This is a genomic window from Streptomyces sp. NPDC059398 (genome assembly GCF_042751845.1).
In the GTDB taxonomy this organism is placed as follows: Bacteria; Actinomycetota; Actinomycetes; order Streptomycetales; family Streptomycetaceae; genus Streptomyces.
In genome coordinates, this window is record NZ_JBHYWP010000053.1 from 5537 (window position 1) to 52390 (window position 46854).

The following is a 46854-nucleotide window of genomic DNA, read 5'->3' on the forward strand; positions in this document are numbered from 1 at the left end:
ACCCCCCCCACTAGGCCCTCGCGGGGGCGGCACCTGTACCCCGACCCGGTGGCGGCGGCTGGGGCCCGCGGGGGGGCGGCCCCCCTCCGTAGCCGGGTATCCGGACTCCGTCGTCAGGTGTCCGGCTCCGTGGCCGGTGGCCGGTACGGCTACTCGCGCGCCGCCGACGTCGACGACATGTCCGGGTAGCGGTCGCCCTTGACCTCGGCCGCGATCGGTTCGAGCTGCGCCAGCTCATCGGCCGTCAGCCGCAGCCGGGTGGCGCCGGTGTTCTCCAGGAGCCGGGTGCGCTTGCGGGTGCCGGGGATCGGCACGACCGCCGACAGCCCGTGCACCTCGGCCCGCTGCTGCACCCAGGCGAGGGCCACCTGCGCCGCCGTCGCACCGTGCGCTGCCGCGATCTTGTGCACCGGCTCCAGGAGCGCCGCGTTCGCCTTGGCGTTGTCCCCGGTGAAGCGGGGCTGGAACTGCCGGAAGTCGCCGCTCGCGAGCTCCTTGGAGGCGTCCGCGAAGGAGCCGGTGAGGAAGCCCCGGCCGAGCGGCGAGTACGGCACGATGCCCACGCCGAGTTCGGCTGCCGCGCCGATCAGGCTCCGCTCCACGTCCCGGCTGAACAGCGACCACTCGGACTGCACGGCGGTGATCGGGTGCACCGCGTGCGCCTCGCGCAGCTCGGCGCCGGTCACCTCGCTCAGCCCCAGGTACTTGACCTTGCCCGCGGCGACCAGCTCGCCCATCGCGCCGATGGACTCGGCCAGCGGCACGTCCGGGTTGCGGCGGTGCATGTAGTAGAGGTCGATGACGTCGACATCCAGCCGGCGCAGGCTCGCCTCGACGGCCTGCCTGATGTACGGGGCGTCGTTGCGCACGCCCCGGTAGTGCGGGTCGTCGGCGCGCCGCTCGATGGAGAACTTGGTGGCCAGCGTGATCTCGTCGCGGTGTGCGGCGACGAACGGCGCGAGGAACGTCTCGTTGGCGCCCTGCCCGTAGATGTCCGCGGTGTCGATCAGCGTGACACCGGCCTCGACGGTGGCCTCCAGGGTGTCCCTGGCCGCCGCCTCGTCGGTGTCCCCGTAGAACTCGCTGATGCCCATGGCGCCGAAGCCCTGTACACCGACCTCGGGCCCGTCCTGGCCCAGCCGCACCCTGTCGATCTTCTCGATGCTCATCAGGTTCAGTACCTCTCCGACGCCCGCCGGGCGTCCGCGTAATAGTCGATCTTGAAGTCGAGTACGGAGAGCGTGTCCTGGAGCTCCGCGATGCGCAGCCGCACATCCCTGCGGGTCTCCTGCAGCAGCTCCTGACGCTCTTCGAAGGTGTCCACGCCCTGGCGTACGAGTTCGGCGTAACGGACCATCTTGGCGACCGGCATCCCGGTCAGCCGCAGTTTGCCGACGAAGGCCAGCCAGTCCAGGTCGCGGTTGGAGAAGCGGCGCTGGCCGGTGTGCGACCGGTCGACATGCGGCATCAGCCCGATCCTCTCGTACCAGCGCAGGGTGTGCGCGGTGAGACCGGTGAACGCGACGACCTGGCTGATCGTGTACTGGTCCCGCCCGTCCGGGAGCCTGTCCGCCGTGGACGCGGGCGCGGTCGCACAGGGGTGCACGGTCTCCGGCGCCGGCCCCGTGTCGGTCTCGGTCTCGGTCACAGTCATGCGCTCCCCCAGCTCCTTCGTCCTCGCTCCTTCGTCCTCGCGACAACCCCAACGCTAGATCCTTCGAGTGCACTCCAGGCAAGCGAATAGGGGCAGAACTTCGGCGGCGGCTCCCGTAGCCTCGCGCACCATGAGCACCGCACGCCGCGCGCACCCCGATGACGCCGTCGAACTCGTACGCCTGCGCAAGCTGATGCAGGACTCCCTGTCCGGCGCACCGCACCCGGACATCAGCTGGCAGCCCGCCGCCGTCGAAACGCTCCGCGGGAAGCTCGGTGACCCCGCGGCGGATCTCACCGCGTTCGTCGTCGACCGGCCGGACGGCGGCCTCGCCGCCTGCGTGGTCGGCACGGTCGAGTACCGGCTCGGCGGGCCCGGGAACCCGCACGGCGCGAGCGGTTACGTCTTCAGCGTCGCGACCGATCCTGACATGCGCCGCCGGGGGTACTCGCGCGCCTGTATGGAGGCGCTGCTCGGCTGGTTCCGGGAGCGCGGTGTGCCCAGGGTCGACCTGCGCGCGTCGGCGGACGGCGAGCCGCTCTACACCTCGCTCGGGTTCGTCAGGACCCCCGATCCCGCGATGCGTCTGACGCTGTAGTTAGGCTCGTCCCTCATGAAGAGCCTGGCGATGACCGAGAACTGGCCGGTACCCGCGGTGGCCGCGGCCGTCGTACGAGCGGACGGCACCGTCGCCGGTACGGTCGGCCCGACCGGGCGGCGTTTCCCGCTCGCCTCGGTCACCAAGCCGCTCGCCGCGTACGCCGCGCTCATGGCGTACGAGGAGGGGGCGGTCGAGCTGGACGAGCCCGCGGGTCCGCCCGGGGCCACGGTCCGCCATCTGCTCGCCCACACCAGCGGGCTCGCCTTCGACGAGGACCGGGTGATGGCGGCCCCCGGTGAGCGCCGGATCTACTCCAACGCGGGGTTCGAGGCGCTCGGCGACCACATCGCCGCGGCCACCGGCATCCCCTTCGCCGAGTACCTCCGCGAAGGGGTGCTCGAACCGCTCGGGATGACGGCCACATCCCTTGAGGGCTCGCCCGCAAAGGACGGTGTGTCCACCGCCGACGATCTGGCCAGGTTCGCCGCCGAGCTCCAGGCGCCCCGGCTGCTCGACCCGCGTACGGTCGCCGACGCCACGTCGGTGGTCCACCCGGGCCTCAAGGGTGTGCTGCCCGGCTACGGTCTCCAGAACCCGAACGACTGGGGCCTCGGCTTCGAGATCCGTAACACCAAGTCCCCGCACTGGACGGGCAGTTCGTCGTCCCCGTGCACCTTCGGCCACTTCGGCCAGTCGGGTACGTTCCTCTGGGTCGACCCGGAGGCGGGGGCCGCCTGTGCGGTGCTGACCGACCGGGACTTCGGGCCGTGGGCGGTCGACGCCTGGCCGCCGTTCACGGATGCGGTGCTGGCGGAACTCCGGTCCTGACAGCGATCCGCACAGCATCCGACCACTCCTGGGGCTGGCGCACGGGCCGTCCCTACCGGTAGGCAGGAGAGGCGACGTGCGAGTACTGGGGGGTACGGGGTGGATCCGGAGCTGACGGCACTTACTTCCACGGCGGCCACGACCGTGGTGCAGTTACTGGCGACAGAGGGGTGGGAGCGGGCACAGGCCGCCGTGACCGGGCTGTGGCGGCGGTTGCATCCGGAGCGGGCGGACACCGTGAGCGCCGAACTGGAGGAGTCCCGCTCGCAGGTGCTCGCCGCCCGGCGCACGGGGGACGGCGAGGCCGAGCGGGATGTGGTCGGCGCATGGCAGGGGCGGCTGCGCAGCCTGCTGCTCTCCCATCCCGAAGTAGCCGTCGAACTGCGCCGGTTGCTGGCCGACGAGCTGGAGCCCGCGCTGGCCGCGACCACGCAGACCACCTCGACCACGATGTCGGCACGGGCGTCGGGCCATGCCCGGGTGTACCAGGCGGGGCGGGACCAGCACATCACGGAGGCGTGAGCTGTGAGTCCCGGCCGGGACCCGGAGGCGCCTGATCCCGGCCCTTCGGGTGCCTCAGGGGTCTCGGGTGCCTCGCGCACCTCAGGTACCTCGCGTGCCCCGGGCGCCTCGCGTGCCCCAGGTGAAGAGGTCCACCTCCGGGCCGATGCCTCCGGGCACGCCACCATCAACCAGGCCGCCCGGGACCAGCACTTCCATTACGCCGACGGTGTACACGGGCAGCGCGATGTCGCGGCGGGCGGGCCGGCGCCCGAGTGTCCCTATCCGGGGCTTGCCGAGTTCGGGTCGGAACAGGCCCGGTGGTTCTTCGGACGGGCCGGGCTGATCGCAGAGCTGACGGCCCGTCTGGATCAGCGCCGGCGTACCGGTGGGGCGCAGACGGTCGTGGCGCCGTCCGGGGCGGGCAAGTCCTCACTGCTGCGCGCCGGTCTGCTGCCGAGGCTCGATCAGGGCGCCCTACCGGGCTCCGACCGATGGCCGAAGCTGGTGTTCACCCCGACCGCCGACCCGGTGGGGGCCCTCGCCGCTCAACTCGCCTCGCTGGCGGGCACTCGCCCTGACGCGCTGGCCAGGACGCTGACCGCCGACCCGCGCCAGTGCGTCTCCGTACTGTCCGAAGGTCTGCGCCGCCGTGTCGGCGACGGGGACCGGGAGGCGCGGGTGCTCCTGGTGGTGGACCAGTTCGAGGAACTCTTCACGTTGTGCGGTGACGACCGGCAGCGGCACCTCTTCGTCGACCTGCTCGGGCGCATCGCGGGCGGTGACGGGCAGGCAGGTCCGGAGGCGGGCACCGCGGCGGACCCGGCGGCAGGCTCGGTGCCGAGCCAGGCTGGGCTGGTCCTGCTGGGCATCAGGGCGGACTTCTACGCGGCCTGTGTCGACTTCCCGGTCTTGCGTACCGCGCTACAGGATGCCCCGTTGGTGGTCGGGGCCATGTCGGACGTGGAGTTGCGCGAAGCGATCCTGTATCCGGCCCGCAGTGTGGGCCTCGATATCGAGACCGGGCTTGTCGAGTTGCTGCTGCGGGACCTGGGTGCTTCGGCCGGGGCGGACGGGGAGAGAGCCGTCGGCTACGAGGCCGGGCGGCTGCCCCTGCTGGCTCACGCGTTACGGGGCAGCTGGCAGCAGCGCCACGGCTCCACCCTCACCGTGCGCGGCTACCAGGCCACCGGTGGTATCCAGCACGCTGTCGCGACGACCGCCGAAGACGTGTACTCCCGTCTGGACGCGGCCGGGCAGCTGGTGGCGCAGTCGCTCTTCCTCCGAATGGTCAAGGTCGGAGACGGGACCGAGGACGTCCGGAGGCGGCTGTCACAGGGCGAGTTGGCGAGTTACGGCGCTCAAGCGGGGCCGGTCGTGGACGCGTTCACCCGGACACGGCTGCTGACCCAGCAGCAGGACATCGTGGAGATCACCCACGAGGCCCTGCTGCACAGCTGGCCACGGCTGCGGGACTGGATCGAGACCGACCGTGCGGACCGGCTGACCCGCCAGAGCCTGGAGGAGAGCGCGCTCACCTGGGACCACGATCACCGGGACGCGTCCCTGCTCTACCGCGGCAGCCGACTGGAGGTCGCACGCGTCTGGGCAGCGTCCTCCCCCGGAGTTCTGAGTGGCACGGCACAGGCCTTCCTCGCGGCCTGCACCAGGGCAAGGCGCCGGACGACCCGCCTCCGTACCGCACTTGTCGCCGTGCTGGCGGTGCTCGTGCTGGCTACCTCCGGCGCCGCGGTATTCGCCTTCCAGCAACAGGGCGAGGCGTTGCACCAGCGCGACCTCGCCGTCTACAACAGAGTGGTCTCCGAGGCGGACCAGTTGCACACGAAGGACGCGTCCCTGTCGGCCCAACTGCTGCTCGTCGCCCACCGTATGAGGCCCGGCGACGAGACCTACACACGGCTCGTCGACACGGGGGACGATCCGCTGTCCACTCCCCTCCTCGGTCACAAGGGCAGTGTCAGCACGGTGGCGTACAGTCCGGACGGGAAGACGCTCGCCAGCGCGAGCTGGGATTCGACCGTCCGGCTGTGGAACGTGGCGGACCCGACCCGGCCCCGACTCCTGGGGCGCCCTCTGAAGGGCGCCACCACCGGCGCCGTCAACGACGTGGTGTTCAGCCCGGACGGGCACACCCTGGCAGCCGGATCCACCGACTCCTTCGTACGGCTGTGGAATGTGTCGGACCCCGCGCGTCCCACCCTGCTCGGTGAGCCTCTCCGGGGAAACACCAGGGGCGTTTCGTCGGTGGCGTTCAGCCCGGACGGCCATCTGCTGAGCATCGGCGGAGGTGACGGCACGGTGCAACTGTGGGACATCTCCGCCCCCTCACGGCCCGAACCCCTGGGTTCCCCGTTGGGGGGCCTCTCCGGCAATGTCTCCTCTCTGGCTTTCAGCCCCGACAGCAGGACACTCGCCTCGGGGAGCGCCGACAGGACGGTCCGGCTGTGGGACGTCTCCCGTCCCGCCCGTCCCGTGCCCCTGGGCAGCCCGTTGAAGGGCTACACCAGCACCGTGACCTCCGTCGCCTTCAGCCCCGACGGGCACACCCTCGCCACCGGGGGCGGCGGTCAGAGCACGGTGCGCCTGTGGGACGTGTCGGCTCCCGCAAAGCCCCGGCTCCGCGGGAGCCCCCTGTACAGCGACAAGAACGTCATCACCCAGGTGGCGTTCAGCCCGGACGGCCGCACCCTGGCGGTGGGAAACGGGGCTTCGACCGTGCGGCTGTGGAACGTGTCCAATCCCGACAGGCACATCCTCATCGGCCGGGCCCTGGCCGGCCACACCGGCATCGTGGCCTCGGTGGCGTTCAGTCCGGACGGGCACACCCTGGCAACCGGCAGCTACGACAGGACGGTCCGGCTGTGGAATCTCCCCTCCACCCGCCTCACCGGCGCCACCGCTACTGTCAGCTCGGTGGCGTTCAGCTCGCAGGGACGCCTCCTTGCCACGGGCGGGGGCGGAGACGGATCGGTGCGGCTGTGGAGGGTATCGGCCGGATCCAGGCCCAAGTCCCTGGGGAAGCCGCTGAAGGGCCACATCCGTTCCGTCATGTCGCTGGCGCTCAGCCCCGACGGGCGCACACTGGCCGCCGGAGACATCAAGGGAGGGGTGCAGTTGTGGGATGTCTCGACAGCTGCCGAGCCCCAACTCCTCGGCGAACCGCTGAAAGGCCACACCGGCAATGTCGGAACTCTCGCCTTCAGCCCGGACAACCGGACCCTCGCCTCGGGAAGTGACGACAGCACGGTGCGTCTGTGGGACGTGACCAGCCCCTCCCGGCCCGCGCCCCTCGGCGAGCCTCTGAAAGGCCACACCGGTCAGATCTGGTCCGTCGCGTTCAGTCCGGACGGCAGAGCACTCGCATCGGGAAGCAACGACAGGACAGTCCGGCTGTGGGATGTCTCCCACCCCGCCCTTCCCGCACCTCTGGGCCGCCCTCTGACCCTCGGATCCCAGGCGGCCTCGCTGGCGTTCAGCCCGGACGGACACACCCTGGCCATCGGCACCTACGACTTCACCGTCCGCCTGTGGAACGTATCGGATCCGGCCCGCCCCAAGCCCCGGGGCCGCCCCCTGGAAGGGCACACGAGCGCCGTGCGGACGGTCGCGTACAGCCCTGACGGCAAGATGCTGGCATCCGGAGGCTTCGACGGGACGGTGCGCCTGTGGAACGTGTCCGATCCGGACCGTTCCACATCCCTGGGCGAGCCGCTGACCGGGCACAACAGCGGTGTCTGGTCAGCGGCGTTCAGCCCGGACGGCCGGACCCTGGCCACCGGCAGCCTGGACGAGTCGGTCCGGCTGTGGGGACTGGATACGGACACCATCACCCACCGGATCTGCGCCGACACCAGGAACATCCTCACCGCCAGGCAATGGCGGCGCTACGTCGGCGGCTCACTGCCCTACCACCCGCCCTGCGCCGCCTGAGGCTCCTCCCACCCGGAGAACTCAACGGACCGCTGTCACCCCGGCCTCCCCCGGCTCCGGTACATCCGCCGCCTTCGCGGTCAGGCACTCGAACCACACCGTCTTGCCGCACCCGTCATGGCGCGGCTCCACGCCCCAGCTGTCGGTGAGGGCATCGACCAGGACCAGCCCCCGCCCGCCCTCGTCGAGTTCATCCCCCACAGCCGCGCTGGGCAGGTGCGGGCACCCGTCCGCGACCTCGATCCGCACGCCACGGCCCGGGAGCCAGAGGATGCACGTCTGGCAGAGGCGCCCCGGGACATGCCGTACGACATTCGCGATCAGCTCGGTGAGCGCCAGCTCGGCCACGTCGGCCACGTCGAGAAGACCCCAGCCGGTGAGGTACATGCGCAGGATGCGCCGCAGATGGAGCGCCGAGTGCTCACTCACCGCGAAGGCGGCGCGGTAGGTCGGCTCCGCGTGGTCCGCCGGGGAAGCAGTTACGTCATTCATGTCACCAGGGTGCAATGCGACGGTTACGCTCGGCTACGTACTGAACCGAACGCCGGGCGGCGTTGCAGGCCGGAGGTGCCCACGTGGCCAACATCCACTCGCTCGACCCCAGTGCCTCGCCGCTGGACTACTTCGGCTGGGAACTGCGCCGGCAGAGAGAGGCCGCCGGCCTGAAACAGGGGCAGCTCGGCGACATCATCTTCTGCACGGGCTCCCTGATCGGCCAGATCGAGACCACGAAGAAGATCCCGACCCGCGACTTCGCCGAACGCGTGGACGCGGCACTCGGCACGGACGGCGTGTTCTCCCGCCTGGTCGGCCTGGTCCTGCGCAGCCAGCTGCCGACCTGGTTCCAGCCGTATGCCGACATGGAGGCGCGTGCGGCCTACATCTCCACGTACCAGACGCAGTTGGTGTACGGGCTTCTCCAGACGGAGGAGTACGCGCGGGCGCTGCTCCGTGTCGACCATCCGAGCAAGGCCGACGAGATGGTGGCCGCCCGGCTGGAGCGTCAGAGAATCCTGGAGGGCGAGCATGCGCCCGCTCTCTGGGTCATCCTGAGCGAGGCCGTGTTGCTTCAGGAAGTCGGCGGGCGGGACGTCATGCGCAGGCAACTGGCCCGGTTGTTGGACTTCCGTCACGATCCGTGGGTGCAGATCCAGGTCCTCCCGTTCTCAGTCGGCCAACACACCGGTTTGATGGGGTCGTTCAACCTCCTCCGGTTCGACAACGACCCTGACCTGTTCTACGTGGAAAGCTACGATCAGGGCCATATGACGGCCAATCCGCAAGTGATCAAAGAGCGTTCGGTCGGTTACGCTCGCTTGCAAGCGACCGCCCTCTCCCCCGAGGACTCGGCGGTACTGATCGCTCGGGTGATGGAGGAACGATATGGAGACCAGGGATGACCTGACCGGAGCGTGCTGGCGGAAGTCTTCGCACAGCGGCACCAACGGCGGCGACTGCGTCGAGTGCACAGTGACCGGCGGTGCGACCTGGCGTAAGTCGACGTACAGCGGCAACACCGGCGGCGAGTGCGTCGAGGTGGCCGCCGGCCTCCGCGGCACCGTGCCGGTCCGAGACAGCAAGAACCCCGCAGGTCCGACCCTGTTCGTGCACGCCGCAGCCTGGCAGACCTTCGTTGACGGGGTCCGCTAGAACTCCCAGACCAGCACCTCGGCGGCCGTCGCCGCCACCAGTTCCAGGCCCTCGGGCCCCGTGATCCGCACCGAGTCCCCCGGCCCCAACCCCGTCTCCCCCAGCCGCACTTCGCCCCGTACGACGTGCAGGTACACCCCGGGCGCGTCCGGCACCGCAACGCGCTCGCCGGGGGACGGCCTGCGGACCGAGAGCAGCGCACCCGAAGCCGGGACCGCGTACGGGGTGGCGTCCGCGATGCCGCGGACGATGGCGTACGACGGGTCGCCGCCCGGCTCCAGGGGTGACAGCCACATCTGGACGAAGACCAGCGGGTCCGGGCCCTCGTTGCGTTCCGCGTGGCGTACCCCGCCGGCCGACGAGAGGTGCTGGACGTCTCCGGCGCGTACGACCGTGGCGGCGCCCGTCGAGTCGCGGTGGGTGAGTTCGCCCTCGACCACCCAGGTGATGATCTCGGTATGGCTGTGGGGGTGTTCGTCGAAGCCCGCGCCGGGCGCGAGCCGCTCCTCGTTGCAGGCCAGGACCGGTCCGAAGCGCAGGTTGTCCGGGTCGTAGAAGGTGCCGAACGAGAAGGCGTGGCGGGAGTCGATACCGGCCGCGGCGTCGCCTCCGCGGTAGCGCTCGCCGGAGCGCCGTACATCCATCACGCCGACCACCGTAGCCCCGCCACGCCATGCCCGGGTCCGGATAAGGCAGTCTTGTCCACGTGCCCCGACCCGATTCCGCGCAGCCCGGACCCCCTCCCGAACATCCGCACGCCGCGACTCTGAAGCGTCTTGAGCAGTCCTCCGGCCGGCTCTCGGCGAACGCCATCGCCCGGATGGACGAGACGCTGCCGTGGTACCGGGCCATGCCACCGGAGAACCGATCCTGGATCGGTCTGGTCGCGCAGGCCGGGATCGCGGCGTTCACCGAGTGGTTCCGGCACCCCGAGGCCCCGCAGGCGATCTCCACCGATGTCTTCGGCACCGCTCCGCGCGAGCTGACCCGGGCCATCACGCTGCGGCAGACGGTCGAGATGGTGCGTACCACCATCGAGGTCATGGAGACCGCGATCGAGGAAGTCGCGGCCCCCGGCGACGAGTCGATCCTCCGCGAGGCGCTGCTCGTCTACGCCCGGGAGATCGCCTTCGCGACCGCCCAGGTGTACGCGCAGGCCGCCGAGGCGCGCGGGGCGTGGGACGCCCGGCTCGAATCGCTGGTGGTCAACGCGGTGCTGTCGGGCGAGGCCGACGAGGGCGCGGTGTCCCGGGCCGCCGCGCTCGGCTGGAACTCGCCCGACCATGTCTGTGTGATCCTCGGCACCGCGCCCGAGGGCGACAGCGAACTGACCGTCGAGGCGATCCGGCGCGCCGCGCGCCACGCGAAGGTCCAGGTGCTGACCGGGGTGCTCGGCAACCGGCTCGTCGTCATCGCGGGCGGCAACGACAACCCGCTCCAGGTCGCCAAGGCCCTCATCGGCCCGTACGCGGCGGGTCCGGTGGTCGCCGGGCCGATCGTGCCCGACCTGCTGGCGGCCACCCGTTCCGCGCAGGCGGCGGCGGCCGGGCTCAAGGCCGGTTACGCCTGGCAGGACGCGCCGCGCCCGGTGCTCGCCGATGATCTGCTGCCGGAGCGCGCCATCGCGTCCGACCCCTCGGCGCGCGAGCAGCTGGTGGAGGAGATCTACAGACCTCTGGAGGAGGCGGGTTCGGCCCTCCTGGAAACGCTGAGTGTCTATCTGGAGCAGGCGAGCAGCCTGGAGGGCGCGGCCCGGATGCTCTTCGTGCACCCCAACACCGTCCGCTACCGGCTGCGACGTGTGACCGACGTCACCGGCTGGTCACCCTCCGACGTGCGCTCCGCGTTCACTCTGCGCATCGCCCTGATCCTGGGGCGCCTGGCCGACGGGGATACGCACCTCTAGACTTTTGTCGGACACCAACAATTCCCCCGGCGGTTCTTCGTCCCTGTCCCCACGGGCGTCAGGGGCCGTCCACAAGAGAGAGTGTGAGGGTGCTCGTACTCGTCGCTCCCGGCCAAGGCGCTCAGACGCCCGGCTTCCTGACCCCCTGGCTCGAACTCCCCGGTGCCGCCGACCGTATCGCCGCGTGGTCGGACGCCATCGGGCTCGACCTCGCCCACTACGGCACGGAGGCCGACGCGGACGCGATCCGCGACACCGCGGTGGCCCAGCCGCTGCTGGTCGCGGCCAGTCTGCTGTCCGCTTCCGCGCTGGGTGACTTCGTGCCCGGTGCCGTCGCGGGACACAGCGTCGGCGAGATCCCGGCCGCGGTGTTCGCGGGCGTCCTCGACGAAGCGGCGGCCCTCGGTTTCGTACGGACCCGTGGACTGGCCATGGCCGAGGCCGCAGCTGTCACCGAGACCGGGATGGCCGCGCTGCTCGGCGGCGACCCGGAGACCGTGCTGCCGCACCTGGAGAAGCTCGGGCTGACCCCGGCGAACGTGAACGGCGCCGGCCAGATCGTCGCCGCGGGCACCGCCGAGCAGATCGCCGCGCTCGTCGACGACAAGCCGGAGGGGGTGCGCAGGGTCATGCCGCTCAAGGTGGCGGGTGCCTTCCACACCCACCACATGGCGCCGGCGGTCGCCGGACTCGGCAGGGCCGCGCAGGACCTGGTCGTCGCCGACCCGACGGTCCCGTACCTCTCGAACGCCGACGGCGAGGCGGTCGCGACCGGCCCCGACGTCGTCGCCCGGCTGGTCAGCCAGGTCTCGAACCCGGTCCGCTGGGATCTGTGCATGGAGACCGCTCAGAAGCTGGGCGCCACCGCGCTCATCGAGGTCTGCCCCGGTGGCACGCTGGTGGGCATCGCCAAGCGCGCCATGCCCGGCGTGCGGACGCTGGCACTGAAGACGCCCGACGACCTCGACGCGGCTCGCGCCCTCATCGCCGAGACCCAATCACCTGCCGCTGACGCGGCGGGGGCCTAAGGAGCCCGAGAGAGCATGGCGAAGATCAAGCCCAGCCAGGGCGCCCCGTACGCGCGGATCATGGGGGTCGGCGGCTACCGCCCGACCCGGGTCGTGCCCAACGAGGTGATCCTGGAGACGATCGACTCGTCCGACGAGTGGATCCGCTCCCGCTCCGGCATCGCGACCCGCCACTGGGCGTCCGACGAGGAGACCGTGGCCGCGATGTCCATCGAGGCATCCGGCAAGGCCATCGCGGACGCCGGGATCTCCGCCGACCGGATCGGCGGCGTGATCGTGTCGACGGTCTCGCACTTCGCGCAGACCCCGGCCATCGCCACCGAGATCGCCCACAAGCTCGGCACCGAGAAGGCGCCGGCCTTCGACATCTCGGCGGGCTGCGCCGGCTTCGGCTACGGGCTGACGCTCGCCAAGGGCATGGTCGTCGAGGGTTCCGCCGAGTACGTGCTCGTCATCGGCGTCGAGCGGCTCAGCGACCTCACCGACCTGGAGGACCGTGCGACGGCCTTCCTCTTCGGCGACGGCGCGGGCGCGGTCGTGGTCGGCCCCTCCCAGGAGCCGCACATAGGCCCTACGGTGTGGGGCTCGGAGGGCGACAAGGCCGGGACCATCAAGCAGACCGTGCCGTGGTCGGACTACCGCGACGGCAAGGGCCGCGAGAAGTTCCCGGCGATCACGCAGGAGGGCCAGGCGGTCTTCCGCTGGGCCGTGTTCGAGATGGCGAAGGTCGCCCAGCAGGCGCTGGACGCCGCCGGTATCGCCGCGGCCGACCTGGACGTCTTCATCCCGCACCAGGCCAATATGCGGATCATCGACTCGATGGTGAAGACCCTCAAGCTGCCGGACCATGTCACGGTCGCCCGTGACGTCGAGAACACCGGCAACACCTCCGCCGCCTCGATTCCGCTCGCGATGGAGCGGCTCCTGGCGACCGGTCAGGCGAAGAGCGGCGACACCGCGCTGGTCATCGGCTTCGGGGCGGGTCTCGTCTACGCCGCGACTGTCGTTACCCTCCCCTAGGGCATTCCGGAGTAATCCGGTTCGTTCGAACACCCCGAGCAGTCCCCGACACACACCGCTACACATCGAAGGAGCGCCAACATGGCCGCCACGCAGGAAGAGATCGTCGAGGGTCTCGCCGAGATCGTCAACGAGATCGCAGGCATCCCGGTCGAGGACGTCCAGCTGGACAAGTCCTTCACCGACGACCTGGACGTCGACTCGCTGTCCATGGTCGAGGTCGTCGTCGCCGCCGAAGAGCGCTTCGACGTCAAGATCCCCGACGACGACGTCAAGAACCTCAAGACCGTCGGCGACGCTGCCGATTACATCTCGAAGCACCAGGCCTGACCCAGGCCCGCGGCTGACGCCACCCGGCGGTGGCGCCGTGATTCAGATCCCTCTACACGTGGAGAAGAAATTCCAGTGAGCCCGACCAATCGCACCGTGGTCGTCACCGGTATCGGCGCAACCACACCGCTGGGTGGCGACAGCGCATCGACCTGGGACGGTCTGCTCGCAGGCCGTTCCGGTGTCAAGCCGCTCACCGAGGAGCGCTTCGCCGAGCTTCCGGTCCGCATCGCCGCCCCGGCGGCTGTCGACCCGAGCGAGGTCCTGGCCCGTCCTCTCGCCCGCAAGCTTGACCGCTCGGCCCAGTTCGCGGTGATCGCGGCCCGTGAGGCCTGGTCCGACGCGGGCTTCACCGCGAAGGCCGGTGAGGACGACGCCGTACACCCCGAGCGGCTCGGCGCGGTCGTCGCCTCCGGCATCGGCGGTATCACCACCCTGCTCGACCAGTACGACGTACTCAAGGAGAAGGGCGTACGCCGTGTCTCCCCGCACACCGTCCCCATGCTCATGCCGAACGGCCCGTCCGCCAACGTCGGTCTCGAACTCGGCGCGCAGGCGGGCGTCCACGCGCTGGTCAGCGCCTGTGCGTCCGGCGCCGAGGCGGTCGGCTACGCGGCCGAGATGATCCGCATGGGCCGTGCCGACGTCGTCGTCGCCGGTGGCACCGAGGCGACGATCCACCCGCTGCCCATCGCGGCCTTCGCCAACATGATGGCGATGTCCAAGAACAACGAGGACCCCGAGGGCGCCTCCCGCCCGTACGACAAGGGCCGTGACGGCTTCGTACTCGGCGAGGGCGCCGGCATCGTCGTCCTGGAGTCGGCCGAGCACGCCGCCGCGCGCGGAGCCCGGGTCTACTGCGAACTCGTGGGCCAGGGCCTGTCGTCGGATGCCCACCACATCGCGCAGCCGGAGCCGACCGGCCGCGGTATCGCGGCGGCGCTGCGGCACATGCTGGAGACCACCGATCTCAACCCCGCCGAGGTCGTGCACGTCAACGCGCACGCCACCTCGACTCCGCAGGGCGACGTCGCCGAGATGAAGGCGCTCCGCCAGGTGCTGGGCGACGACCTCGACCATGTCGCCATCTCCGCGACGAAGTCGATGACCGGGCATCTGCTGGGCGGCGCCGGTGGTATCGAGACCGTCGCCACGGTGCTGGCGCTGCACCACCGCACGGCTCCGCCGACCATCAACATCGTGGACCTCGACGAGGAGGTCGACGCGGACATCGTGCGGGACAAGCCGCGGACGCTGCCGCAGGGGCCGATCTCCGCGGTCAACAACTCGTTCGGTTTCGGCGGTCACAACGTGATGCTGGCGTTCCGCTCGGTCTGACCACGACCGGCGACGGCCGCACCGCCCGCGGGCCCGTCCCTCCCTGTCCGGGAGGGGCGGGCCCGCGGGCGTGACCGGCCTCAGGCGTCGAAGCTCGCGAAGTACGAGGCGGCCATGTCGTCGTCGCCGTGGCCCTGCGCCTGCGCCCGGCGGAACCGCTCGCCGCCGGCGGCCGCCACATCCATCCGCACCCCCGCGGCGCGCCCCGCCTCGACGATCAGCCGGGCGTCCTTCGCCGCGGTGGTGACCGAGAAGCTCGGGGTGTAGTCCCCGGTGAGGATCGCCTGCCCCTTGATGTGCAGATAGCCGCAGTCCAGCGTGCCGCCGCCGACCGCGTCCAGGAAGTCCGCCGGGTCCACGCCGAGTCCGGCCGCCAGCGCGAGCGCTTCGGCCGTGCCGTGGGTGAGGGACAGGACCCAGCTGTTGCAGACGAGTTTCAGCCGGGTTGCCGCGCCCGTGGAGCCGTCGTCGCCGACCCAGACCGTACGGGAGCCGACCGCGTCCAGGACGGGTGCGAGAGCGTCACGTACGGAGCCGGGGCCGGCCGCGAGGACGGTGAGCTGACCGTTCTCCGCCGGGACCTTGGTGCCGAGTACGGGGGCGTCCACGAAGACCAGCCCGTGCTGCCTGGCGAACGCGGCGAGCGGGAGCAGCCCTTCGGTGCCCGCGGTCGTGGACTGGAGCCAGACAGCTCCGGACTTCAGCACGGGCCCGGCCGCGGTCATCGCTTCGAGGGCGGCGGCTCCGTCGTACAGCATCGTGAGGATCACGTCCGCGCCCTCGACGGCCTCGCCGGGCGTGCCGGTGACACGCGCACCGTCAGCGGCGAGCGGCTCGGCCTTGGAGCGGGTCCGGTTCCAGACCCGGACATCGAGCCCGGCGCGGCAGAGGTTACGGGCCATCGCGGCGCCCATGATGCCCGTACCGAGAACAGCTACTGAGGTGTTGTCAGCCATGGGCCGATCGTAAAGCGGATCAGACGACCTGGTGCAGCCAGCGCACCGGGGCTCCCTCGCCCGCGTACCTGAAAGGCTCCAGCTCGTCGTCCCACGGCTTGCCGAGCAGCCGGGCGATCTCGGCCTCCAGGTCGCTCTCGCCGCCCAGTGAGCGGGCCAGTGCGGCCCGCAGCCGGTCCTCGGGGATCAGGATGTCGCCGTGGATTCCGGTGACGGCGTGGAAGATGCCCAGCTCCGGTGTGGCGCTGTAGCGCTCGCCCTCGGCCGAGGGGCACGGCTCCGACGTCACTTCGAAACGCAGCAGATTCCAGCCACGCAGCGCCGAGGCGAGCTGGGACGCGGTGCCGGTCCCGCCCTTCCAGGAGAACTCGGATCTCCAGGTGCCCGGAGAGGCGGGCTGCCTGATCCAGTCGAGATTCACCCGCGCACCGAGAACGCCCGCCACCGCCCATTCGACGTGTGGGCACAGCGCGCGTGGTGCGGAGTGCACGTACAGAACTCCACGTGTCGTCACCGGGACCTCCAGTGCGGGTCGAGGTTCGCCTTCCCCAGCGGCCTCTCGCCCGTTCTGCCCCGGGGTGCAACAGTAAACAGCATCGGGAGTTAATCTCCTGAAATGGGACAGTATGTGACGTGATGTAATTTACCGGAGCCGCTGATGGGCGATGTTGCCACTGGTCCGACGGGGAAAAACTACCGCGCGGGGGCCTCACTCGTGTGACGTACTGTCGGTCCTGGCCCCGTTGAACACAGAGCTTTCACTCGGCAGGACGCCCGGGTCGGCCACTTGGAGGGTGCAGAGGGTGCAGAGGAAGCCGGAATACGCGCCGGGGTCCGCCCGGAGCCGCCGCGGCCGCACCGCTGTCGCGGCGCTGCTGGCGGCTGTCGTGCTCCCGCTCGGCGCGACGGCCGGCTGTGACTCTTCCGACAGTGGCGGGAAACATGCGCAGGGCCCTCACGGCGCGCCGTCCTCACCCGCCCCGACCTGGGACACCTCCCCCGGATCAGTGGCCGCCGTGGGCGATTCCATCACCCGTGGCTTCGATGCCTGTTCGGTGCTCGCGGACTGTACGAAGGTGTCCTGGGCGACCGGTTCGGACCCGAAGGTGCGCAGTCTGGCCTCCCGGCTCGGGGTGAAGAAGCAGTGGAACGACGCCAGGACCGGGGCCCGGATGGCCGATGTGCCCGCCCAGATCGACGCTGCGGCGGCGCACCGCCCCGAGTTGGTGACGATCATGGCAGGTGCCAATGACGCATGCCGGGACTCGGTTTCGCACATGACACCGGTGGATGAATTCCGCACCTCGTTCATGACAGCGCTGAAACGTTTTCGCACGGCGCTGCCCAAGAGTGAGGTCTATGTGTCGAGCGTGCCGGACCTGAAGCGGCTCTGGTCGCAGGGGCGCGGCAATCCGCTGGGCAAGCAGATCTGGAAGCTGGGGATCTGCGCCTCGATGCTGCGGGACGCCGATGCGATGGACCCGGCGGCCGTGGCGCGGCGCGACGCCGTGCGGGAGCGGGTGGTCGCGTACAACGCGGTGCTCAGGGACGTGTGCGCGTCGGACACGCACTGCCGTTACGACGGCGGGGCGGTCTTCGGTTTCCGGTTCACCGGGGCCCAGTTGAGCCCCTGGGACTGGTTCCACCCCGGCCGGGACGGCCAGGAGCGGCTGGCCGAGATCGCCTACCGCAACGTCACGGCCGCCCGGCCTCCGGCGTAGGGTCCGGTCATGAGCAGCGCGCAGCCGGAGATCTTCGGCCGTCTCGGTGACGGCACCCCTGTCCACCGCTGGACCCTGGAGCGCGGCGGCACGCGGGTGCGCGTGCTCACGTACGGCGGGATCCTGCAGTCCGTCGAGGTACCCGACCGGACGGGGGCGGCGACCGGTGTGGCCCTCGGGTTCCCGGACCTCGCCGGGTATCTGGCCCACCCCGGGCCGTACTTCGGGGCGCTGATCGGGCGGTACGCGAACCGCATCGCGGGCGGTGCGTTCGCGCTCGACGGGCGGACGTACCGGCTGCCCCGCAACAACGGGCCGCACAGTCTGCACGGCGGCGACCGGGGCTTCGACAAGCGGGTGTGGGAGGCGGAGGCCACCGGGCACGGGGTGCGGCTCTCGCGGGTCAGCCCGGACGGCGAGGAGGGCTACCCGGGGCGGCTGGCCGTCTCCGTGACGTACGGCCTGACGGAGAGCGGTGCGCTGCGGATCGGGTACGAGGCGACGACGGACGCGCCGACCGTGGTGAGCCTGACCAACCACTCGTACTGGAACCTGGGCGGCGCCGAATCCGGCAGCGCGGCCGGGCACGAGCTGCGGATCGCGGCCTCGCTGGTGACGCCGGTGGACGCGGAGCTGATCCCGACCGGGGGTTCGGAGCCGGTGGCGGGGACGCGCTTCGACTTCCGGGAGGCCCGTAAGTCGGGTCCCGGCTATGACCACAACTATGTGCTCGACAACGAGGTGCCCGGTGGCGGCAGTACGGAGGCCGCCGAACTGTTCGACCCGGCATCGGGGCGGGTGCTGACGATCACGACCAGCGAGCCGGGCCTGCAGCTCTACACCGGTGACCACATCGACGACGGGCCGTACGGTGCCTGCGCCGGGATCGCGCTGGAGACCCAGCGCTTCCCCGATGCGCCGAACCGGCCGGAGTTCCCCAGTGCGGTGCTCAGGCCGGACGGCGCCTACGTCTCCGAGACGGTGTACGGGTTCTCCACGCGGTAGCGGGCGCGGGCTCTGCCCGGTCCGGCGCGCCCCCGCCCTGTCCTGCCCGGTGGGCAGGGGCGGGGGCGCGCCGGTGTGTCAGACCGTGATCGCGGCCGTCAGCCTGGTGTCCGTGAGGGAGCGGCCGGCCCGGATCTCGTAGCCGCCCGGGCGGCGCGTCCAGCCGCCGGACTCCTCGTCCCAGGTCTCGAAGACCCGCGGGGAGAGCGCGACGGCCACCTCCACCGTCTCCCCCGGCGCCGCTTCCACGGTGGCGAATCCGGCCAGCTGGCGGGCGGCCCGGTCCGGTCCCGGGCTGTCCGGGGCCGCGTAGACCTGGACCGTTTCGCGGCCGGTGCGGCTGCCGGTGTTGCGGATACGGACGGTCGCGGTCCCGGTGGCCGCTTCCAGGGACTCGTAGCTCCACTCGGTGTAGCCCAGGCCGTGGCCGAAGGGGTAGGCGGGGGTGGCGCCGGACCGGTCCCAGGCCCGGTAGCCGATGAACACGCCCTCCTCGTAAGGGAGTTCGCCGTTCTCCGGCTCGACCCTGCTGACCGGGGCGTCCGCCAGGGCCACCGGCCAGGTGGTGGGCAGCCGGCCACCGGGCTCCGCCGCTCCCAGGAGTACGTCGGCGAGCGCGGCACCGCCCTCCTGGCCCGGGAACCAGCTGAGCAGCACCGCCGCCACGCTCTCGCGCCAGGGCAGCTCCACCGGGGAGCCCGCGTTGACGACCACGACCGTGTTCGGATTGACGGCCGCCACCGCGCGTACCAGGTCGTCCTGGCGGCCGGGGAGCCCGAGGTCCTTGCGGTCGAAGCCCTCGGACTCGACCTCCTCGGTGGTGGCGACGACCACGACGGCGGTATCCGCCTCGCGTGCGGCGGCCACGGCCTCGGCGATCAGCTCGTCGGGGTCGTGCTGCGGGTCGCGGTGCATCAGCGAGAAGCCGATGGCCTGGAGCCGGGATCCGGCGCTCTTGTAGACGGTGTACTCGAAGGCGATCGCGACGGACTCACCGGCCGTGAGGGGGGCGGTGCCGCGCTCGACGGGGGCGCCGAAGACCGCGGCGAACGGGTCGGCCTCGTCGCCCGGGAGTTCGTCCGCTTCGAAGAGGACCCGGTCGCCCACGGTGAGCCGGAAGCCGCCGAGTCCCCGGGTGCCGAAGGTGTGCTCGCCGCTCTCCCTGGGGGTGAACGTGCCCTTGACCTCGATGGTGTGCAGCGCCTCGTGGGTCACCCCGTCGGGCAGGTCGCTGCCCACCCACTGGATGCGTCCGCCGGGCACCGATGCGGTGCCGAGGATTCGGCCCGCCTTGTCGCGGCAGACCGCGTGCAGGGCGAACCCCTTGCCCGCAGGGGCCAGTTGGCCGCTCGGGTCGGCGCCGATGGCGTAGCTGACGGCGCCGTCCGGGAGTGCGGCGGCCAGTCCGTCGAGCGGGGAGACCAGCTGGGTCGGGAAGACGGTGGCCGAGCCGCCGCCGAGGATACGGGCGTCGCGGGCGGCGGCGCCGATGAGCGCGACCTTGCGGGTCCTCGGCGCGTCCAGCGGCAGCGCGCCGCCCTCGTTCCGTACGAGCACGAAGGCGCGGCGGGCGATCTCGCGGGACAGCTCGCGCCCGTCGGTCTCCGGCGGCGGCTCGGTGACGACCGGCGGTGCGCCGTCGAGGATGCCGACCCGGGCGGCCAGCCGCAGCACGTTCCGTACGGCGTCGTCGACCGCGCTCTCGGGGACCTCGCCCGCCCTGACGGCGGCGGCCAGCGGCTCACCGTACGGGGTGACCGGTCCCGGCATGGCGACGTCGAGGCCGCCGGTGATGTCCCCGGCGGTGGAGCGCGCGGCCGTCCAGTCCGAGACGTTGAACCCGTCGAAGTGCCACTCGCCGCGCAGGACTTCGTTGACCAGGTAGCGGTGCTCGGTCATCGTCGTGCCGTTGACCGTGTTGTACGCGGTCATGATGCCCCAGGGGTGGGCGTTCTTGACGATGGTCTCGAAGGGCGCCAGATACAGCTCGCGCAGTGGGCGCGGGGCGATGAGGTTGTTGACGGTGAAGCGGTCGGTCTCCGCGTCGTTGCCGACGAAGTGCTTGACGGTGGTGCCGACGCCACCGCTCTGCACTCCCCGGACATAGCCGGCGCCGATCTCGCCGGTCAGATGCGGGTCCTCGGAGTAGCACTCGAAGTGCCGTCCGCCGAGCGGCGAACGGTGCAGGTTGACCGTCGGCGCGAGCAGGACGTGCACCCCCTTGCGCCGTGCCTCCTGGGCGAGCAGGACACCCGCCCGGCGGGCCAGCTCCGGGTCCCAGGTGGCGGCGAGTGCGGTCGGTGACGGCAGGGCGATGGACGGGTCGTCGGCGGTCCAGCGCACTCCGCGGACGCCGATCGGACCGTCGGACATGACGAGGGACCTCAGCCCGATCTCCGGGACCGCCGGGAGCGACCAGAAGTCCTGTCCGGAGAGCAGCCGGGCCTTGGTACCGAGATCCAGCCTGGCGAGTGCGGCCTCGACCGCGGCTTCGCGGACCGGGTCCGCGTCGTTGATGGGGGTGGCTGCCACCGTCGTACCTCCGCCTTGACGTAGTGAAGTTCCGCAGTCCCGTGCGTGATGTCTCCATCCTGACGCGCGTACCGGTAGATCGGTAGGTTTCGTTACTTCTTCGTGATGTGCGATGTCGTACGGTCCTCGGAGAGCACGTCTCGGACGGGGAAGGGAGCCGGTGGATGGGGAGCACCAGAGGCGAGGGGCGGCGGGCGGAGATCCTCCGTGCGGCGCTTGAGGTCATCGCGGAGCGCGGCTACCGGGGGACGACGCTCGGAGCGGTCGCCGAGCGGGTGGGCCTCACTCAGCAGGGGCTGCTGCACTATTTCCCGAGCAAGGACGCGCTGCTCGTCGCCGTACTGGAGGCGCGGGACCGGTGGGATCCGGGCGGGTCCGCGCGCTCGGGTGAGCCCTGGCCGCTCGGACTGCTCGGCTCACTGGTCGAGTACAACGCGATGCGGCCGGGGGTCGTGCAGACCTTCGCCGCGCTGCTCGGCGAGAGCGTCACGGACGGGCATCCGGCGCGGGACTTCTTCACGCGCCGCTATACACAGGTGCGGGGTTCGATGGCGGCCACGCTGCGCGGCGAGTTCGGGGACCGGCTGCCGGGCGGGCTGACCCCGGAGGAGGTCGCCCCGCTGCTGGTGGCGGTGATGGACGGGTTGCAGTACCAGTGGCTGCTGGACCCGGAATCGGTGGATATGCCCACCGCCTTCCGGGCCTTCACTACGCTGCTCGGGGGCGGCGCGGCGGCGGGGTGACGGGGGCCGGGTCTACTGGGCCCACAGGTGCCGGGGTTGCTCGGGCCGGGGCTACGCGTCCGGGGTTACTGGGCCCGGTAGGGCGTGGCGGCCGGGGGCGCGAGCGTCGCGGGTGCGCCGTCGGCGTGCGGGTCCCGTGGGGCGTGCGGGTCCGGGGCGCCGTCGGGGTGCGGGTCCCGTGCCTGGTCGGGGCGCGGACCTCGCAGGGCGTCCGGTTCCGCTTCCGGTTCCGTCGCGGTCTCCCCCGTCAGATCACGCGCCATCAGCGTCGCCCCGGCCACCGCGCCTGGCATCAGGAAGACCGCGACCAGTGGCACCAGGAAGCAGAGCGTCAGCGGGACGCCGAAGCCGAGGGTCAGCAGGCGGCGGCTCTTCAGCAGGGCCAGCCGCTCACGGAACTCCATACCGCGGCGCTGCAGCGCGATCGCCGTCAGCTCCTCGGCGAGGAAGAAACCCGAGACGCAGAAGCCGATCGCCGGGACCACGGTCTGGCCGACGACCGGCAGGAAACCGGCCACGAAGAGCAGCAGTCCGTAGCAGGCCACCCGCACCAGGACACGGACGCTGTCGCGCGCGGATATCCACAGCTCACGCCAGAAGGAGAGGCCGGAAGCGGGGACATCGGAGCCCTCCGACGCGTCGACCCGCTCCGAGAGCGCGTCGTAGAAGGGCTGGCCGACCAGCAGGGTCACCGCGGTGAACGAGACGACGGCGAGCAGCAGAGCCAGCGCCCAGAGCAGTACGGTCAGCACACCCCGAAGGAGCCCCGGCCAGGGCGAGCCCCAGGTGTCGGCGAACGGGGTCGCCCAGGCCACGGCGTCGTCCGCCCAGAACGCCAGCGCGACCAGCACCGCCGCATAGAGGACCAGCGTGATCAGCCCCGGCAGCAGCCCGAATCCGTACTGCCTGCCGCGCCCGCCGACCCAGCGCTGCCCCTTCACCAGATAGCCGAAGCCCGCCCCGAGATCACCCATGCGCAGCAGCCTAGCGGGGGGCGGGGCAGCGGAGTCCGGCAGCGGCCGGGGCCGCACGTCCCGGCCCCGGCTCAGGCTCCGACCCCGGCCCCGGCCCCGGCTCGGGGGTGGGCTCGGGGGCGGGGGCAGGGACGGGGGCGCCAACAGCCCGTACGGAGACGGCGAAGGGCCGCCCCCGCCGGAGCGCTCCGGAGCGGGGACGGCCCTCCCTGTCCCGGGCCGAGCCGGGATCAGCGGGTCATGATCAGGCGACGGCCAGGTCGACCTTGATGTTGCCGCGGGTGGCGTTCGAGTACGGGCACACCTGGTGCGCCTTCTCGATCAGCGCCTGCGCGGTGGCCGTGTCGACGTTCGGGATGGCGGCGGTGATGGTGACCTCAAGGCCGAAGCCGCCCTGCTCGGTCTTGCCGATGGAGACGGCCGCGGTCACGGTCGAGCCGGAGATGTCGGCCTTCTCCTGGCGGGCGACGACACCCAGCGCACCCTGGAAGCAGGCGCTGTAACCGGCGGCGAAGAGCTGCTCCGGGTTGGTGCCCGCGCCGCTTCCGCCCATCTCCTTCGGCGGGTTGACGACGACGTCGAGGTTGCCGTCGTTGGAGGAGACCCGGCCGTCACGGCCGTTCTCCGCGGTGGCGACAGCGGTGTACGCGACATCGATCTTCTGGATTGCCATGCGAGTTCCTTCTGTTGTGTACGCCGCGTCTCGCGCCCACGACCGCGGCGGCCTGGGGACGAGACTACTGGTTCACGGCGACGATCATCTTCCCGGTGTTCTCACCGCGCAGCAGCCCGAGAAACGCGTCGACGCCCTGCTCTACGCCTTCGACGACCGTTTCCTGGTAGGTGAGCTCGCCCGAGGCGATCCAGCCGGCGACATCCTTGACGAACTGCGGCTGGAGCGCCGCGTGATCGCCGACGAGCATGCCCTGGAGCCGCAGCCGCTTGCCGATGACCAGCGCGAGATTGCGCGGAGCCGGGGTGGCCTCGGTGCTGTTGTACTGCGAGATCATTCCGCAGATCGTGGCGCGGCCGTGCACGTTGAACGAGGTGAGGGCCGCTTCCAGGTGCTCGCCGCCCACGTTGTCGAAGTACACGTCGATGCCGTCGGGTGCCGCCTCGCGCAACTGCTTCGTGACGGGGCCGTCCTTGTAGTTGAAGGCCGCGTCGAAGCCGAGGTCCTCGGTGAGGTGCCTGACCTTCTCATCGGAGCCCGCCGAGCCGATGACGCGTGCGGCGCCCCTGATCCTGGCCATCTGGCCGACCTGGCTGCCGACGGCGCCCGCGGCGCCGGAGACGAAGACCGTCTCGCCCTCCTTGAAGGAGGCGACATCGAAGAGGCCGGCGTAGGCGGTGAGTCCGGTCATGCCGAGCACACCGAGGTAGGCCGAGAGCGGGGCGGCCGAGGGGTCGACCTTGGTGGCGTGCTTGGCCGGCACCTCGGCGTACTCGCGCCAGCCGAGGCCGTGCAGGACGTGGTCGCCCACCGCGAAGCCCTCGGCGTTCGAGGCGATGACCTCGCCGACCGCGCCGCCGTCCATCGGCTTGTCGAGCTGGAAGGGCGGGGTGTACGACTTCACGTCGTTCATCCGGCCGCGCATGTACGGGTCGACCGAGAAGTAGAGGTTGCGCAGCAGGATCCGGCCATCGGCGGGCTCGTCCACCGGGGCCTCGCGCAGGGCGAAGTCCGCGTGGGTGGGCCAGCCGTTCGGACGGGCGGTGAGGTGCCAGGCGCGGCCGGTAGTGGGGAGTGCGGACATCGGGTACAGCCTCCTGAGCAAAGATTCATGACGTGAAACATCGACTGCCTTAAACAACCATGCCTGGATATTTTAGATTGTCAAGCATGTGGGTACCATGGCGGACATGGCCACTCGTACAGACCCGCTGACCCTGGAAGTCGTCGAGCTGATCGGCGACATCGTCATCCGGTACCACGAGGAGTACGACGAGGCGGCGGCGGCGCACTCCCTCACCGGGGCGCAGGCGCGGGTGCTGGGTCTGCTGTCCATCGAGGCGATGCCCATGCGCCGGCTCGCCGGGCACCTGAAGTGCGAGCCGTCGAACGTCACCGGGATCGTCGACCGGCTGGAGGCGCGCGGTCTCGTGGAGCGCCGCCCCGACCCCGCCGACCGCCGGGTCAAGATCGCCGCCGCCACCGACGCGGGCCGGCGGACCTCCGGGGAGCTGCGCGCCACGATGGACTTCGCCCGTGAGCCGCTGGGCGAGCTGTCGGCCGGGGAGCGGACGGTGCTGCGGGATCTGCTGCGGCGCATGCTGGGGCGTACGGAGGAGTAGGGGACGGCCGGGGTACGGGAGGGGGCCGGGCCGGCGCCGCTGCCGGACCGGCAGGATGGGGGTATGCCGCGATCAGGGAGCCCGTTCGGGCCGCTCGACTTCCAGCTGGTGCTGCTGCGCCGGATGGCCGACCATCAGCCGGTCCTCGTCGAGGACGCCCGGCACGAGCTGGGCGTCACGCTCGCGGAGATGCGCGAGGCGAACCGGCGGTGGCAGGCGATGGTCCGCTCGGCCCGGTCGGGCGGGGCGGCCCGGCGCTACCGGTCGGTGCTCGGCGAGCCGTCCGCCACCGCCCGCAGGAGGATCGGCGATCTGGAGTGCGAGGCCCTTCAGTGGCCGGTGCCCCTCTGGCCGGACCTGCGGTTCGAGGTGCTGACCGCGCCGGGCGGCGCGGTGTGGAACGAGTGGCTGGTCCGCGCCCCCGGCGCCGCGGCACCCGTCCTGGACACGGCGGACGATCTACGGCCCTGGTCGTGCACGGTGGACGAGGTGGCCCGCGCCTTCGCCCCCGTACGGCCGATGGAGGGCACCGCGCCGACCCGGTGGCGGCTCGCGCTGACGCTGCCCGGCGGGCGGCCCGCCGTCGCCGACTTCACCTGGGGGCTGCTCCAGGACGTACGAGCCACCGACACACCCGCGTAGAAGCTTGCTTTCTGGCGGCCCGTCAGAAAACCACCCGGGCGGCTCAGCCCAGCGCGCGCCCGGGTTGCGGCCGTCGCACGATGCGATGAGGACCGGCTGCCGCCGGTGCCCCACCCCAGTGTTTCCCGGGAGATCGTGCCGTGACCGTCAGTCTTGATCAGTTGCGTCGTTGCCAGGTAGCCGTCGACCTCGGGGCCTCGCGGACCCGCGTGTTCGTCAAGGGCATGGGCCTCGTCGTGGACGAACCGAGCGTCGTCGCGGTGAACGTCCGGACGGGCGCGCTCATCGCCGTCGGCGACTTCGCCGAGCAGATGACCGGCCGCACCCCCGGATACATCCGGGTGGCGCGCCCCGTCACGGGCGGCACCGTCGTCGACATCGACCTGGCCCGGCGCATGCTGGGGCAACTGCTCGGTGACAAGCTGCGGCGCAGGCTGCGGCGCACCCCGATGCTGCGCGCCGCCGCCTGCACCCCGCACAAGTCCGACCCGCTGGCGCAGCGCGCCACGGTCGAGACCCTGCTCGGACTCGGAGCCCGGAAGGTCGAGCTGGTCGACACCCTCGTCGCCGCCGCCGTCGGCTGCGGGCTCCCCGTCGAGCAGCCGACCGCCACCATGATCATGGTCTGCGGTGCGGCCACCACGCAGATCGCCGTACTCTCGCTCGGCTCGATCGTCACCGCCGAGCGGATCCCGGTCGGCGGTGAGGCCATCGACCGGGCCGTCGTACAGCATCTGCGCCAGCACCACCAGCTGCTGCTGCCGGGCCAGGCCGTACGGCCGCTGCAGCTGGCGCTCAGCGGCAACGGGCTGTCCCAGGACGGGCCCGAGTACACCGAGATCCACGGCCGGGACGTGGCCACCGGACTGGCCCGTTCGGTCCAGGTCGAGACCGCGGCCGTACGGGAGGCCATCAACACCCCGCTGACCGCCGTGCTCGACGGCATCGGCCGGGTGCTGCGCGGCTGCCCGCCGGATCTGGTCGCCGATCTGTCCGACCGGGGCATCATGATGGTCGGCGGGAGCGCCCTGCTGCCCGGCCTGGAGCAGATGGTGCGCAACGCGACGGGGATGCCGGTGCACATCGCCGAGCGGCCCGACGTCTGCTCGGTCCTCGGACTCGGCGCGATGCTGGAGGGGAAGATCCAGCCCCTGACGCTGGCTCCGCTGAGCGGCTGAACCGCACCCCAGGGACCTGCGACGATCGGAGCGGGGGACCACGATGACCGCTGACACCCGGCTTCCGCTGCTGCTCGAAGCGGTGCTGAGCGTCGGTACGGATCTCGAACTGCGCGGCACGCTCCAGCACATCGTGGACTCGGCGACCCGGATGACGGGCGCGCGGCGTGGGGCGCTCGGGGTGGTCGACCCCGAGCGCGACCGCCTCAGCGACCTGTTCTCGACCGGCACCGACGGCGACGCGCTGATCGGCCTGGCCGACGACACCCCCGGCCTGCTGCGGCTCCCGGTCCGGGTCCACCAGCAGGTCTTCGGGACCCTCCATCTGGCCGACAAGGACGGCGGGGGGTTCGACCGGGACGACGAGGCGCTGCTGCGGGTGCTCGCCGCGCAGGCGGGCATCGCCATCGGCAACGCCCGGCTGTACGAGACCGCCAGGCTCCGCGAGCGCTGGATCAAGGGGGCGGCGGCCGTCACCAACGCGCTGCTCACCGGCGAGAGCGCGACCGACGCGCTGACCACCGTCGCCGAACAGGCCAGGAGCCTCGCCGACGCGGTCGCCGGTGTGGTGCTCCTGCCGACCGACGCCGGCGGTATGGAGATCGTCGCCGCCTCCACCTTCGACGACCCGGGCGACCTCATCGGCGCCACCATCGCACCGGGCTCCCCCGTCCTCGTCCAGTTGCTCAGCGGGGACCCGGTGTACATCGAGGACTCGTCGACCGATCCCCGGATGACCACCCATGTGCGGGCCCGTTTCGGGCCGAGCATGATGCTGCCGCTGCAGAGCGGCGGCAAGCTGATCGGCACCCTCGCACTGCCCAGGCGGCGCAGCGGCCGCCCCTACAACGCGGCGGACCGGACGCTCGCCCTTCAGTTCGCCTCGCAGGCCGCGCTCGCGCTCGTACTGGCCGACGCCCGGCAGAACAGCGAGCGGCTGGCGGTCTTCGAGGACCGCGACCGGATCGCCCGGGATCTGCACGATCTCGTCGTCCAGCGGCTCTTCGCGACCGAAATGATGCTGGAGTCGACCCATCGGCGGGCGGCCGGAACCGAGCTCGGGGAGCTGATCGGGCGGGCGGTCGACGAGCTGGACTCGACCATTCAGGACGTCAGGACGGCGATCTTCGCCCTCCAGCAGCCGCCGGCCGACGCACCGTCGACGCTGCGCGGTCAGGTGCTGCGGGAGGCGGACAGCGCGCGGGCGCTGCTGGGGTTCGCACCTTCGGTGCACTTCGTCGGCCCGGTGGACGCGCGGATCCCGGAGCGGACCGGCGAGGAGCTGCTGTCCGCACTGCGCCGGGGGCTCGCCCGCGCGCACCGGTCGCCGGACGCCGCCCGGGTGGCGGTGGTGGTCGACGCCCGGGAGGGGCCGGTACGTCTGACCGTCACGCACGACGGGACACCGGACGGCGAGGACGGGAACACGCTGGTGTGGGAGGCGTCGTAGGGCCGGTCCGCCCCTGCGGCCGGGTTACGGCACCGGCGACCTGGCGTCGTAGCGCAGGAAGCCGCGCCGGGTCAGGCCGAGCAGGGTGACCGCGAGGACGCAGGCGAGGCCGCCGCCGACCACGGCCGCGGTCGGGGAGGCCAGATCGCCCGCCGAGCCCGCGAGGAAGTCGCCGAGGCGCGGTCCGCCCGCGACGACCACGATGAAGACCCCCTGGAGCCTGCCGCGCATCTCGTCCGGGGCGGCTACCTGCATCATCGTGTTGCGGAAGACCATGGACACGGTGTCAGCGGCACCGGCGAGCGCGAGGAAGAGCAGCCCGAGCCAGAGGTTCCTGGTCAGGCCGAACACCGCGATGGCGAGCCCCCATCCGGCGACCGCGACCACGATCGCGAGGCCGTGCCGGTGGATGCCGCCCAGCCAGCCGGAGAAGACCCCGCCGAGCAGCGCGCCGACCGCGGGGGCCGCCACCAGCAGCCCCGTGGTGCGGGCGTCTCCCCCGTACCAGAGGACGGCCACCGCGGGGAACAGCGCCCGCGGCTGGGCCAGGATCATGGCGCAGAAGTCCGAGAAGAACGTCATCCGGAGGTTGGGGCGGGTGGCCAGGAAGCGCAGCCCGTCCAGGACCGAGGCGCGGCTCTTCTGGCCCGCGGCCCGGTCGGGGAGCATCGTGGGCAGCCGCCACATCGCGTAGAGGGCGGCGACGAAGGAGACGGCGTCGATGAGGTACGCGGCCTGATAGCCCCAGAAGCCGACGATGAGGCCGCCGAGCATCGGGCCGATCAGCGTCCCGAAGGTGGTGGTCATCGAGGACAGCGCGTTGGCCGCGGGCAGTTGTTCACCGGGCAGCAGCCGGGGGATCATCGCGGATCTGGCCGGGGCGTTGAGGGCGGCGCAGACGGACTGCAGGGCCACGATGCCGTACAGAAACCAGACATGGTGGAAGCCGGCGAACGCGGCCGACGCGAGGGCGACCGAGAGGAAGGCGGACCCGAGGGCGCTGTACAGCCCGAGTTTGCGGCGGTCGAGCGTGTCCGCTACGGCCCCTCCGTACAGGCCGAACGCGACGAGCGGCACCAGCGAGAAGAGCCCCACCAGCCCGACGGAGAAGCTGGAGTGCGTGAGGGCGTAGACCTGGAGCGAGATGGCCAGGGTGGTCATGCCCTGCCCGACCCAGGAGACGGTGTTGCCGAACCACAGCCGCCGGAAGTCGGGGGATGTGCGCAGCGGTGTGAGGTCGGCGAGTATGCGCCGACGTATCGGCGTCTCCTTGGGCGGGCGTATCGGGGTCACACGGGATGCTAACCGGCGCCCGGGACCGCCCCCCGCCCCGGTCGGGTCAGTCCTTCGACCGCTGCGACGCGATGAGACCGCTGAACAGCCAGTGGACGGCGTCGCCGTAGAGATTCTCGGGAACCAGCTCCGGATCCGTCCTGCGGAGCTGCACAAGTCCCTGGAACAGCGCCATCACGACTGTGGCGACCCCGTCGAACGGAACGTCGTCGGACTGCCCCCGCGCCTTGGCCCGGTCCGAGAGGACGGTGGACAGCGCGTCCCGGTTGCCGCGGAACTGTGCGGCCATACGCTCCTGGAACTCGGGGTGACGGATCGCGTACAGCCAGAACTCCGCCTGCAGCGGGGCGAGATCCATGTCCTCGCTCGCGACCTCGACCAGCAGCCGGGACAGCATGGTCTGGGTGTCCTCGACAGTTCCGTCCCGGTCGGACAGGATCGCGGCGGCCTCGGCGAGGCGGCTGCCGCTCCGGTTCGAGAGAAGCTCGACGAACAGCTCGTCCTTGCCCGCGAAGTTCGAGTACAGCGCCCCGGTGGAGAACCCGGCGCTCTCCGCGATGTCGTCGACCGACGCCCCCGCGAAACCCTTGCGTGCGAACACCCGCGCCGCGGCCTCCAGGAGAAGGGTGCGGGTGCGCGCCTTGGTCTCCGCCCGGGTCATACGGCGCGGACGTGAGTCGTCGTCTTTCATATAGCGAACATTACCGAAATAGTGTTAATTACGTCAATTGCCGGGAGGGCGGCCGCATGGCGGGGCGCCTTCAGGCCCCGTCCGGCAGCCAGTTGCCGTGGAACCCGGCGGGCACCCGGGCGGGCAGCTCGATTGTGGCGACGGGTTCCGAGAGGTCCGTGGCGTCCAGGATCACCAGGTCACTGGCGTCACGGGTGCGGTCGTGGACATAGGTGATCAGCCAGCGCGGAGGCGCGAACGCCGCCTCGCCCGGCGTCCGGTCCGCGCCGAAGGCGTGCTCCGCGGCCGATCCCGTGTGCAGGTCGTAGCGCACGAGCGAGTTCCCGGCCGTCACATGGCCGTACCGGGCGTCGAGCCCCGCGAGACGGTCGTCGATACGGGGGAACTCGCAGGCCCTGTCGTCCAGTTGCTCTTCCCGTACCGCGCCGGTACGGAGATCGAGACGCCACCGCCACAGATGCGCGGGCACGGAGTCGTGGCCCTCCCACCACAGGTGCGCGTACCGCGCCGCGTACAGGACGACCTCGTCGCCCGCCTCGTACGCGTTGAGCGTATGGAACACGTAGCACGGATCGATGGGGAACCACCGCACCGCACCGTGCGGATCGGTCCTCGGCAGCAGCCCGATCCGGGCGCCGTATCCCGGGTCCCAGCGGTAGGGCATCCCCTTTCCGCCGGGCACCAGCACGACCGGCAGATCGAGGAAGACGACATGCCTGCTGGTGAGCGTGAACTCATGCATCATCGTCGGCCCGGCCACCTCTATCGGGCGGCTCAGCCGCAGGGTGCCGTGCGCGTCGGCGCGGTGGTACGTCAGATACGGCTGCCGCTTCGCATAACCGAAGAAGTGGAGCTCCCCGGTCTCCGGGCAGATCTTGGGATGCGCGGTCATCGGGGTGGTGAGCCCGCCCCCGAAGTCGTACGGACCGACCGTCTCCAGCTCACGGGTCACCTCGTACGGCAGCGACGCCTCCTCCAGCGCGAGCGTCCGGCCGGCGTGGCTGACGACATGGGTGTTGGCCCAGGCGCCGGTCAGCTCCGGTGAGCCGTCCGGACGGGGCGGCAGCGGGGTGTCGAAGCCCTCGGTGCGCACCCAGCGGTTGCGGTAGCAGGCGGCCCGCCCGTTCTCCAGGCGCACACCGTGGAGCATGCCCTCGCCGAGAAACCAGTGCCGCGACTCCGTACGCGGGTTCGGTCCGTTGCGTACGTACCAGCCGTTCAGCTCGGGCGGCACCGCACCGGTGACCGGCAGGTCGAACGCGGTCGACTCGGCGGCGACCGGGGCGTAGTTCCCCCGGGTGTGGAAGGTGTGCTCGGTCACGGGGCTGCTCCATGGTGGGGTGAACGGTCCGCGGAGGGCAACGGGGTTGTATGCGCGCGATCGTGACGGCGCGTCAACTCTGCGGTGACACCCGTCACGCCCGCACGGCAGGGGCTCGCTATCGGATGTGCGGCAGGGGCTTCGCGGTCATGGGCGGCGCGAGAGGGGTGAAGAACCGGCTGTCACCCAGCGGCCCGAGCAGCATGACGGCGAGTCCGAGCCCGATCGCGACGACGAGCGAGGCATCGCCGACCGAGCCCTTGAGCTGCTCCTCGACCACGGCCGCGATCACTACCAGGACGGCCTTCGAAGCGACCAGCGGCACCAGGTGCACCTCGACGGACCTGCGCCGGAGCCGGGACCTGAGCAGGAACATCACCACGGCGAACACGAGGATCGTGCGCAGCGCCTCCTCCCACACCGGCCTGCCGCGGTTGAGGTACCAGAAACCGCCGATCAGCAGACCGCCGAGCAGATAACGGAGGGCTTTCGATGAGGACGTCATTTCTTCGCTCCGAGAGGTGTGGGGAGACCGGTGGCGGCCAGTGCACGGCGGCGCCGGGGTATCGGGCGGGGGCGCGCATCGGCCCCCCCGTCCGGCTGGGCGTCGCCCAGCGGCTTTCATATGGATAACGCTATTCGGATAGTGAGCATTATGTCAATCGCTGGAGAGCAGGGCGGGCAGCAGAAAGACCCCGGCCGCTCGGCCGGGGTCGGGGTGGGGTCGTGGTCGCGGTGGGGTCGGGGTCGCGGTGGGGGTGGGGTCGCAGTGGGGGTGGGGTCGGGGTCGCGGTGGGAGCGGGAGGGAAGCTGGGAGGTCCTAGACCTCGACCAGGGTGATCTCGGTGGCCTTGACGCTGGTCCACACCCGTACGCCGTCCGCGAGGCCGAGTTCGAGTGCGGCCTGCGGGGTGATCTCGGCCACCAGGTCGGGCGCCTCGGCCGAGGTGATGAGGACGCGGAGCCTGCTGCCCGCCGATGTGATCTCCCGTACGGTGCCGGGCCAGACGTTGCGCGGGCTGCCGGTCGGCCGGTCCGGGTGTACGGAGACGGCCTCGGGCGCGATGATCGCCAGCGCCCCGGTGCCCTCGGCGAGCCCGTCGGCGACGACGAGCTGTCCGCCGCCGGTGAGCGCGAGGCCGTCCCCCGACGCGGTGCCGGTCCAGGCGTTGCGGCCGAGCATCCGGGCCACCCACGGCGACCGCGGATGCAGGGTGACTTCGGCGGGCGGGGCGTCCTGGAGCGTACGGCCGTCGTCCAGTACGAGGACCCGGTCGGCCAGCGAGACCGCCTCCACCGGGTCGTGGGTGACGATCAGACAGACACCGGCGAAGCCGCTGAGGTGCGTCCGCAGGGTGTGGCGCACATGGGCCCGGGTGGTCTGGTCGAGTGCGGCGAGTGGTTCGTCGAGCAGCAGCAGCCGGGGGCGGGCGGCGAGCGCCCTGGCGAGGGCGACGCGCTGCGCCTGGCCGCCGGAGAGCTGGGAGGGCTTGCGGGCGGCGAGATGGCCGACGCCGAGCCGCTCCAGCCACAGGGCCGCATCCCGGCGCGCCTCCGCGCGTGGCACCCGGCGCGACCGCAGGCCGTAGGCGGTGTTGGTGAGCGCGCTGAGATGCGGGAAGAGCGCCCCGTCCTGCGGGACCCAGGCCACCCCCCGGCGGTGCGGCGGCAGCGGGCCGACGTCGGTGTCGCCCAGCCGCAGTTCCGCGTGGGCGCGCGGGGTGAGGCCGAGGAGGGCGCGCAGCAGGGTGGTCTTGCCCGCGCCGTTGGGGCCGACGACCGCGATGGTGGTGCCCGGCTCCGCGTCCAGGGTCAGCTCGTTGAAGCCGGTGACCACCGCGTGCAGCGGCCAGCGCTCCTGCGGGGCAAAGGACTCGGGGGCCGGGCCGCCTCCCGTGGTGGTGTCCGCTGCGCCGACGGCGCGGTCCGCGTCCGGTGCGCCTTCCGCAGTGGCGGCGGGGCCGAAGCCGGGTTCGGGCCGGCCGGTGCCGTCCGTACCGTCCGTGTCGTCGGCGGGGCGTACGGGCTTCGCGGTGCGCTCGGCCGTTCCGCCGGTCCACCGTCCGCGCAGGGCGACCAGGACGGCCATCGCGATGACGAGAAGCAGCAGCGAGACGGAGGTCGCGGCCTCCGGCGAGTCCTGGAGCAGCAGATACACCTGGAGCGGCAGCGTCTGGGTGGTACCGGGCAGATTCCCGGCGAAGGTGATCGTCGCCCCGAACTCACCGAGCGCCCTGGCCCAGGTCAGCGCGGCGCCCGCGGCGAGACCCGGCGCGACCATGGGCAGCGTGACGGTGCAGAACACCCGGACCGGCGACGCTCCGAGCGAGGCCGCGGTCTCCTCGTACCGCGGACGCAGCCCGGCGAGCGTGCCCTCCAGGCTGATGACCAGGAACGGCATCGCCACGAAGGTCGCCGCGACCACCGCCCCCGAGGTGTGGAAGGGCAGCACGATCCCGAAGGTGTTCTCCAGCCAGGGCCCGAGCAGCCCCCGGCGGCCGAACCCGAGCAGCAGCGCCACACCGCCGACGGTGGGCGGCAGCACCATCGGCAGCAGGACGAGCGAGCGTACGAGCGTCTTGCCCGGGAAGTCGACCCGGGCGAGCAGCCAGGCCAGCGGCACCCCGAGCAGCAGTGAGAGGCCCAGCGCCCAGAAGGAGACCAGCAGCGAGAGCCGTAGCGCCTGGGTGGTGTCCGGGCTGGTCAGATGGGTGCCCAGCTCGCCCCATGAGGTGCGGGCCAGGATGCCGATCAGCGGCATCAGCAGGAACGCGACCGCGATCAGAGCGGGCACCGCGAGGGCGATCGGGGTGCCGGTGCGCGGAGTGCGGGCACGGACGCGGATGCTTCTCATCGGGGTTCCTGTGATCGGGATGCCGGACAGCGGCCACCCGGGTGCCGGAGCCGTGGCCGCGTATCCATACAAGGCGGGACCGTACGGGGCTGTCCACCGTCTGCGCGGATACGGCAGCGGCAACAACAGCCCCGTACGGGAGAGTTGAGCGTTCTACAGCTTGGGCGTTCTACAGCTTGGGCCGCACTACGGCTTTAGGCGTGCTACGACTTTGGCCGTACTGCGGCTTGGGCCTGCTACGGCTTTGGCCGCACTGCGGCTTTGGGCCTGCTACGGCTTCTGGAAGCCCGCGCCCTGGAGGATCTTCTGCGCCTCGGGGCCGGCCAGCCACTTGACGAACGCGGCGGCGGCCGCCGAGTGCTTCGAGTCCTTGATGGTCGCCGCCGGGTAGGAGGCGACGGCGTTCTGCGCGTCGGGGATGTCGACGGCCTGGACCTTGCCGGGCGCCGTGGCCGCGTCCGTCTTGTAGACGATGCCCGCGTCCGCCTCGCCCAGCTCGACCTTGGAGAGGACGGCGCGGACGTTGACCTCCTGGGAGACCGGCTTCACCTTGATCTTCTGGGCGTCGAGCACCTGCTTGCTGTAACGGCCGACGGGCACCTCGGGGGCGGCGAGTACGACCTTCAGCTTGGAGTCGGAGAGGTCCTTCAGGTCCTTGATCTTGTCCGGGTTGCCCTTGCCGGTGGCGATGACCAGACGGTTCTTGGCGATGATCTCCGGCGTACCGACGTCGGACTTGAGGCCGTCCATCGTCTTGGTGTCCGCGGTGACCAGCGCGTCGGCCGGGGAGCCCTGCTTCACCTGGGTGGCCAGTTCCTGGGAGCCGGCGAAGGAGTAGGTGATCTTCGTGCCGGGGTGCTCCTTCTCGTACGCCTTCTTCGCGGTGGCGAACACGTCGGTGAGCGAGGAGGCGGCGAGGACGGTCAGATCCGCCTTCGGGGTGCCGGACGCGGAGTCGGACGCCTTGGCGCCGGTGTCCTTCTTGCTGTCGTCGTTGCCGCCACAGGCGGCCAGCGGCAGCAGCAGGGCTGCGGTGACGATCGCGGTGGCGGTACGGCGGCGGGTGAGGATGCGGGACATGAGGGTGGGACTCCTTGAGGGACGGGCGGCACGGTTGCTGCCCGAGCGGATGGGGATGAGCCACGCCGAATGGGGGCCTCCCGGCTCGGGTTGGTCCGAGGGTTCGGGGAAGGGCGACGCCGCTGTGTGGGGGAGCTGCTTACGGGAGCGGATCCGAGCCGGCACGGGGCTCAGGTCCGGTCGATGTGCACACTGGTCGACTTGACGCGGGCGGTGGCCTGCATGCCGACCTCCAGGCCGAGTTCCTCGACGGCCTCCCTGGTGAGGAGGGAGACCAACCGGTGCGGGCCTGCCTGGATTTCCACCTGAGCCGCCACATCGCCGAGCTTCACGGCGGTGACGATGCCCGGGAACGCGTTGCGCGCCGAGGTGTAGGACGCGCCGTCCTCGCCTGCGGAGCTCTGCCCGATCTCGATCGAGAAGGCGGCCAGATCGCGTCCGCCGATGAGCCGGCGGCCGGATTCGTCGCGGTGGGTCGCGACTCTGCCGGCATCCGCCCAGCGACGAGCGGTGTCGGGGCTGACGCCGAGCAGACGAGCCGCCTGACCGATCGTGTAGGACTGCATATGCGGAAAGATATGCCCAGTTGGCTGGCATCTGCAATTCATCGGCCGAAGCTCCATGGCAGATGCCAATCCCCTTGGAGGAAGACCCGAAGCGCCGTTGGGCGACAGGGGACGCACGGCGAAGGCGGGGAACGTAATATCGCAAATCCGACATCCCCCTCTGTGTGCGAGGTTCCCCCATGTCTCTGGACATCCGCAGTCTGAGCATCCGCAACCAGCTCCCCGGCACCGTCACGGGCGTCACCGAGGGGGCGGTCATGGCGACCGTCAAGGTGCACCTCGGCGGCGGCCAGGAGGTCACCGCCGCCATCACCCTGGAGGCTGCGCGGGAGCTGGGTGTCGCGGAGGGCGTGGCCGTACGGGCGCTGATCAAGTCCACCGAGATCTCCCTGGCGACCGGCCCGGTCACCGGGCTGAGCATCCGCAACCGGCTTCCCGGCACGGTCACCGCCGTCACGACGGGCGGGGCCATGGCCGGGGTCAAGGTCGACGTCGAGGGGGCGGAGCTGACGGCGGCCATCACGAAGGAGTCGGCGGCCGAACTCGGCCTCGCGGCGGGCTCGTCCGTCGTCGCGCTGATCAAGTCCACCGAGGTCTCCCTCGCCACGGTGTGAGGGCGGGCGGCACGGCCGCGCCTACCGCTCGGCGAAGACGCAGGCACCGACCCAGACACTGGTGATCGCGCTGATGTAGCGCGCCCCGCAGCGGTCGGACGGGACCACCAGCTGACTGCCCGCCATGTCCAGGCCGCGTCCGTCCACGGCGGTGGCCAGCAGGATCGGCGAGTCCGCGAAGTCCGCGTCGATCTCGGCCCAGGACAGCACCGTACGGTGCCCGTCCCCGCCCTGGACGGCCAACAGGAAGCGGGAACGGTCCTTGCGCCGCGCCGGGTCGAAGGCCGGCCGTGCGTCGCCGACGACCTCGCGCAGCAGCGGACCCTCGAAGGTGTGGTGCTGCGGGCCGTTCTTGGCGCAGTCGAAGACCACATCCGCCCGGTGCTGGCCCCACCGGGCCCGCAGATCCGCCACCGTCAGCGCGACGGGCCGCACCAACTCGCCCTTGAGCACCAGGCTTCTGGGCGCCAGGGAGGCGGCGCGGACGGGCCGGGACGGTGCGGTGGTTCCACTCATGGGGTTCCCCCTCCAGGCGGGCCACTCGGCGTCCGCCCTTGCCTGGAGCCCATGATGCCCACCGCCTCGGCGCCTGAACCACAGGTGCGGCCCGATGTGGCTCGCCCGGCTCGCCGCTGGGAGGGAAAGGGGCCGCGGGAAGCGGTATCCGCGAGATGTCCGGGGATCCGGGTGAATCTCTAGACATCCAGGCCCCTCGCCCGCCGGTCCATGGCACGCCATACGCGGTCGCGGGTGACCGGGAGTTCGGTGAAGCGGATACCGGTGGCGTCCCGCAGGGCGTTGGCCAGCGCCGGGGCCACCGGGTTGAACGGGCTCTCGCTCATGGACTTCGCGCCCAGCGGACCGATGGCGTCGTCGGTCTCCATGAAGTGCACCTCGGTACGCGGCACATCGGCGAAGGCGGGCAGCCGGTACATCCGGAAGGCGGGCGTGGTGACCTGGCCACGGTCCCCGATCCGTACGTTCTCGAAGAGCGTCGCCCCCAGGGCCTGCGCCACTCCCCCCTCGACCTGGCCGCGGCACTGCATCGGGTTCATCACCTTGCCCGCGTCCGCCGCGTGCACGCTGCGCAGGATACGGATCTCACCGCTGCCGGGGTCGACGGCGATCCGGAACCACTGGGCGTTGAAGGCCACCGAGCGGGGAGTGCCGCCGAAGTACCCGTCCTCGGCGAGCACCTGGCCCGCCGTCTGCGCGGCGGCGTACACCTCCTTGAGCAGCAGACGGCGGTCACCGCACTCGACGGCCTCCTCGACCAGACGGCAGTCGGCCGGGGACACCCCGAGATGGGCGGCGGCGAAGCGCAGCAGCGACGCCGCGAGCGCCTCCGATGCCCGCAGGGTGGCCTTGCCCGCCACCACGGTGCCGGTCGACCCGAAGGCACCGGTGTCGTGGCGGACCACGTCCGTGTCCGACTGCCGGATGGCGATCCGGCCGACGGTGGTGCCGAGTTCGCCCGCCGCGATCTGCCGGTGGACGGTGGTGGTGCCGTTGCCGAACTCGGCCGTACCGACGGCGAGGTCGAAGGTGCCGTCGGCGAGCAGCGTGACACGGGCGTCGGCGATGTGACCGCCGGGCGGCCCGGTGGCGATCATCGAGAGGGCCGCGCCCTCCCCGGTGAGCCAGCCATCGGGCACGACGGCGCCCGGTGCGGTCTCCGGTGCGGTGTCCGGGGCGCCCGCGCTCTCCTTCTCCTGCGCCTGTGCCCGCTCCTTCTCCTGTGCCTGCGCCGTGCGGACGATACCGAGGCACTGGTCGAGCCCGTAGCTCGCGATGTGCAGGTCCTCCTCCTCACCGTCGGCGGTGACCATGGGCTCGCCCGCCTTGATGATGTTCCGCGCCTTGAGGTCCAGCGGGTCCATGTCCAGCCGCCTGGCGATCTCGTCGAGCACGGACTCCATGCCGAAGACGACCTGCCCGAGCCCGTACCCGCGGAACGCGCCCGCCGGAACGGTGTGGGTGTAGACCGAGTAGCCGTCGGCCCTCTTGTTGGGGCAGCGGTACACCGAGAGGGACTCGCCGCAGGCGTGGAACATCACGGCGGGGCCGTGGTTCCCGTACGCCCCGGTGTTGGAGACGACGCGCAGCTGGAGCGCGGTGAGCGTGCCGTCCCGCCGGGCCCCGGCCTTGATACGGATACGGAACGCGTGGCGGGTGGTGGCGCCGTAGAACTGCTCGGCCCGGGTGTACTCCAGCTTGACCGGGCGGCGGGTCCGCATCGCGGCGAGCGCGACGATGTCCTCGACGATCATCTCCTGCTTGCCGCCGAAGCCGCCGCCGACCCGGCCCGCGAACACGCGCACCTTCTCCAGCGGCAGTTCGAAGAGGACACAGAGCGCGCGCCGGGTCAGGAACGGGGTCTGGCTGCTCGTCCGTACGATCAGCCGCTGCCCTTCGGGCGGGGCGGGGATCCCGGCGGTACGGCCGGTGCCCGCCGCCTCTTCTGCCGCTACTGCCGCTACTGGCTCTTCTGCGTCTCCGGCCTCTCCGGCCTCCGCAGCCTCTCCGGCCTCCGCGGCCTCCTCTGCCTCTTCCAGCTCTCCCGCCTCTCCCGGCTCTCCCACCCCGGCGTGGACGTTCACGCCCGTCTCGGGGTCCCTGCTCACCCGGTCGACCCCCACCGCGGAGCCCACCTCGCCGGCCACGTTCTCGTCCATGTCCTCGAACCAGGCCACCGCGCCGTGCGTCTCCAGGCTGGCGTGCTGCACCCGCTGGGTCCGGAAGTCCTGTTCGTACACCACGTCGGCCTCGGCGAAGCCCGCCTCGACATCGCCGGTCTCGCCGTGGGTCTCCCCGACCACGTTGTCCTGCGGGCGGCTGATCCGGGATCGCTCCGCGTCCTTGGCGTGGACGACGGGAGCGCCGGGCAGCATCGCCTCCTCCGGGTCGAGCACGGCGGGCAGGACCTCGTACTCGACCTCGATCCGGCGGCATCCCTCCTCGGCCGCGCCCTCGCTCTCGGCGACGACGGCGGCGACGCGCTGGCCGACGTAGCGCACCGTGTCGTCCAGCAGCCGGGTGTCGTCCGGGTCCTCCTCGGGGTGTTCATGGCGCGCGGTCGAGTAGAGCCGCTCCGGTGCGTCGTGGTGGGTCAGTACGAGGTGCACTCCGGGCACCCGCAGCGCGGCCGCCGTGTCGATGGAGACGATCCGGGCGTGCGCGTGCGGGGAGCGCAGCAGCTTCATGTGCAGCAGCCCCGGCACATTGATGTCGAAGGTGTAGCGCGCGGTGCCGGTGACCACCTGCGGCCCGGCGGGGGCGGGCAGACTGCGGCCGACGGCCTTGCCCGCGCACGGCGCCTCGGCGTGCTTGACGCCCCGGATGGAGTCCTCGATCGCCCGGTAGCCCGTGCAGCGGCACAGATTTCCCTTGAGCGCCCTGGGCAGGTCGGTCAGCTGGTCCTCGTCGAGCGCCGCGGTGGTCATCAGGAACCCGGCGGTGCAGAACCCGCACTGGAATCCCTGCGCGTCGAGGAACTTCTGCTGTACGGGGTGGAGTTCGCCGTCCTTCGCGAGCCCCTCCACCGTGGTGACCGAGCGGCCCTCCGCCCGGACGGCGGGGTAGAGGCAGCTGTGCACGGGCTCGCCGTCCACATGCACCGTGCACGCCCCGCAGTCGCCCGCGTCGCACCCCTTCTTCACACCGAACCAGCCGCGGTCCCGCAGATAGGTCCGCAGACACTGGCCGGGGCGGGGCTCCGCGTCGAAACGCTGGTTGTTCACTTCGATCTCGTAGGTCATCGCACACCGCCCCCGGTGAGTTCGGAACGGATCTCCTCGGCCAGCCGCAGCGCCATGTGGCGGCGCCACTCGGGGAGTCCGTGGATGTCGTCGAACCAGTCGTCGTCCCGGACCTCCCGCAGGATCGCCGCGCGCAGTTCGTCCGGCGAAGGCGGCAGCGGGAACCAGAACCGGAAGGGCCGTACGGTCGCGGCCGAGACCGTGATCGCCAGCGAGCCGTCCAGCGGGTCGAGCGCGCCGATGACCAGGGCGCCGGAGCGTCCGAGCCCGTAGAGGGACGCCTGCCGGAAGGCCGTACGGGAGGCGACGGCGCGGGCGGGCAGGGTGACCGAGCGCAGCAGCTCCCCCTGGCCCAGGTTCTTCGCCCCGGCACCGGTGATGAACTCCGTGACCGGCAGACGGCGCAGCGATCCGTCCTGGGCCCGGAGCAGGCAGACGCCGTCGAGAGCGGCGGTGAGGGAGATCATCGGGCCGGCCGGCAGACCGTTGCAGAGGTTGCCGCCGAGAGTCGCCATGTTCCAGATCTTGAACGAGGCGAGGAAGGCGCGGCAGCACTGCTCGACGAGCGGCGCCGCAGGGGCCGACCAGACCTTTCCGAACCGCGAGAGCTGGGCGATCGTGCAGGTCGCGGCGATCTCCAGACCGCCGTCCGGCAGTTCCTTCAGCGGCTCCCAGCCCATCCGGCTGAGGTCGATCAAACGCCGCAGCCGGGGCTGGGGTTCGGAGAAGAGGTAGGTGCCGCCGCCCAGCCAGTAGTCGCCGGGCCGCCAGGCCGGCCGGGTGCGCGCGTCCCGCACCTCGGCCACCGTGTTGAGATCCATAGCGCTCCCCCTCGTTCCCTCTCCGTACTGCTCCCGGCCCGTACCGTGCGGGGTTCGTCGGGGTGTCCGTATGCCGGGGCCGCTGCCGACGCGGCATGTGCTCCGCCAGTGAAGCAACGCGCCGGGGTCCGGGACGACTGGTTCCGGCCACGGAAAACCGCCGGGTGCACAGCACGATGGTTGGACGATCAACCAAGGGGCGTTCCTCCATTGACGCCTGGCATTTACGATGGTTCCACTCACACTCGCCTCGTGAATGTGAGATGCCGGATCTTCAGGTCGGGCGCTGTACAAGGGGCTGTCCGGCGGATCAGGGCGCAGGTATCGCCGGTTCCCGATCGGCCCCGGTGAGCGGGGCCTGGTGCGTCCAGCTGCAAGGAGGAGGAGGGCGGCGAGGCGGTGGGGGTCCCCCCGGCCGGAGGCTGGGGGAGTCGTCAACCGACGACAACGCCGCAGATGGGCGTGCCAGGCCCCGCGTCTGCGCCCGGATCCGCCGGACAGCCCCTAGGAGCCAGAGCATGCACGTCGGACAACTTCTCCAGCTCGAATCACTCGATCTGGCCCTGCTCTGGGGGGAGCCCCCGCTCCTCACCCGGGAGATCAGTGGTGTCACCGCCACCGATCTGGAGGACCCGGCACGCTTCCTCCAGCAGGGCGAGATCGTGCTGAGCGGGCTGGTCTGGTGGAGCCCCGACGCCGGCCCGGCCAAGACCGACCACTTCGTATCGGCGCTCCGCTCGGCCGGGGCGACGGCGCTCCTGGCGGGCGAGGAGACCCATGGCACCGTCCCCGGCGTGCTGATCGACTCCTGCCGCGAACACGGCGTTCCGCTGCTCTCGGTGCCCGCGCAGACCAGCTTCCGCGCCATCACCGAGGCGGTCTATCTGCGCCAGTGGGGCGACCTCAGCCGCCGCCCGGCGCACCACTACGCGCTGCCCGCCAACGTACGGACCGAGCTGTCCCGGCTGCTCGCGGACGGCGCGGGCCCCGACGAACTGCTCGACCGTGCCTTCGCCCATCTCGGGCGGCTGCCCTGCTACCTCCTGTCGGCCGGTGGCCGCACCCTCGGCCGCACGCCGTCCGCCCCCGAACTGCCCGCGCCGCGGGCCGCCGCGCTGCTCAGGGACACCGCGAGGGACACCACCCGGGTCGCCCTGCGGGTCGAGGCGGAATCGGGCCCCTATGACACCTGGTACCTCTACCTGCCCGACCCGGCGGAGGCCCCGCCGCGGGTGCTCCACGAGATCGCCGATGTGATGGCGCAGCACCGCCACACGCTCGACCGGCGCCGGGCCACGGAGCGGCGGGCCGGTGACGAACTGCTGGCTCTGGCCGACTCACCGGTGGCGGACCCGGCGGTCCTGGACTCCGCGCTGGCCGCCTGCGGTCTGCCGGCGCACGGCCACTACCGGGTGATCGCGGCCGCGCTGGGCGGTGACGGTGCGCAGCGGGCGGAGGGGGCGGATGCGCGGGCCGCTCTCACGGAGGCGCTGAGCCAGGTGGTGACCGGACCGTTCGCGGTGGGGGTGCGGCCCGGCGGGACCGCGGTGGCCGTCCTGCACACGGGACACGACGAGGACTCCGGGCGGCCCGCGCTCGACCAGGCGTGGTCACTGCTGCACGGCTGCTCCCCCGGGACACCGCTGCACGCCGGCATCAGCGACCGCACCCCGGGCCCCGGCGGCCTCAACTCGGCTCTGGGGCAGGCGCGTTACGCCCTGGCAGCGGCGGCCACCACGGCCTCGGAGGCCGACCGGGTCACCGCGGTGGACGACCTGACCTCACTGGACGCGCTGCTGGCCGGTGTCCCCACCGACGTACGGGCGGCCTTCAGCGTCAACACCCTGGGGCCCCTGTCCGACAGCTCCAGCGGTTCGCACCGTGTGCTCCTGGAGACGCTGGAGTCCTTCCTCGCCCACAACTGCTCCTGGACCCGTACGGCCGAGGCGCTGCATCTGCATGTCAACACGGTGCACTACCGCATCCAGCGCGTGGAGGCGCTGACCGGCCGGGGGCTCTCCAACCTGGACGACAAACTCGACCTGCACGCCGCGCTGAAGTGCCGCTGAGAGGCAGGACCGCGGGCTGCCGGGCCGCTACTGCCGGTCGATATGCACATTGGTCGACTTGACGCGCGCTGTCGCCGTCACCCCGACCACGATCCCCAGTTCGTCGACGGCCTCCCGGCTCACCAGGGAGACCAGCCGGTGCGGCCCGGACTGGATCTCGACCTGGGCGACCACGTCGTCGACGGTGACCCGGGTGACGATCCCGGCGAAGGAGTTCCGTACGGAGGTGTGGACCTCCCCCGGCACCGGATGCAGGCCCTGGGCCCGCCCCTTGGCGAAGGACGCGAGGCTCACCCCGTCGATGACACGGTTCCCCGCGCCGTCCCGGTCCATGGCGATCTGCCCCCCGTCGGCCCAGCGGCGGACGGTCTCAGGACTCACACCGAGCAGACCCGCTGCCTGGCCAATGCTGTACGAGGGCATTCCTGCACCCTAAAGCCACCCGTACGGCGGCGGCGTGCGGGCCCCGTGCGGCCCCGTGCGGCCTGCGCCGTACGCGTCAGGCGGATCCGCGGGCGAAGACCCCGCGCAGGGAGGCGGCGTAGCCCACGACTCCGGCGAGCAGAAGTCCGCAGACACCCTGTTCGATCTTCATCCACTCGGGGAAACCCCCGGGCAGCGCGATGATCACGACGATGACCGCGACCATCACGGACGAGATCACCGTCAGACGGCGCCAGGCACCACGTGCGCCCCGCGCGGCACGCACGGCGAACCGGTACAGCAGCACGGAGCTGGCCGCCACGATGGAGCCGCGTATCCACACGGCGGAGTTCACCGCGGCGTGGTCGTCGCGCAGCAGCACGACGGCCAGAAGGGTCAGGACGCTCAGGCCGAGATAGCCGCCGACCAGCAGTTTGATTCTGCGGAACGCCTCCCTGGTGCGGGGCTGTTCCAGGCTCCGGGAATTGACGGTGTTCATACTCGTCCTCCTTGAGGGCTCCCGTTCCGGTCAGCTGGTGCCCGCGGCCGGGATCATCCGGTCGATCAGCCACACCAGCTGTCCGGCCACCTCCGGGCCGTCCAGCTCGGAGTGGTTCATGAACTGCTCGGAGAGCGCGTCGATGGTCGCCCGCAGCAGTACCGCCGCCGTCCAGGTGTCGAACTCCCCGAACTCACCGGCCCGTTGGCCTGCCTCAAGCAGCTGCTGAGCGACGGCGACGAGACTGTCGTTGCCCTGGCTCGTGTAGCGGAGCGCACCGTCGTCGCCGCGCAGGTTCCGGCTGATCTCCAGCACGGCCCGCGCTTCCTTCTGGTGGGTCCAGGTGAAGTTCACGCAGGAGCGCACATAGGTCAGCACCCGCTCGCGCTCGGTGGAGGCGGCCGCCCGCTCCGCCCGCAGCGGTGGCACCGCGTCCGCGTACACCTGCTCCATCACGGCTTCCATCAGCTCGGACCGGGAGGTGAAGTGGTAGAGCACCACACTCTTCGACACCCCGGCCCGCCGGGCTACCTCCGCGATGGTGGTCGCCGCGTACCCCAGCTCGACGAGGCCGTCGATCGCGCAATCGACGAACTGGCGACGACGGGCGCGGTTCACGAAGGTGCCGTCGCCCTGACCATCCACACTCTTTTTCGACCGCATGGTCGAAAAGTAACACGTGCGGTCAGCCTATGCCATTGTTCCTGGTCAGGGGGACGCCCGAGGGGAGGCACGGGTCCGGGCGCGCGGAAGCGGCTGGACGCGGCACTCGGCGCGGTCGGCCGTGCCGACAAGGTCAACGCGGTCAACGCGGTCGACAGGGCCGGCAGGGTGGGCACGGTTGGCGCGACGGATGCGAGCGGTCAACAGGGTGGCCGCGCACCGCCGTTCAGCCCGTCAGCCGAGCTGCAGCACATGACTGTGCCGGCTGCCGAAGAAGACGAGCGGGACTCCGCCGTCATGTGCGCCGGACGAGGTGGCCGCCGATGCGACCCGCGCCACGAACAGCGTGTGGTCGTGGATCTGGATCTCCCGCGTCACCTCGCACTCGAAGCGGGCGAGGCTCCCTTCGAGCGTGGCCACATGGCTCCCCTCGACGAAGCGCGGTTCTATGTGTCCGTCGCGTGGTCCGCTGAAGTGGGAGGCGTACGCGCTCTGCCCGTGGCCGAGCACGCTCACCCCGTACCAGCCGCTCCCCGATATGAGGGAGTGCGTCTTCCCCTTCCGGAGCGAGACCATGACGGTCGGGGGATCGAGGCTGATCGACGTGAAGCTGTTGACGGTGGCGCCGCGCGTCTCCCCCTCGGGGTCATCCGCGGTCACCACGACGATTCCGGTCGCGAACAGCGCCACGGACTCGCGGTACAGCTCCATGGACGCCTCTGGCCTGGACGCTCGCATACGGACGCTCCTCTTCCTGGGGGATCGGCATCCAACGGGGGCTCCTGGCCCACCCCGTTGCAGGTTAGGTTAGCCTAACTTAAGCAGAAGGGCTTCGAGGTGTCGTACGCCGGTCCGGGCGTGCCCGCACCTGCCCGTGTATCGGCCTGTCGATCTGTCGACTCATCGACCTGGAGTGATGTATGACCGCTGGGACCGTCACCACCCGCCCCGTCCAGGCGCCGTTCCGCGTCTTCCCCGTCCATGTGGAACGGACCGTCCGGCTCACCCCGCAGATGGTGCGCGTCACCTTCGGGGGCCCCTCGCTCTCCGCCTTCCGCACCGGCCACCGCGACCAGCGCGGCAAGATCCTGCTCCCGGCCCCCGGCCAAGCCGAGCCGCTGCTCCCCGAAGGCACGACCGACAGCGGCTGGTACGCGGTCTGGCGGACGATGCCGCCGGAGACCCGGCCCGTGCTGCGTACGTACACCTTCCGCGCCCACCGCACCGATCCGGACGAGGTCGACATCGACTTCGCCCTGCACGGTGAGGGCAGCGGCCCCGCCTCACGGTGGGCGGCCGGCGCCCGCCCCGGTGACCGCGTCCTCGTCGTCGGCCCGGCCCGCGAGGACGCCGGCGGTGTGGACTTCCTGCCGCCGCCCGGTACGCGTTCGGTCGTGCTGGCGGGTGACGAGACGGCGCTACCCGCCATCGCCTCGATCCTCGAAGGGCTCCCCGCCGCGCTGCCCGTCCAGGTCTTCGCCGAAGTCTCGGGGCCTGCCGAGGAGTTGGAGCTTCCCGGCACCGCACAGGTCACCTGGGTGCACCACGGCCAGAGCCCGTCACCCCTGCTCGACGCCTTCCGGGACGCCGAACTGCCGGTCGCCTCGCCGTACTTCTGGATCGCCGGAGAGGCTTCGGTCAGCAGGGAGCTGAGGCGCCATCTGGTCGGGGAGCGCGGGGTCGAGCGCGGTTCGGTGTGCTTCAAGGGGTACTGGCGACGGGGGTTGACCGAGGACCAGGAGGAGAGCACCGCCGCCGCACCGCAGGACGGCACGGACGACTGAGCCGGTCCGGCGGTCCCGCTCACGGCGGGGGGCCCCCCCGCCCCCCCGCCCGGGGTTGGGGGGGCCCGTCCCGGCGCCGCCCCGCCGCGCCGCCCCGCACGGCCCCGGAGGTGCG

The 46854-nt window shown here is 71.5% G+C and carries 45 protein-coding genes; 21 read left to right on the top strand and 24 right to left on the bottom strand.

Features of this window, described 5'->3' with window-relative positions; genetic code table 11:
• Positions 1–149: 149 nt before the first annotated feature.
• A complete protein-coding gene (locus ACFXBC_RS19740) occupies positions 150–1169 on the bottom strand; it encodes an aldo/keto reductase (protein ID WP_385025584.1) in 1020 nt (339 codons plus the stop codon).
• A 5-nt stretch (positions 1170–1174) separates the two neighbouring features.
• Positions 1175–1654 (bottom strand): MerR family transcriptional regulator, encoded by a 480-nt coding sequence (locus tag ACFXBC_RS19745; RefSeq protein WP_385025587.1) that lies wholly within the window; start codon positions 1652–1654, stop codon positions 1175–1177.
• 130 nt (positions 1655–1784) lie between these two features.
• Between ACFXBC_RS19745 and ACFXBC_RS19750 the strand changes: the two genes are divergently transcribed.
• From ACFXBC_RS19750 to ACFXBC_RS19765, 4 genes are all read left to right on the top strand, one after another.
• Complete coding sequence (locus ACFXBC_RS19750; RefSeq protein WP_385025590.1) at positions 1785–2252, top strand: GNAT family N-acetyltransferase; 468 nt, start codon at positions 1785–1787, stop codon at positions 2250–2252.
• Positions 2253–2267: 15 nt separating this feature from the next.
• The gene (locus ACFXBC_RS19755) at positions 2268–3083 is read left to right on the top strand and encodes a serine hydrolase domain-containing protein (RefSeq protein WP_385025593.1); all 816 of its coding nucleotides are present in this window, start codon (positions 2268–2270) and stop codon (positions 3081–3083) included.
• Between the two features lie 99 nt (positions 3084–3182).
• Positions 3183–3605, top strand: coding sequence for a hypothetical protein (locus ACFXBC_RS19760; protein ID WP_385025596.1), 423 nt, complete (start codon positions 3183–3185; stop codon positions 3603–3605).
• A 3-nt stretch (positions 3606–3608) separates the two neighbouring features.
• Positions 3609–7535, top strand: coding sequence for a hypothetical protein (locus tag ACFXBC_RS19765; RefSeq protein ID WP_385025599.1), 3927 nt, complete (start codon positions 3609–3611; stop codon positions 7533–7535).
• Between the two features lie 21 nt (positions 7536–7556).
• Here ACFXBC_RS19765 and ACFXBC_RS19770 read toward each other — a convergent pair whose 3' ends face one another.
• Positions 7557–8027, bottom strand: a complete 471-nt coding sequence (locus ACFXBC_RS19770; RefSeq protein WP_385025602.1) for an ATP-binding protein — start codon at positions 8025–8027, stop codon at positions 7557–7559.
• A gap of 83 nt (positions 8028–8110) precedes the next feature.
• Between ACFXBC_RS19770 and ACFXBC_RS19775 the strand changes: the two genes are divergently transcribed.
• Together ACFXBC_RS19775 and ACFXBC_RS19780 are read left to right on the top strand one after the other, a co-directional pair.
• Positions 8111–8935 carry a helix-turn-helix domain-containing protein gene (locus tag ACFXBC_RS19775; RefSeq protein ID WP_385025605.1) on the top strand — a complete coding sequence of 275 codons (825 nt, stop codon included), beginning with the start codon at positions 8111–8113 and terminating at the stop codon, positions 8933–8935.
• Entirely contained in the window at positions 8919–9185 is a 267-nt protein-coding gene (locus ACFXBC_RS19780; protein WP_385025609.1) for a DUF397 domain-containing protein, read from the top strand. Before ACFXBC_RS19775 ends, ACFXBC_RS19780 begins: the two co-directional genes overlap by 17 nt.
• On the opposite strand, the gene ACFXBC_RS19785 is transcribed toward ACFXBC_RS19780, so the two are convergent.
• Positions 9182–9829: a pirin family protein gene (locus ACFXBC_RS19785; RefSeq protein ID WP_385025715.1), complete on the bottom strand. Its 648-nt coding sequence runs from the start codon at positions 9827–9829 to the stop codon at positions 9182–9184. The genes ACFXBC_RS19780 and ACFXBC_RS19785 overlap by 4 nt on opposite strands.
• A 62-nt stretch (positions 9830–9891) precedes the next feature.
• Between ACFXBC_RS19785 and ACFXBC_RS19790 the strand changes: the two genes are divergently transcribed.
• The 5 genes from ACFXBC_RS19790 to fabF all read left to right on the top strand — a co-directional run bounded on the left by ACFXBC_RS19790 (position 9892) and on the right by fabF (position 14807).
• On the top strand, positions 9892–11091 hold the full coding sequence (locus ACFXBC_RS19790) for a PucR family transcriptional regulator (protein WP_385025611.1): 1200 nt from the start codon (positions 9892–9894) through the stop codon (positions 11089–11091).
• 89 nt (positions 11092–11180) lie between these two features.
• Entirely contained in the window at positions 11181–12119 is a 939-nt protein-coding gene (locus ACFXBC_RS19795; protein ID WP_385025720.1) for an ACP S-malonyltransferase, read from the top strand.
• Positions 12120–12134: 15 nt separating this feature from the next.
• Positions 12135–13139 (top strand): ketoacyl-ACP synthase III, encoded by a 1005-nt coding sequence (locus ACFXBC_RS19800; protein WP_385025613.1) that lies wholly within the window; start codon positions 12135–12137, stop codon positions 13137–13139.
• 81 nt (positions 13140–13220) lie between these two features.
• Positions 13221–13469, top strand: a complete 249-nt coding sequence (locus ACFXBC_RS19805) for an acyl carrier protein (RefSeq protein WP_385025615.1) — start codon at positions 13221–13223, stop codon at positions 13467–13469.
• A gap of 75 nt (positions 13470–13544) precedes the next feature.
• Entirely contained in the window at positions 13545–14807 is a 1263-nt protein-coding gene (fabF, locus tag ACFXBC_RS19810) for a beta-ketoacyl-ACP synthase II (protein ID WP_385025618.1), read from the top strand.
• Between the two features lie 80 nt (positions 14808–14887).
• Here fabF and ACFXBC_RS19815 read toward each other — a convergent pair whose 3' ends face one another.
• Entirely contained in the window at positions 14888–15763 is an 876-nt protein-coding gene (locus tag ACFXBC_RS19815; RefSeq protein WP_385025621.1) for an NAD(P)-dependent oxidoreductase, read from the bottom strand.
• Positions 15764–15782: 19 nt separating this feature from the next.
• Entirely contained in the window at positions 15783–16277 is a 495-nt protein-coding gene (locus tag ACFXBC_RS19820; RefSeq protein ID WP_328326171.1) for a DUF3145 domain-containing protein, read from the bottom strand.
• Positions 16278–16566: 289 nt separating this feature from the next.
• Between ACFXBC_RS19820 and ACFXBC_RS19825 the strand changes: the two genes are divergently transcribed.
• Positions 16567–17484 (top strand): SGNH/GDSL hydrolase family protein, encoded by a 918-nt coding sequence (locus tag ACFXBC_RS19825; protein WP_385025625.1) that lies wholly within the window; start codon positions 16567–16569, stop codon positions 17482–17484.
• A gap of 9 nt (positions 17485–17493) precedes the next feature.
• Positions 17494–18489: an aldose epimerase family protein gene (locus ACFXBC_RS19830; RefSeq protein WP_385025628.1), complete on the top strand. Its 996-nt coding sequence runs from the start codon at positions 17494–17496 to the stop codon at positions 18487–18489.
• A 78-nt stretch (positions 18490–18567) separates the two neighbouring features.
• On the opposite strand, the gene ACFXBC_RS19835 is transcribed toward ACFXBC_RS19830, so the two are convergent.
• Positions 18568–21021: a beta-glucosidase gene (locus tag ACFXBC_RS19835; protein WP_385025631.1), complete on the bottom strand. Its 2454-nt coding sequence runs from the start codon at positions 21019–21021 to the stop codon at positions 18568–18570.
• A 164-nt stretch (positions 21022–21185) separates the two neighbouring features.
• On the opposite strand from ACFXBC_RS19835, the gene ACFXBC_RS19840 reads away from it, so the two are divergent.
• The gene (locus tag ACFXBC_RS19840; RefSeq protein WP_385025634.1) at positions 21186–21764 is read left to right on the top strand and encodes a TetR/AcrR family transcriptional regulator; all 579 of its coding nucleotides are present in this window, start codon (positions 21186–21188) and stop codon (positions 21762–21764) included.
• 65 nt (positions 21765–21829) lie between these two features.
• Here ACFXBC_RS19840 and ACFXBC_RS19845 read toward each other — a convergent pair whose 3' ends face one another.
• The 3 genes from ACFXBC_RS19845 to ACFXBC_RS19855 form a co-directional block, all read right to left on the bottom strand.
• The gene (locus ACFXBC_RS19845) at positions 21830–22738 is read right to left on the bottom strand and encodes an EI24 domain-containing protein (protein ID WP_385025637.1); all 909 of its coding nucleotides are present in this window, start codon (positions 22736–22738) and stop codon (positions 21830–21832) included.
• Positions 22739–22982: 244 nt separating this feature from the next.
• Positions 22983–23411 (bottom strand): organic hydroperoxide resistance protein, encoded by a 429-nt coding sequence (locus ACFXBC_RS19850; protein ID WP_385025640.1) that lies wholly within the window; start codon positions 23409–23411, stop codon positions 22983–22985.
• A gap of 64 nt (positions 23412–23475) precedes the next feature.
• Entirely contained in the window at positions 23476–24495 is a 1020-nt protein-coding gene (locus ACFXBC_RS19855) for an NADP-dependent oxidoreductase (RefSeq protein WP_385025643.1), read from the bottom strand.
• A gap of 106 nt (positions 24496–24601) precedes the next feature.
• Between ACFXBC_RS19855 and ACFXBC_RS19860 the strand changes: the two genes are divergently transcribed.
• The 4 genes from ACFXBC_RS19860 to ACFXBC_RS19875 all read left to right on the top strand — a co-directional run bounded on the left by ACFXBC_RS19860 (position 24602) and on the right by ACFXBC_RS19875 (position 28303).
• On the top strand, positions 24602–25033 hold the full coding sequence (locus ACFXBC_RS19860; RefSeq protein ID WP_385025646.1) for a MarR family winged helix-turn-helix transcriptional regulator: 432 nt from the start codon (positions 24602–24604) through the stop codon (positions 25031–25033).
• A 63-nt stretch (positions 25034–25096) separates the two neighbouring features.
• Positions 25097–25675 carry a hypothetical protein gene (locus ACFXBC_RS19865; RefSeq protein ID WP_385025649.1) on the top strand — a complete coding sequence of 193 codons (579 nt, stop codon included), beginning with the start codon at positions 25097–25099 and terminating at the stop codon, positions 25673–25675.
• 140 nt (positions 25676–25815) lie between these two features.
• Complete coding sequence (locus ACFXBC_RS19870; RefSeq protein WP_385025652.1) at positions 25816–26853, top strand: rod shape-determining protein; 1038 nt, start codon at positions 25816–25818, stop codon at positions 26851–26853.
• Positions 26854–26896: 43 nt separating this feature from the next.
• Positions 26897–28303, top strand: a complete 1407-nt coding sequence (locus ACFXBC_RS19875) for a GAF domain-containing sensor histidine kinase (RefSeq protein ID WP_385025655.1) — start codon at positions 26897–26899, stop codon at positions 28301–28303.
• Between the two features lie 24 nt (positions 28304–28327).
• Here ACFXBC_RS19875 and ACFXBC_RS19880 read toward each other — a convergent pair whose 3' ends face one another.
• The 7 genes from ACFXBC_RS19880 to ACFXBC_RS19910 form a co-directional block, all read right to left on the bottom strand.
• Positions 28328–29596 (bottom strand): MFS transporter, encoded by a 1269-nt coding sequence (locus ACFXBC_RS19880; protein WP_385025658.1) that lies wholly within the window; start codon positions 29594–29596, stop codon positions 28328–28330.
• Between the two features lie 46 nt (positions 29597–29642).
• Complete coding sequence (locus ACFXBC_RS19885; RefSeq protein WP_385025661.1) at positions 29643–30287, bottom strand: TetR/AcrR family transcriptional regulator; 645 nt, start codon at positions 30285–30287, stop codon at positions 29643–29645.
• Between the two features lie 70 nt (positions 30288–30357).
• On the bottom strand, positions 30358–31608 hold the full coding sequence (locus ACFXBC_RS19890) for a carotenoid oxygenase family protein (protein ID WP_385025664.1): 1251 nt from the start codon (positions 31606–31608) through the stop codon (positions 30358–30360).
• Positions 31609–31726: 118 nt separating this feature from the next.
• Positions 31727–32113, bottom strand: coding sequence for a hypothetical protein (locus ACFXBC_RS19895; protein WP_385025667.1), 387 nt, complete (start codon positions 32111–32113; stop codon positions 31727–31729).
• 315 nt (positions 32114–32428) lie between these two features.
• Positions 32429–34462, bottom strand: a complete 2034-nt coding sequence (locus tag ACFXBC_RS19900) for an ABC transporter permease (RefSeq protein WP_385025670.1) — start codon at positions 34460–34462, stop codon at positions 32429–32431.
• Between the two features lie 270 nt (positions 34463–34732).
• Positions 34733–35542, bottom strand: coding sequence for a molybdate ABC transporter substrate-binding protein (gene modA, locus ACFXBC_RS19905; protein WP_385025673.1), 810 nt, complete (start codon positions 35540–35542; stop codon positions 34733–34735).
• A gap of 170 nt (positions 35543–35712) precedes the next feature.
• Positions 35713–36108: a molybdopterin-binding protein gene (locus ACFXBC_RS19910; protein ID WP_385025676.1), complete on the bottom strand. Its 396-nt coding sequence runs from the start codon at positions 36106–36108 to the stop codon at positions 35713–35715.
• A gap of 179 nt (positions 36109–36287) precedes the next feature.
• On the opposite strand from ACFXBC_RS19910, the gene ACFXBC_RS19915 reads away from it, so the two are divergent.
• Entirely contained in the window at positions 36288–36722 is a 435-nt protein-coding gene (locus ACFXBC_RS19915) for a molybdopterin-binding protein (RefSeq protein ID WP_385025679.1), read from the top strand.
• Between the two features lie 21 nt (positions 36723–36743).
• On the opposite strand, the gene ACFXBC_RS19920 is transcribed toward ACFXBC_RS19915, so the two are convergent.
• The 3 genes from ACFXBC_RS19920 to ACFXBC_RS19930 all read right to left on the bottom strand — a co-directional run bounded on the left by ACFXBC_RS19920 (position 36744) and on the right by ACFXBC_RS19930 (position 41301).
• Positions 36744–37238: a molybdopterin-dependent oxidoreductase gene (locus ACFXBC_RS19920; RefSeq protein ID WP_385025682.1), complete on the bottom strand. Its 495-nt coding sequence runs from the start codon at positions 37236–37238 to the stop codon at positions 36744–36746.
• 179 nt (positions 37239–37417) lie between these two features.
• Positions 37418–40480 (bottom strand): molybdopterin-dependent oxidoreductase, encoded by a 3063-nt coding sequence (locus tag ACFXBC_RS19925; RefSeq protein ID WP_385025685.1) that lies wholly within the window; start codon positions 40478–40480, stop codon positions 37418–37420.
• The gene (locus ACFXBC_RS19930; RefSeq protein WP_385025688.1) at positions 40477–41301 is read right to left on the bottom strand and encodes an FAD binding domain-containing protein; all 825 of its coding nucleotides are present in this window, start codon (positions 41299–41301) and stop codon (positions 40477–40479) included. Before ACFXBC_RS19930 ends, ACFXBC_RS19925 begins: the two co-directional genes overlap by 4 nt.
• A 518-nt stretch (positions 41302–41819) precedes the next feature.
• On the opposite strand from ACFXBC_RS19930, the gene ACFXBC_RS19935 reads away from it, so the two are divergent.
• Positions 41820–43370: a PucR family transcriptional regulator gene (locus tag ACFXBC_RS19935; RefSeq protein WP_385025691.1), complete on the top strand. Its 1551-nt coding sequence runs from the start codon at positions 41820–41822 to the stop codon at positions 43368–43370.
• A gap of 27 nt (positions 43371–43397) precedes the next feature.
• Here ACFXBC_RS19935 and ACFXBC_RS19940 read toward each other — a convergent pair whose 3' ends face one another.
• The 4 genes from ACFXBC_RS19940 to ACFXBC_RS19955 form a co-directional block, all read right to left on the bottom strand.
• A complete protein-coding gene (locus tag ACFXBC_RS19940; RefSeq protein WP_385025694.1) occupies positions 43398–43793 on the bottom strand; it encodes a molybdopterin-binding protein in 396 nt (131 codons plus the stop codon).
• A 76-nt stretch (positions 43794–43869) separates the two neighbouring features.
• A complete protein-coding gene (locus ACFXBC_RS19945) occupies positions 43870–44292 on the bottom strand; it encodes a hypothetical protein (RefSeq protein ID WP_385025697.1) in 423 nt (140 codons plus the stop codon).
• 30 nt (positions 44293–44322) lie between these two features.
• Complete coding sequence (locus tag ACFXBC_RS19950) at positions 44323–44955, bottom strand: TetR/AcrR family transcriptional regulator (protein ID WP_385025700.1); 633 nt, start codon at positions 44953–44955, stop codon at positions 44323–44325.
• 234 nt (positions 44956–45189) lie between these two features.
• Entirely contained in the window at positions 45190–45693 is a 504-nt protein-coding gene (locus tag ACFXBC_RS19955; RefSeq protein ID WP_385025703.1) for a flavin reductase family protein, read from the bottom strand.
• A 182-nt stretch (positions 45694–45875) separates the two neighbouring features.
• On the opposite strand from ACFXBC_RS19955, the gene ACFXBC_RS19960 reads away from it, so the two are divergent.
• Positions 45876–46739 (top strand): siderophore-interacting protein, encoded by an 864-nt coding sequence (locus tag ACFXBC_RS19960; RefSeq protein WP_385025706.1) that lies wholly within the window; start codon positions 45876–45878, stop codon positions 46737–46739.
• The last annotated feature ends 115 nt before the right edge of the window (positions 46740–46854 follow it).

Coding starts and splice junctions, on each gene's coding strand:
- ACFXBC_RS19740 (WP_385025584.1), bottom strand. CDS start 1,169: ATGAGCATCGAGAAGATCGACAGGGTGCGGCTGGGCCAGGACGGGCCC.
- ACFXBC_RS19745 (WP_385025587.1), bottom strand. CDS start 1,654: ATGACTGTGACCGAGACCGAGACCGACACGGGGCCGGCGCCGGAGACC.
- ACFXBC_RS19750 (WP_385025590.1), top strand. CDS start 1,785: ATGAGCACCGCACGCCGCGCGCACCCCGATGACGCCGTCGAACTCGTA.
- ACFXBC_RS19755 (WP_385025593.1), top strand. CDS start 2,268: ATGAAGAGCCTGGCGATGACCGAGAACTGGCCGGTACCCGCGGTGGCC.
- ACFXBC_RS19770 (WP_385025602.1), bottom strand. CDS start 8,027: ATGAATGACGTAACTGCTTCCCCGGCGGACCACGCGGAGCCGACCTAC.
- ACFXBC_RS19780 (WP_385025609.1), top strand. CDS start 8,919: ATGGAGACCAGGGATGACCTGACCGGAGCGTGCTGGCGGAAGTCTTCG.
- ACFXBC_RS19785 (WP_385025715.1), bottom strand. CDS start 9,829: ATGGATGTACGGCGCTCCGGCGAGCGCTACCGCGGAGGCGACGCCGCG.
- ACFXBC_RS19800 (WP_385025613.1), top strand. CDS start 12,135: ATGGCGAAGATCAAGCCCAGCCAGGGCGCCCCGTACGCGCGGATCATG.
- ACFXBC_RS19805 (WP_385025615.1), top strand. CDS start 13,221: ATGGCCGCCACGCAGGAAGAGATCGTCGAGGGTCTCGCCGAGATCGTC.
- ACFXBC_RS19815 (WP_385025621.1), bottom strand. CDS start 15,763: ATGGCTGACAACACCTCAGTAGCTGTTCTCGGTACGGGCATCATGGGC.
- ACFXBC_RS19830 (WP_385025628.1), top strand. CDS start 17,494: ATGAGCAGCGCGCAGCCGGAGATCTTCGGCCGTCTCGGTGACGGCACC.
- ACFXBC_RS19840 (WP_385025634.1), top strand. CDS start 21,186: ATGGGGAGCACCAGAGGCGAGGGGCGGCGGGCGGAGATCCTCCGTGCG.
- ACFXBC_RS19845 (WP_385025637.1), bottom strand. CDS start 22,738: ATGGGTGATCTCGGGGCGGGCTTCGGCTATCTGGTGAAGGGGCAGCGC.
- ACFXBC_RS19850 (WP_385025640.1), bottom strand. CDS start 23,411: ATGGCAATCCAGAAGATCGATGTCGCGTACACCGCTGTCGCCACCGCG.
- ACFXBC_RS19855 (WP_385025643.1), bottom strand. CDS start 24,495: ATGTCCGCACTCCCCACTACCGGCCGCGCCTGGCACCTCACCGCCCGT.
- ACFXBC_RS19860 (WP_385025646.1), top strand. CDS start 24,602: ATGGCCACTCGTACAGACCCGCTGACCCTGGAAGTCGTCGAGCTGATC.
- ACFXBC_RS19865 (WP_385025649.1), top strand. CDS start 25,097: ATGCCGCGATCAGGGAGCCCGTTCGGGCCGCTCGACTTCCAGCTGGTG.
- ACFXBC_RS19875 (WP_385025655.1), top strand. CDS start 26,897: ATGACCGCTGACACCCGGCTTCCGCTGCTGCTCGAAGCGGTGCTGAGC.
- ACFXBC_RS19885 (WP_385025661.1), bottom strand. CDS start 30,287: ATGAAAGACGACGACTCACGTCCGCGCCGTATGACCCGGGCGGAGACC.
- ACFXBC_RS19895 (WP_385025667.1), bottom strand. CDS start 32,113: ATGACGTCCTCATCGAAAGCCCTCCGTTATCTGCTCGGCGGTCTGCTG.
- ACFXBC_RS19900 (WP_385025670.1), bottom strand. CDS start 34,462: ATGAGAAGCATCCGCGTCCGTGCCCGCACTCCGCGCACCGGCACCCCG.
- modA (WP_385025673.1), bottom strand. CDS start 35,542: ATGTCCCGCATCCTCACCCGCCGCCGTACCGCCACCGCGATCGTCACC.
- ACFXBC_RS19910 (WP_385025676.1), bottom strand. CDS start 36,108: ATGCAGTCCTACACGATCGGTCAGGCGGCTCGTCTGCTCGGCGTCAGC.
- ACFXBC_RS19915 (WP_385025679.1), top strand. CDS start 36,288: ATGTCTCTGGACATCCGCAGTCTGAGCATCCGCAACCAGCTCCCCGGC.
- ACFXBC_RS19920 (WP_385025682.1), bottom strand. CDS start 37,238: ATGAGTGGAACCACCGCACCGTCCCGGCCCGTCCGCGCCGCCTCCCTG.
- ACFXBC_RS19925 (WP_385025685.1), bottom strand. CDS start 40,480: ATGACCTACGAGATCGAAGTGAACAACCAGCGTTTCGACGCGGAGCCC.
- ACFXBC_RS19930 (WP_385025688.1), bottom strand. CDS start 41,301: ATGGATCTCAACACGGTGGCCGAGGTGCGGGACGCGCGCACCCGGCCG.
- ACFXBC_RS19935 (WP_385025691.1), top strand. CDS start 41,820: ATGCACGTCGGACAACTTCTCCAGCTCGAATCACTCGATCTGGCCCTG.
- ACFXBC_RS19940 (WP_385025694.1), bottom strand. CDS start 43,793: ATGCCCTCGTACAGCATTGGCCAGGCAGCGGGTCTGCTCGGTGTGAGT.
- ACFXBC_RS19945 (WP_385025697.1), bottom strand. CDS start 44,292: ATGAACACCGTCAATTCCCGGAGCCTGGAACAGCCCCGCACCAGGGAG.
- ACFXBC_RS19950 (WP_385025700.1), bottom strand. CDS start 44,955: ATGCGGTCGAAAAAGAGTGTGGATGGTCAGGGCGACGGCACCTTCGTG.
- ACFXBC_RS19955 (WP_385025703.1), bottom strand. CDS start 45,693: ATGCGAGCGTCCAGGCCAGAGGCGTCCATGGAGCTGTACCGCGAGTCC.
- ACFXBC_RS19960 (WP_385025706.1), top strand. CDS start 45,876: ATGACCGCTGGGACCGTCACCACCCGCCCCGTCCAGGCGCCGTTCCGC.